The sequence below is a fragment of the uncultured Nocardioides sp. genome, assembly GCF_947489365.1.
In the GTDB taxonomy this organism is placed as follows: Bacteria; Actinomycetota; Actinomycetes; order Propionibacteriales; family Nocardioidaceae; genus Nocardioides.
This window is the reverse complement of the sequence record NZ_CANLDB010000007.1, coordinates 171276-227310: the sequence shown is the minus strand read 5'-3', so window position 1 is coordinate 227310 and position 56035 is coordinate 171276. Positions and strand designations below refer to the sequence as shown.

Annotated in this window: 53 protein-coding genes (1 of these 53 running past the window's edge); 25 read left to right on the top strand and 28 right to left on the bottom strand. The window is 74.1% G+C overall.

The window, feature by feature from the left end; translation table 11 throughout:
• The 4 genes from Q0858_RS18280 to Q0858_RS18265 all read right to left on the bottom strand — a co-directional run.
• On the bottom strand, positions 1-839 hold the 5' portion of the coding sequence (locus Q0858_RS18280) for a PQQ-dependent sugar dehydrogenase (RefSeq protein ID WP_299057542.1). 358 nt of this gene lie to the left of the window's left edge; the window shows 839 of its 1197 coding nt (coding positions 1-839); its start codon is at positions 837-839; its stop codon lies off the left edge, out of view.
• 65 nt (positions 840-904) lie between these two features.
• Positions 905-1771 carry a 3-methyl-2-oxobutanoate hydroxymethyltransferase gene (gene panB / locus Q0858_RS18275; protein ID WP_299057540.1) on the bottom strand — a complete coding sequence of 289 codons (867 nt, stop codon included), beginning with the start codon at positions 1769-1771 and terminating at the stop codon, positions 905-907.
• Positions 1772-1813: 42 nt separating this feature from the next.
• Entirely contained in the window at positions 1814-2038 is a 225-nt protein-coding gene (locus tag Q0858_RS18270) for a YbdD/YjiX family protein (RefSeq protein ID WP_299057539.1), read from the bottom strand.
• On the bottom strand, positions 2035-4263 hold the full coding sequence (locus Q0858_RS18265; RefSeq protein WP_299057536.1) for a carbon starvation CstA family protein: 2229 nt from the start codon (positions 4261-4263) through the stop codon (positions 2035-2037). The genes Q0858_RS18270 and Q0858_RS18265 overlap by 4 nt, the downstream gene beginning before the upstream one ends.
• Positions 4264-4623: 360 nt before the next feature.
• On the opposite strand from Q0858_RS18265, the gene Q0858_RS18260 reads away from it, so the two are divergent.
• Positions 4624-6675 carry an NAD(+) synthase gene (locus tag Q0858_RS18260; protein ID WP_299057534.1) on the top strand — a complete coding sequence of 684 codons (2052 nt, stop codon included), beginning with the start codon at positions 4624-4626 and terminating at the stop codon, positions 6673-6675.
• Between the two features lie 4 nt (positions 6676-6679).
• On the opposite strand, the gene Q0858_RS18255 is transcribed toward Q0858_RS18260, so the two are convergent.
• Positions 6680-7546: an NAD(P)H-binding protein gene (locus Q0858_RS18255; protein ID WP_299057532.1), complete on the bottom strand. Its 867-nt coding sequence runs from the start codon at positions 7544-7546 to the stop codon at positions 6680-6682.
• Between the two features lie 126 nt (positions 7547-7672).
• Between Q0858_RS18255 and Q0858_RS18250 the strand changes: the two genes are divergently transcribed.
• Positions 7673-8086: a helix-turn-helix domain-containing protein gene (locus Q0858_RS18250; RefSeq protein ID WP_299057530.1), complete on the top strand. Its 414-nt coding sequence runs from the start codon at positions 7673-7675 to the stop codon at positions 8084-8086.
• Here the strand turns inward: Q0858_RS18250 and Q0858_RS18245 are convergent.
• The gene (locus Q0858_RS18245) at positions 8017-8640 is read right to left on the bottom strand and encodes a DUF998 domain-containing protein (RefSeq protein WP_299057528.1); all 624 of its coding nucleotides are present in this window, start codon (positions 8638-8640) and stop codon (positions 8017-8019) included. The two genes, Q0858_RS18250 and Q0858_RS18245, sit on opposite strands and share 70 nt — an antisense overlap.
• Positions 8641-8708: 68 nt before the next feature.
• Between Q0858_RS18245 and Q0858_RS18240 the strand changes: the two genes are divergently transcribed.
• From Q0858_RS18240 to Q0858_RS18220, 5 genes are all read left to right on the top strand, one after another.
• On the top strand, positions 8709-9032 hold the full coding sequence (locus Q0858_RS18240) for an SAV_915 family protein (protein WP_299057527.1): 324 nt from the start codon (positions 8709-8711) through the stop codon (positions 9030-9032).
• Positions 9032-9349: a hypothetical protein gene (locus tag Q0858_RS18235; protein WP_299057525.1), complete on the top strand. Its 318-nt coding sequence runs from the start codon at positions 9032-9034 to the stop codon at positions 9347-9349. The genes Q0858_RS18240 and Q0858_RS18235 overlap by 1 nt, the downstream gene beginning before the upstream one ends.
• On the top strand, positions 9346-10584 hold the full coding sequence (locus Q0858_RS18230) for a hypothetical protein (RefSeq protein ID WP_299057524.1): 1239 nt from the start codon (positions 9346-9348) through the stop codon (positions 10582-10584). The genes Q0858_RS18235 and Q0858_RS18230 overlap by 4 nt, the downstream gene beginning before the upstream one ends.
• Positions 10550-11332 (top strand): hypothetical protein, encoded by a 783-nt coding sequence (locus Q0858_RS18225; RefSeq protein WP_299057522.1) that lies wholly within the window; start codon positions 10550-10552, stop codon positions 11330-11332. The genes Q0858_RS18230 and Q0858_RS18225 overlap by 35 nt, the downstream gene beginning before the upstream one ends.
• A gap of 112 nt (positions 11333-11444) precedes the next feature.
• Positions 11445-11840, top strand: coding sequence for a hypothetical protein (locus Q0858_RS18220; protein WP_299057520.1), 396 nt, complete (start codon positions 11445-11447; stop codon positions 11838-11840).
• Between the two features lie 120 nt (positions 11841-11960).
• Here the strand turns inward: Q0858_RS18220 and Q0858_RS18215 are convergent, their stop codons facing one another.
• A complete protein-coding gene (locus Q0858_RS18215) occupies positions 11961-13262 on the bottom strand; it encodes a HAMP domain-containing sensor histidine kinase (RefSeq protein ID WP_299057518.1) in 1302 nt (433 codons plus the stop codon).
• Positions 13263-13269: 7 nt separating this feature from the next.
• Positions 13270-13953 carry a response regulator transcription factor gene (locus Q0858_RS18210; protein WP_299057516.1) on the bottom strand — a complete coding sequence of 228 codons (684 nt, stop codon included), beginning with the start codon at positions 13951-13953 and terminating at the stop codon, positions 13270-13272.
• Between the two features lie 100 nt (positions 13954-14053).
• Here Q0858_RS18210 and Q0858_RS18205 point away from each other — a divergent pair, with 100 nt between their 5' ends.
• The 10 genes from Q0858_RS18205 to Q0858_RS18160 all read left to right on the top strand — a co-directional run bounded on the left by Q0858_RS18205 (position 14054) and on the right by Q0858_RS18160 (position 24808).
• Entirely contained in the window at positions 14054-14494 is a 441-nt protein-coding gene (locus tag Q0858_RS18205; protein WP_299057514.1) for a hypothetical protein, read from the top strand.
• A gap of 242 nt (positions 14495-14736) precedes the next feature.
• Entirely contained in the window at positions 14737-16074 is a 1338-nt protein-coding gene (locus tag Q0858_RS18200) for a glutamine synthetase family protein (RefSeq protein ID WP_299057511.1), read from the top strand.
• 10 nt (positions 16075-16084) lie between these two features.
• Positions 16085-16516 (top strand): hypothetical protein, encoded by a 432-nt coding sequence (locus Q0858_RS18195; RefSeq protein ID WP_299057509.1) that lies wholly within the window; start codon positions 16085-16087, stop codon positions 16514-16516.
• Positions 16517-16525: 9 nt separating this feature from the next.
• Positions 16526-17341 (top strand): type 1 glutamine amidotransferase, encoded by an 816-nt coding sequence (locus Q0858_RS18190; protein WP_299057506.1) that lies wholly within the window; start codon positions 16526-16528, stop codon positions 17339-17341.
• On the top strand, positions 17338-20349 hold the full coding sequence (locus tag Q0858_RS18185) for a bifunctional [glutamine synthetase] adenylyltransferase/[glutamine synthetase]-adenylyl-L-tyrosine phosphorylase (protein WP_299057503.1): 3012 nt from the start codon (positions 17338-17340) through the stop codon (positions 20347-20349). Before Q0858_RS18190 ends, Q0858_RS18185 begins: the two co-directional genes overlap by 4 nt.
• A 221-nt stretch (positions 20350-20570) precedes the next feature.
• Complete coding sequence (locus tag Q0858_RS18180) at positions 20571-21212, top strand: TasA family protein (protein ID WP_299057501.1); 642 nt, start codon at positions 20571-20573, stop codon at positions 21210-21212.
• A 338-nt stretch (positions 21213-21550) separates the two neighbouring features.
• Positions 21551-22207, top strand: a complete 657-nt coding sequence (locus Q0858_RS18175) for a hypothetical protein (RefSeq protein WP_299057499.1) — start codon at positions 21551-21553, stop codon at positions 22205-22207.
• A 632-nt stretch (positions 22208-22839) separates the two neighbouring features.
• Complete coding sequence (locus Q0858_RS18170; protein WP_299057497.1) at positions 22840-23472, top strand: TasA family protein; 633 nt, start codon at positions 22840-22842, stop codon at positions 23470-23472.
• A gap of 212 nt (positions 23473-23684) precedes the next feature.
• Positions 23685-24431, top strand: coding sequence for a signal peptidase I (locus tag Q0858_RS18165; RefSeq protein ID WP_299057495.1), 747 nt, complete (start codon positions 23685-23687; stop codon positions 24429-24431).
• Between the two features lie 2 nt (positions 24432-24433).
• The gene (locus Q0858_RS18160) at positions 24434-24808 is read left to right on the top strand and encodes a hypothetical protein (RefSeq protein ID WP_299057492.1); all 375 of its coding nucleotides are present in this window, start codon (positions 24434-24436) and stop codon (positions 24806-24808) included.
• A 15-nt stretch (positions 24809-24823) separates the two neighbouring features.
• On the opposite strand, the gene Q0858_RS18155 is transcribed toward Q0858_RS18160, so the two are convergent.
• Positions 24824-25585: a response regulator transcription factor gene (locus Q0858_RS18155; protein ID WP_299057489.1), complete on the bottom strand. Its 762-nt coding sequence runs from the start codon at positions 25583-25585 to the stop codon at positions 24824-24826.
• A 124-nt stretch (positions 25586-25709) separates the two neighbouring features.
• Between Q0858_RS18155 and Q0858_RS18150 the strand changes: the two genes are divergently transcribed.
• Both Q0858_RS18150 and Q0858_RS18145 read left to right on the top strand, forming a co-directional pair.
• Positions 25710-26135 carry a hypothetical protein gene (locus tag Q0858_RS18150; protein WP_299057486.1) on the top strand — a complete coding sequence of 142 codons (426 nt, stop codon included), beginning with the start codon at positions 25710-25712 and terminating at the stop codon, positions 26133-26135.
• A gap of 67 nt (positions 26136-26202) precedes the next feature.
• On the top strand, positions 26203-27180 hold the full coding sequence (locus tag Q0858_RS18145; RefSeq protein WP_299057483.1) for a nitronate monooxygenase family protein: 978 nt from the start codon (positions 26203-26205) through the stop codon (positions 27178-27180).
• Between the two features lie 262 nt (positions 27181-27442).
• Here Q0858_RS18145 and Q0858_RS18140 read toward each other — a convergent pair whose 3' ends face one another.
• Positions 27443-28240: an enoyl-CoA hydratase-related protein gene (locus Q0858_RS18140; RefSeq protein ID WP_299057480.1), complete on the bottom strand. Its 798-nt coding sequence runs from the start codon at positions 28238-28240 to the stop codon at positions 27443-27445.
• 64 nt (positions 28241-28304) lie between these two features.
• On the opposite strand from Q0858_RS18140, the gene Q0858_RS18135 reads away from it, so the two are divergent.
• Positions 28305-29849, top strand: a complete 1545-nt coding sequence (locus Q0858_RS18135; protein ID WP_299057477.1) for an acyl-CoA synthetase — start codon at positions 28305-28307, stop codon at positions 29847-29849.
• Between the two features lie 13 nt (positions 29850-29862).
• On the opposite strand, the gene Q0858_RS18130 is transcribed toward Q0858_RS18135, so the two are convergent.
• A complete protein-coding gene (locus Q0858_RS18130; RefSeq protein ID WP_299057474.1) occupies positions 29863-30489 on the bottom strand; it encodes a TetR/AcrR family transcriptional regulator in 627 nt (208 codons plus the stop codon).
• Positions 30490-30572: 83 nt separating this feature from the next.
• On the opposite strand from Q0858_RS18130, the gene Q0858_RS18125 reads away from it, so the two are divergent.
• Positions 30573-30983, top strand: a complete 411-nt coding sequence (locus tag Q0858_RS18125) for an MmcQ/YjbR family DNA-binding protein (protein WP_299057471.1) — start codon at positions 30573-30575, stop codon at positions 30981-30983.
• Positions 30984-31006: 23 nt separating this feature from the next.
• Here Q0858_RS18125 and Q0858_RS18120 read toward each other — a convergent pair whose 3' ends face one another.
• A complete protein-coding gene (locus Q0858_RS18120; protein WP_299057468.1) occupies positions 31007-31843 on the bottom strand; it encodes a helix-turn-helix transcriptional regulator in 837 nt (278 codons plus the stop codon).
• Between the two features lie 171 nt (positions 31844-32014).
• On the opposite strand from Q0858_RS18120, the gene Q0858_RS18115 reads away from it, so the two are divergent.
• Positions 32015-32947 carry an SDR family oxidoreductase gene (locus Q0858_RS18115; RefSeq protein WP_299057465.1) on the top strand — a complete coding sequence of 311 codons (933 nt, stop codon included), beginning with the start codon at positions 32015-32017 and terminating at the stop codon, positions 32945-32947.
• A 133-nt stretch (positions 32948-33080) separates the two neighbouring features.
• On the opposite strand, the gene Q0858_RS18110 is transcribed toward Q0858_RS18115, so the two are convergent.
• Positions 33081-35375 (bottom strand): choice-of-anchor I family protein, encoded by a 2295-nt coding sequence (locus Q0858_RS18110; RefSeq protein WP_299057463.1) that lies wholly within the window; start codon positions 35373-35375, stop codon positions 33081-33083.
• Between the two features lie 110 nt (positions 35376-35485).
• Between Q0858_RS18110 and Q0858_RS18105 the strand changes: the two genes are divergently transcribed.
• Positions 35486-36412 (top strand): alpha/beta hydrolase, encoded by a 927-nt coding sequence (locus Q0858_RS18105; RefSeq protein ID WP_299057461.1) that lies wholly within the window; start codon positions 35486-35488, stop codon positions 36410-36412.
• Between the two features lie 873 nt (positions 36413-37285).
• Here Q0858_RS18105 and Q0858_RS18100 read toward each other — a convergent pair.
• The 14 genes from Q0858_RS18100 to Q0858_RS18035 form a co-directional block, all read right to left on the bottom strand.
• Positions 37286-38437, bottom strand: a complete 1152-nt coding sequence (locus Q0858_RS18100) for an FUSC family protein (RefSeq protein ID WP_299057586.1) — start codon at positions 38435-38437, stop codon at positions 37286-37288.
• 38 nt (positions 38438-38475) lie between these two features.
• Positions 38476-39789 (bottom strand): MFS transporter, encoded by a 1314-nt coding sequence (locus Q0858_RS18095; RefSeq protein WP_299057459.1) that lies wholly within the window; start codon positions 39787-39789, stop codon positions 38476-38478.
• A gap of 72 nt (positions 39790-39861) precedes the next feature.
• Positions 39862-40356, bottom strand: coding sequence for a 2'-5' RNA ligase family protein (locus Q0858_RS18090; RefSeq protein WP_299057457.1), 495 nt, complete (start codon positions 40354-40356; stop codon positions 39862-39864).
• A gap of 28 nt (positions 40357-40384) precedes the next feature.
• On the bottom strand, positions 40385-41686 hold the full coding sequence (locus tag Q0858_RS18085; protein WP_299057455.1) for an LLM class flavin-dependent oxidoreductase: 1302 nt from the start codon (positions 41684-41686) through the stop codon (positions 40385-40387).
• Positions 41683-43287, bottom strand: a complete 1605-nt coding sequence (locus tag Q0858_RS18080; protein ID WP_299057453.1) for a rhodanese-like domain-containing protein — start codon at positions 43285-43287, stop codon at positions 41683-41685. The genes Q0858_RS18085 and Q0858_RS18080 overlap by 4 nt, the downstream gene beginning before the upstream one ends.
• A 6-nt stretch (positions 43288-43293) precedes the next feature.
• Positions 43294-44409 carry a sn-glycerol-3-phosphate ABC transporter ATP-binding protein UgpC gene (ugpC, locus tag Q0858_RS18075; protein ID WP_299057450.1) on the bottom strand — a complete coding sequence of 372 codons (1116 nt, stop codon included), beginning with the start codon at positions 44407-44409 and terminating at the stop codon, positions 43294-43296.
• On the bottom strand, positions 44397-45914 hold the full coding sequence (locus Q0858_RS18070) for an NAD(P)/FAD-dependent oxidoreductase (RefSeq protein WP_299057447.1): 1518 nt from the start codon (positions 45912-45914) through the stop codon (positions 44397-44399). The genes ugpC and Q0858_RS18070 overlap by 13 nt, the downstream gene beginning before the upstream one ends.
• Complete coding sequence (locus Q0858_RS18065) at positions 45911-47155, bottom strand: Tm-1-like ATP-binding domain-containing protein (RefSeq protein ID WP_299057446.1); 1245 nt, start codon at positions 47153-47155, stop codon at positions 45911-45913. The genes Q0858_RS18070 and Q0858_RS18065 overlap by 4 nt, the downstream gene beginning before the upstream one ends.
• A complete protein-coding gene (locus Q0858_RS18060; protein WP_299057444.1) occupies positions 47152-47994 on the bottom strand; it encodes a phosphoenolpyruvate hydrolase family protein in 843 nt (280 codons plus the stop codon). The genes Q0858_RS18065 and Q0858_RS18060 overlap by 4 nt, the downstream gene beginning before the upstream one ends.
• A complete protein-coding gene (locus tag Q0858_RS18055; protein WP_299057441.1) occupies positions 47991-49166 on the bottom strand; it encodes a Gfo/Idh/MocA family oxidoreductase in 1176 nt (391 codons plus the stop codon). The genes Q0858_RS18060 and Q0858_RS18055 overlap by 4 nt, the downstream gene beginning before the upstream one ends.
• Complete coding sequence (locus Q0858_RS18050) at positions 49163-49477, bottom strand: EthD family reductase (protein ID WP_299057438.1); 315 nt, start codon at positions 49475-49477, stop codon at positions 49163-49165. Before Q0858_RS18050 ends, Q0858_RS18055 begins: the two co-directional genes overlap by 4 nt.
• Before the next feature lie 382 nt (positions 49478-49859).
• A complete protein-coding gene (locus Q0858_RS18045) occupies positions 49860-50720 on the bottom strand; it encodes a carbohydrate ABC transporter permease (protein WP_299057436.1) in 861 nt (286 codons plus the stop codon).
• Positions 50717-51679, bottom strand: coding sequence for a carbohydrate ABC transporter permease (locus Q0858_RS18040; protein ID WP_299057433.1), 963 nt, complete (start codon positions 51677-51679; stop codon positions 50717-50719). Before Q0858_RS18040 ends, Q0858_RS18045 begins: the two co-directional genes overlap by 4 nt.
• On the bottom strand, positions 51676-52935 hold the full coding sequence (locus tag Q0858_RS18035) for an extracellular solute-binding protein (RefSeq protein WP_299057431.1): 1260 nt from the start codon (positions 52933-52935) through the stop codon (positions 51676-51678). The genes Q0858_RS18040 and Q0858_RS18035 overlap by 4 nt, the downstream gene beginning before the upstream one ends.
• A gap of 136 nt (positions 52936-53071) precedes the next feature.
• On the opposite strand from Q0858_RS18035, the gene Q0858_RS18030 reads away from it, so the two are divergent.
• The gene (locus Q0858_RS18030) at positions 53072-54250 is read left to right on the top strand and encodes an ROK family transcriptional regulator (protein ID WP_299057429.1); all 1179 of its coding nucleotides are present in this window, start codon (positions 53072-53074) and stop codon (positions 54248-54250) included.
• 176 nt (positions 54251-54426) lie between these two features.
• Here the strand turns inward: Q0858_RS18030 and Q0858_RS18025 are convergent, their stop codons facing one another.
• Positions 54427-55368, bottom strand: a complete 942-nt coding sequence (locus Q0858_RS18025) for an NADP-dependent oxidoreductase (protein WP_299057426.1) — start codon at positions 55366-55368, stop codon at positions 54427-54429.
• A gap of 90 nt (positions 55369-55458) precedes the next feature.
• Between Q0858_RS18025 and Q0858_RS18020 the strand changes: the two genes are divergently transcribed.
• Positions 55459-55926, top strand: coding sequence for a DinB family protein (locus tag Q0858_RS18020; RefSeq protein WP_299057424.1), 468 nt, complete (start codon positions 55459-55461; stop codon positions 55924-55926).
• Positions 55927-56035: the final 109 nt, after the last annotated feature.

Here is a 56035-nt window from a genome sequence, read left to right as displayed (position 1 = left end):
TCCCACCCGTAGTTGCCGCCGCGCGCCAGCCTGTTGACCTCGTCGTCGCGGTTCGGGCCGTGCTCGACCGACCACAGCGACCCGTCCTTGCGCTGGGCGAGGCCCTGCACGTTGCGGTGGCCGTAGGTCAGCACGTAGCGCTTGTTCCGGTTGCCGGCCTTCGGGAACGGGTTCTGCGGCCAGGGCTTGCCGGAGAACCGGTTCAGCCGCAGCGTCTTGCCGCCCAGCGACGTGAGGTCCTGCGGGTTGCTGGAGACGGCTGCGTCACCGGTCCCGACGACGAGCGACCCGTCGCGGGCCACGAGCAGGCGGCACCCGCCGTGGCGACCACCGCTGGTGGGAAGCCCGGTGAGCAGGATGCGGGCCTGGGTGGCCCGGGTCGCGGCCTGGTTCAGGGTCCAGGCCACGACGCGGATGTCGCGGGCGCCACCGCTGCGGAAGCCGCCGTAGCAGGTGTAGAACCGGCGGTTCTCGGCGAAGCCGGGGTCGGTCTCGACCGACATCAGACCGGTCTCGCCGCTGGCCCAGGTGCGCGCGGGGAAGGCGACACGGCTGGTCCGGTTGCCGTCCGCGACCAGGAGGCGCCGGGTCTCGCGCTCGGTGACCAGGAGGCGACCACCGTCGATGACCGCGACGTCCCAGGGCTGGCTGAGGCCCGTCACGGCACGGGTCACCCGCAGGCCGGGGGTGGCCTGCTGGTCGGGCTGGTCGGCGGCCGCGAGGCTCGAGGCGGGGGAGGAGGCCGGCGCCGGGGCGGCGCCCGCCGGGACCCCGGCCACCGGCAGGGCGAGGAGCCCGGCGAGCGGAAGGCTGAGGAGGAGGGGGAGTGGTCTGCGCATGGGGAGAAACTAGTCCGAAGCACTGACGTCCGGCAGGAGCTCGGCCCAACCGGTCCCCGCGGTCCCTACGACTCGAAGGAGTGCTCCGCGGCGGGGAACTCGCCCGACCGGACGTCCGCGGCGAACGCACGGGCGCCCTCGAGCAGGGCGCCGTGCAGGTCGGCGTACTGCTTGACGAACCGGGGGATCCGGCCGGTCCGCAGGCCGAACGCGTCCGGCCACACGAGGACCTGGCCGTCGCACTCCACGCCGGCGCCGATCCCGATCGTGGGGATGCCGACCTCGGCGGTCACCCGGGCCGCGGCCTCGGTGGGCACCATCTCGAGGACCATGGCGAACGCCCCGGCGTCGCGCACGGCGCGGGCGTCGGCGAGCAGGGACTCGACGGCGTCGCCGCGGCCCTGGACCCGGTAGCCGCCGAGGGTGTGCTCGCTCTGCGGGGTGAACCCGAGGTGGGCCATCACGGGGATGCCGCCCTGCGTCAGGCGCTCGACCTGGGGCGCCATCGCGACGCCGCCCTCGAGCTTCACGCAGTGGGCGCCGCCCTCCTTCATGAAGCGGGCGGCGGTCAGGTAGGCCTGCTCGGGGGACGCCTGGTACGACCCGAACGGCAGGTCGCCGACCACGAGCGCCCGGGTGACCGACCTCGACACCGCCGCGGTGAGCGGGATCAGCTGGTCCACGGTCACCGGCACGGTCGTGGAGTAGCCGTACACGTTGTTGCCGGCGCTGTCGCCGACGAGCAGCACCTCGATGCCCGCCTCGTCGAAGATCCCCGCGGTGTACTGGTCGTACGTCGTGAGCATGGCGAACTTCTCGCCGTTCTCGCGCATCTCGGCCAGGTGGTGGGTGCGGAGGCGCTTGCGCGTCCTCCCGCCGGCGGCCGGGGTCGGCGCGGACGTGCCGTACGGCGGGGGCTGCTCGTCGCTCATGGCCTCATCCCACACCACCCCGCCCGGGCGGCGACAGGTGTCTCAGCAGCACCGGCGCTGCGGGTTGCGCTCGAGGGCCTCGGAGCGGTGGCGCTCGAACTCCCGGCGCGTCATGGGCTCGAGGCCGTCGCGGCGGCAGCGCTCGAGGTGGTCGTCCCACTTGGCCTCGCCGGAGAGCTCCCGGACGTACCAGCGCACCCCCGCCGCCCACCGGCGGACGGTGTCGCTGGGGCGCTCCCGGGCGGGGCCCGTCACGTCGGCGCTCACCGGTGCGAGCCCGCGGTCTCGTGGCGCCCGGCCTCGGCGGCGCGGACGGCCTCCTTCTCCTCCGCGGTGGCGAAGAAGTCGGCCGGGGCGACGATCTGCGAGGGGGTGTGCGGCACCTCGGTGGTCGGCAGCGAGCCGGCGCGGGCGGCCCTGACCCAGACCTGGACGGCGCTGACCACGATGACCAGGACGAGGACCGCGAAGCTGGCCTGGATGAAGCCGTTCACCGTGGAGTTGAAGACCACGGTGTCCATCTGGCCGACGTCCTGCGCGGGGGCGAGCACCTCGCCCGCGTCGCGGGCACTGCGGTAGCGGTCGGCCTGCGCGAAGTAGCCGATGGCCGGGTTGTCGCTGAACACCTTCTGGTAGCTCGCAGTGAGCGTGACGACGAGGTCCCACGCCAGCGGCACGGCCGGCACCCACACGTACTTCCACCAGCCGTGCTTGCAGAACAGCGTGACGCAGAGGGTCAGGGCGATCGCGGCGAGCAGCTGGTTGGCGATGCCGAACAGCGGGAAGAGCTGGTTGATGCCGCCGAGGGGGTCGGTGACCCCGACGTACAGCATGTAGCCCCAGGCGCCGGTCGTGGCCGCGGACGCCGCCCAGGCGGCCGGCTTCCACGAGGTGTCGCCGAACCTGGGCCAGAAGTTCCCGATGGTGTCCTGCAGCATGAAGCGGCCCACGCGGGTGCCGGCGTCGATGGCGGTGAGGATGAACAGCGCCTCGAACATGATCGCGAAGTAGTACCAGAACGCGGTCATCCCGGAGCCGAACGCCTCGCTGAAGATCATCGAGATGCCGAACGCCAGGGTGGGTGCGCCGCCGGTGCGGGAGACCAGCTCGGTCTCGACGGACTCCGAGAACGCGTTCAGCTGGTCCGGGCTGATGGTGAACCCGAGGGTGCGGACGAACTCCGAGGCGCCCTCCGCGGTGCCGCCGGTGACGCCGGCGGGGGAGTTCATCGCGAAGTACAGGCCCTGGTCGATGACGCAGGCGGCGATGATCGCGCTGACGGCCACGAAGGACTCCATCAGCATGCCGCCGTAGCCGATCATCCGGACGTGGCTCTCCTTGGCGATCATCTTCGGGGTCGTGCCCGAGGAGATGAGGGCGTGGAAGCCGGACAGCGCGCCGCAGGCGATCGTGATGAACAGGAACGGGAAGAGCGAGCCCGCGAAGACGGGTCCCTCGCCGTTGCCGGCGAACGGGGTGACGGCCTGGGCCTGGAGCACCGGACGGGCGAGGATCAGCCCGATCGCGAGCAGGAGGATGACCCCGACCTTCATGAAGGTCGACAGGTAGTCGCGCGGGGTCAGCAGCATCCAGACGGGCAGGATCGAGGCGACGAAGCCGTAGACGACCATCATGATCGTCAACGTCTCGGGGCTGAGCTCGAAGGTGGAGGCGAGGCCGGAGTTCTCGACGACGCCGCCCAGCGCGATGGCGCCGAGGAGCAGGGCGACGCCGATCGCGGTGACCTCCATGACCCGTCCGGGACGCAGGAAGCGGAGGTAGACGCCCATGAAGAGGGCGATCGGGATGGTCAGGCCGATCGCGACGACGCCCCACGGCGACTCGGCGAGGGCGTTGACGACCACCAGGGCGAGCACGGCGAGCAGGATGATCATGATCGCGTAGACGGCGATCAGCGCGGCGACGCCGCCGACGACGCCGAGCTCCTCGCGGATCATCTGGCCGAGGCTCTTCGCGTCGCGGCGCATCGAGAAGAACATGACGACCATGTCCTGCACCGCGCCGGCGAGGATCACGCCGACGACGATCCAGATCGTGCCGGGCAGGTAGCCCATCTGCGCGGCGAGGACCGGGCCGACGAGCGGGCCGGCGCCGGCGATGGCGGCGAAGTGGTGGCCGTAGAGCACCCGGCGGTCGGTGACCTCGAAGTCGGAGCCGTCCTCCATCCGCTCCGCGGGGGTGGCGCGGGTGTCGTCCAGCTTCAGCACCCGGCGCGCGATGAACTTCGAGTAGAAGCGGTAGGCGATCAGGTACGACGAGACCGCGGCGAACAGGATCCACAGCGCGGAGACGTCCTCGCCACGGTGCAGCGCCAGGACCGTCCAGCAGGCGGCGCCGACCAGGGCGACGAGCACCCAGATCGCCATCGACAGCGGGGTGGGACGGCGGGACGTGGGTGGCGTGGCCGACCCGCCGGGCGGGGTGCCGGAGGGCCCGGACGCGCCGGGCGGGGTGGTGGTGTCGGTGGCCATGTCGCTGCTCCCGGTGCTCGGCGTACGTCGTGCCGGCGCTCGCGGGAGCACGGGTTGGCGCCCGGCCCACGGGCTGCGCGGCCGACCCACCATATGCCCGCGCTGTGTGACCGGCGCCACGGGCGCGCCGTCCGGCCGCCCGGGGGCTTGCGCAACGCTTGTGCCTTGCTTGCGGATTCACCCACTGGTACGCCGCGTCGCGGTCCGGCATGATTCTTCTCGTACCGAGGAACTGACCCGAGACGGTTTCTCGGTACTCCAGAACCGCGGAGCTGACCCGAGACGGCTCCGCGGTTCTGCATTTCCCGGGGTTCCTCCTCCGCGCGCACGCCTGTCGGTGCCATGCGCGACACTGGCGGTGTGGACGCCGCCACCTTCACCTCCGCGTACGCCCAGGGCTTCGCCCGGGTCGCCGCCTGCACCGCGCCCGTCGTGGTGGCCGACCCGGCGTCCAACGCCCGGACGGTCGTCGAGCAGGCCCGCGCCTGCCACGACCGCGGCGTGGCCGTCGCGACGTTCGCCGAGCTGTGCCTGTCGGGCTACGCGATCGACGACCTGCTGCTCTCCGACACCCTCCTCGACGCCGTCGAGGCCGGGCTGGCCGAGGTCGTCACGGCGTCGGCCGACCTGCTGCCGGTCCTCGTCGTCGGCGCGCCGCTGCGGGTCGGCAACCGCCTGCTGAACTGCGCCGTCCTCGTGCACCGCGGCGCCGTGCTCGGCGTCGTCCCGAAGTCCTACCTCCCGACGTACGGCGAGTTCTACGAGCGGCGCCACTTCGCCGCCGGCGACGAGCACCGCGGGGGGAGCCTCCGGCTGCTGGGCGCCGACGTCCCCCTGGGGCCCGACCTGCTGCTCGACGTCGTCGACGTGCCCGGCCTCGTGGTCCACGTCGAGGTCTGCGAGGACCTCTGGGTCCCCGTGCCGCCGTCGGCCGAGGCCGCCCTGGCGGGGGCGACGGTCCTGCTCAACGTCTCCTCGAGCCCCATCACCATCGCCCGTGCCGACGTGCGGCGCCTGCTGGTGCGCAGCGCCAGCCTGCGCGGGCTCGCCGCCTACGTGTACGCCGCGGCGGGCGCGGGGGAGTCGAGCACCGACCTCGCCTGGGACGGCCAGACGATGGTCTACGAGGCCGGGGACCTGCTGGCCGAGGGGCCGCGGTTCGCCGCCGGGCCGCAGCTCACCGTGGCGGACGTCGACCTGCGCCGCCTCGCCGCGGAGCGCCGCCGTCAGGGCACCTTCGACGACAACCGCCGCACCCACGCCGACCGCGTCGGGGGCTTCCGCCGCGTGACGACGACCCTCGACCCGCCGACCGGTGACATCGGTCTCGAGCGCCGCGTCGACCGCTACCCCTTCGTGCCCGACGACCCCGACCGGCTCGCCCAGGACTGCTACGAGGCGTGGAACATCCAGGTCGCCGCGCTCGAGCGCCGGCTGACCTCGATCGGGTCGCCGAAGATCGTCATCGGGGTGTCCGGCGGTCTCGACTCCACGCACGCCCTGGTCGTCGCGGTGCGGGCGATGGACCGGCTCGGCCGGCCCCGCAGCGACGTGCACGCGGTGACGATGCCCGGCTTCGCGACGGGCGCGACGTCGAAGGACCTCGCGACCCGGCTCTGCGCCGCCCTCGGGGTGGGGTTCGAGGAGCTGGACATCCGGCCCGCCGCGACCCAGATGCTCGCCGATCTCGGCCACCCGTACGCCGACGGCGAGGAGGTCTACGACGTCACGTTCGAGAACGTCCAGGCCGGTCTGCGCACCGACTACCTCTTCCGGCTGGCGAACCACCGGGGCGGGATCGTCCTCGGCACCGGCGACCTGTCCGAGCTGGCCCTCGGCTGGTGCACGTACGGCGTCGGCGACCAGATGTCGCACTACGGCGTCAACGCGGGGGTGCCGAAGACGCTGATCCAGCACCTGATCCGGTGGGCCGCCGGCTCCGGCGAGCTGCCCGACGAGGCGGGCCCCGTGCTGACCGAGATCCTCGACCAGGAGATCTCGCCCGAGCTCGTGCCGGCCAAGGAGGGCGAGGCGCCGCAGTCCACCGAGGCCGCGGTCGGGCCCTACGCGCTGGCCGACTTCGCGCTGTTCCACCTCGCCCGCCAGCACCACGGCCCGTCGCGGATCGCGTTCCTCGCCTGGCACGCCTGGCGGGACGCCGGGGCCGGCGCCTGGCCGCCCGACCACCCGGAGGCCGGGCGGACGTCGTACGACCTGGCGACGATCAGGCACTGGCTGGAGCTGTTCTGCCGGCGCTTCTTCGCCGCGCAGTTCAAGCGCTCGGCGCTGCCCAACGGGCCCAAGGTGTCGGCGGGCGGCACCATGAGCCCGCGGGGGGACTGGCGGATGCCGTCCGACGCCTCCGCCGCCGCCTGGCTGGCGGAGCTCTCGGAGGTGCCGGACGCGGTGTGACCCCTCAGGCGCCGAGCGCCTCGCGGACCGCGTCGCGCAGCCCGAGCGGGGCGCGGCCGAGCAGACGCGTGAGGTCGTCGGTGGGCACCTGCAGCTCGCCCGCGGCGATGCCGCGGTCGACGTCCGCGAACGTCTGCGCGGCGGGCTCGGGCAGGCCGGCACCGAGGAGCACCTGCTCGAGCTCGGAGACGGTGACGTCGTGGTGGGCGACCTCGCGGCCGGTGGCCTCGGCGACGGCGGCGGCGATCTCGGCGAGCGTCACGGCCTCGCCGCCCAGCTCGTACGTCGCCCCGGCGTGGCCGTCGCCGAGCAGCACGGCGGCGGCCGCCTCGGCGTACTCGCGGCGCAGAGCGACGCTGACCCGGCCCTCGCCGGTGGCGCCGACGACGCCGTGCTCCAGGAAAGTGTCGACCTGGCCGGTGTAGTTCTCGACGTACCAGCCGTTGCGGAGCAGGACGTGGTCCACGCCCTCGTCCGCGGTGGCGGCCAGGAGCACCTTCTCGGTCGCGGCGTGCTCGGCGGCGAGCGCGAGGGACGTGGTGTCGGCGTGCGGCGCGGAGGTGTAGGCCACGAGGCTCGCGCCCGCGGCGACGGCGGCCTCGATCACGGCGGTGTGCTGCGCGACCCGCTGCCCGAACTCGTCCCCGGAGACGAGGAGCACCCGCTCGGCGCCCGCGAGGGCGGTGCGCAGCGAGTCGGGGTCGGAGTAGTCGGCGCGGCGGACGTCGACGCCACGTTCGGCGAGGTCGGCGAGGGACTCGGGGCGCCGCGAGGTGGCGACGACCGAGGCCGGGTCGGCGCCACGGGCGAGCAGGGACTCGACGGCGGCGCGGCCGAAGTGGCCGGAGGCGGCGGTGACGACGATCGACATGAGGGTTCCTCCCGGGTGGTGGGCCCCGTGCGGGGCCGGTCGTGGGAGGAACGGGAACACCCTGTTGCTACTTCCCGTTGGAGAGCAGGCACCTTGAAGTGCCGTAGCAACCCCGAGGAGAGCATGATGGTCCACGCACCGGATCCCTACTCGCGGCTGTGCCCCAGCCGGCAGCTGCTCGACCGCATCGGCGACAAGTGGACCGTGCTGGTGATGGGGGTGCTGACGCCCGGCCCGCGGCGGTACGGCGACCTGGCCCGCGCCATCGACGGCGTGAGCCAGAAGATGCTCACCCAGACCCTGCGCCACCTCGAGCGTGACGGACTCGTGACGCGGACGGTCCACGCGACCGTGCCGGTGCGGGTCGACTACGAGCTCACCGCGCTGGGGCGGTCCCTGACCGGGCCCCTCGCGGTGCTGGAGGCCTGGGCGCGGGACAACCTCGCGTCGATCGAGGAGGCCCGGGCCGTTTACGACGACGCGCGGGACGCGAGCAGCGCGAGCGCGCCCGTCACGACGTACCAGGCGACCACCGGGTAGATCGCGACCCGCTCGGCGAGCCCGGTGGCGCCGTCGACGAGGAGCAGCGCGACGCCCACGACGCCCAGCACGGTGGCCGCGAGCGTGCCGACGGCGTACCGACGCAGGGCGGGGTCGGCGAGCGAGGCGACGCCGGCGACGCCGACCGCCAGCGTGGCGCCGCCGATGGCCGCGGTCGCGGCGACGAGGTGGAGCGCGGTGACGCCCTCGCCGAGGGGGAAGAGCCCGACCCCGGCGTTGCCCGCCCCCGTCACGACGAAGAGGGCGACGACCAGCCCGCGCCAGCGGGGGAGCAGCGGCGAGAGCAGCGAGGCGCCGAGGACCACCAGCAGGCCGTGCACCCCGAGCGAGACGTTGAACGCCGTCGCCCTCGGTGAGCAGCCGCCGTCGGGCATGCACGCGGGTCGGCCGAGGTCGCTGACGACGTCACGCGCGGCGTCGTACGACGTGCCGGTCCAGGCGCCGATCGCGACGAGCTCGACGACGACGTACTGCAGCACGAGGAGCCACACGACGCCCCCGAGGAGCAGGCGCCTGCAGGTCGTCGTGGTCATCACCGCGAACCTAGTTGGAGCGGGTCGACGGGTTTCGGCGCGGGGGGCCCGGGGAAGTCTGCGCTGACATGGACGACCTGACGACGGACCACTCACCGGCCTCGGGGCGCAGCATCCCCGACGACTACCCGCCCTTCCTCTACATCCCGTGCATGGAGCACGTGACCGACGGGTCCCAGGCCCGCGCGCAGTACCGACGCACCCGCGACGGCCGCTGGGCGCTGCTCGTCTACTCGGCGCTGGACCGGCTCCACTCGTGCTGCGGCAAGGACCAGCCGTGGTTCGGGCTGCCGACGGCCAGCCTCCAGCTGCTCTACGACGCCCACCCGTTCGACGTCGTCTACACCGACATGTACGTGCCCGAGGAGCGTCGCGCGGAGGTGTCCGTCTGATGGCCGTCGACGCAGGCGGCGGAGGCGGTGGTGGCAGCACCATCGTGATGGACGCCGCGACCATGACCGCGGTCGAGGACGGGCTGAAGCGTGCCGCCGAGACCTTCGACGCCGCGGGCGGGTCCCGGGCGAGCACCGGGGGCACCGGGCTCGCCGAGCCGCTGCTCGTGACGATCCTGACCCGCGCCTGCGAGACAGCGAGCCGGGTCGCGTTCGAGTCGGACCTGCTGGCGGGCGCGGTCGCGGACTGCGCCGGTGACGCGAGCAGCACCGACGCCGCGAACGCCGAGGCGATGCTGACCGAGGGGACCGGATGAGCGACCTGGACACCGAGATCGAGGGCGAGGTCGCCAACATCCGGGCCGTCGCCCGCTGGCTGCGCGGCGACCTGAAGAGCGGCTTCAGCGACCACGGCACCGCCGTGGGGCGGCAGCGCAACGCCGCCGCCGGCGACTGGCAGGGCGAGGCGGGCACGGCGTTCGGCCAGCGCGCCCGCACCCTCGTCGTCTCCAGCGAGGACGGCGCCTCCCACACCGAGGTCGTCGCGCAGCTGTGCGACGACGTCGCCGAGGACCTGCGGACCGCGCTGGAGGCGATGGAGGGCGTCCGCTCCCGGGCCCGCGGGGGTGAGCTGAGGGTCGACGGCCACTGGGTCCGCGACCCCGGCCAGGGGCCGCCCGAGGCCGGCCCGTCGCCGACCGGGGACGTCTCGCAGGCGGAGGTGTCCGCCTGGGAGGCGAAGGACCAGGCGGTGCGCGAGCACAACCGGAAGGTCGAGGTCTGGAACCGGTGCGTCGAGGACGCCGACGCGGCCCACCGGGCGTGGATCGACGCGCTGGACTCCGCCGGCAGCCTGTGGGAGCGCTACGACACCCAGTACGCCGGGCTCACCGCCGGGCTGCTCGGCTCGGCGTTCCAGCTCGAGGTGGTGCGTCGGGTGACCCCGGTGATGGTCGGACAGGTCGACGAGATGATCACCCGTGCCGAGCAGCTGCGGGCCCACGCCGACGCCCTCAAGACCCCCAGCGGGCACGTCGTCGACCCGCCCCGCTACTACGACCTGCTCGACGAGGCGCAACGTCTCGACGACGCCGTACCGCCGGCGCGGGCGAACCTGCCGAGCTGGGAGCTGCCGCGGGGCCTGACCCGCGGGCTCGCGATCCTGGACGTCGCGGCCGCCGGCTACGGCATCTACTCCGACTGGGAGGAGGAGGGCCCGACCCAGGCGATCGTGTCCAACGCCGTCCCGGCCGCCGCCGGGATCGCGTCCGGCATGGCCGCCGGTGCCTACATCGGCGGCGTCGCCGGCAGCTTCATCCCCATCCCGGGCGTGGGCACCGCCATCGGTATCGTCGGCGGCGCGGTCGTGGGTGGCGTCGTCGGCGCCTTCACCTCGGGCGCGATCGACTCGATGTTCGACAACGGCGTCACCGCGGTCGGGGACGCCGTCAGCGAGGGCTGGAACGAGGTCGAGGAGATGGGCAGCTCGATCGCGGACGGGGCAGGAGCGGTGGCCGATGGGATCGGGAACGCCTTCGACTCGATCTTCTGACCGACCCGCCCGGCCCTGGTACGCCAGCCGGCCCGTCGCGTGGTTCACGGTCGCGGTCTGCGGCGTCGTCGCGGCGTCCCTGGCCTGGCTCGGCGCGACGCAGCCGTCGGAGCGGCCCGGCGCGTTCGTCGTGGCGGCCGTGATGGGCAGCGTCGCCCTGCTCGTCGGGGCCGCGCAGCGCCCCGTCCGGTCACGATGGACGGCCACCGACGTGGACGGTCGTCCCGCGTGGCGGCTCCGTCTCGGTGACCCGGTCGGCGCCGTCCTGGTCGCGGTGGTGCTCACCGCACTGACGGTGCTGCTCGCCGGGCTCGTCGCCGCCGACCCCGTGCCCGGGCGCCTGGTCCTGTTCGGGGTCCCCGGCCTCCTCGTGGTCGTCGGGGCGGTCGAGATGTGGCGGATCGCGCTCGTACGACGCCCGCACCTGACGCTCACCGCGGACCGGGTGGAGCTGCGCAGCCCCGGCCTCGACGCGGTCGTGGCGTGGCGCGACGTCGCGACGGTGGAGAACGCCGGCGGTGCGCGGCACGCCTCCGTCGCGCTCCTCGCCGTGCGCGGCGCCCCGTCGTACGACGCCCGGACGCGGCGGCTGCTGCTGCCCACGGACCGGTTGCCGGACCAGCTCGCGGTGGCGGTGCGCATGCCGCTGGTCCCCGACCCGGCGGGCCTGCTGCGCCTGCTGCGGGAGCTCCACGCCGCTGACGAGGGGTCGCGAGCGGCCCGTCTGCAGGGCCCGCCCCCGGGCTGACCCCGCTCCTGCGAACCTTTGCCGCGCCTTAGCGGAACGCTGGTTCGTCCTTAGTGGCGCTCGGCGCACTCTTCTTCTCGTCACCCCGACACACATCCCCGAGGAGAACCCGATGAACATCGTCACCCGCGCCGCCGCCCTCGTCGGCACCACCGCCGCCATCGCCCTGCCCGTCACCCTGCTCAACGCCCCGGCGGCCAACGCCGACGTCGACCGTCAGGGCAGCTGCGGCGGCGCGCAGTTCGACTTCAGCGTCGACCGCGACGACGACCGTCGCAACAGCTACGAGATCAGCTTCGACCTGGACCGCGCGGCCGACGTCAAGTACCGCGTCGTGCTGAAGCAGAACGGCAACACCTACTACAACGCGGCCCGCACCCCCGACCGTGAGGGCGACATCGAGGTCGAGCGCAACCGCGCCAACACCTCCGGCGCCGACACCTTCCTCTTCAAGTACCGCAACACCGTGACCGACAAGGTCTGCAGCCGGACGATCACCGTCCGCTGACGACCCCCGGCGGGTCTCCTCTTCCTCCCGCTGACGCTCTCGCCCCCGGCCCGCACCCGCGGACCGGGGGCGAGGTGCGTCCGGGGTCCCGGCGTCCTGGCCGGCGCGGGGCCCACGGGCCTAGTGCGGGGGGCCGAGGCGGACGGCGATGCGGGCGCCGCCGAGGTCGGACGACCCGAGCTCGACGTCCCCGCCGGACGCCTCGGCGGTGCGGGCCACGATTGACAGGCCGAGGCCGGTGGACCCGCTGCCGCTCTCCCCGCGCCCGGCGACGTCGAGGCCGTCGGGGAAGCCGGGACCGGAGTCCTCGACGACCACGAGCGCCCCGCCGCCGTCCGGTGCGCCGAGCGTGACGCGGAGCGCGGCGCCCTCGTCGGTGTAGGAGAAGGCGTTGTCGAGCAGGACGTCGAGGATGGCGGCCAGGTCCTCGTGGCCCGAGGCGACCGGCACGCGGTGCCGGGGCAGGTCGACGGTGAAGTCGCGGGCCTGGTCCTCGGCCAGCGCCCCCCAGAAGGCGGCCCGCTCCTCGACCACCGCGCGCGCGTCGGTCTGCGCGACGATGCCCTCGCGCTGGGAGCGGCGGGCCTCGCGGACGACGGAGTCCAGCGCGTGCTCCAGGTCCTCGAGGTCCTGGGTGAGCCGGAGCCGGGCGACCGGGTCCTCGACCTGGTCGATCCGCAGCCGTAGCGCGGTCACCGGCGTCCGGAGGCGGTGGGAGAGGTCGGCGACGCTCTCACGCTCCCGGTCGAGGAGCTGCTCGATCCGGCCGACCAGTCGTCCCAGCGCCGAGCCGAGGTCCTGGACCTCCGACGGCCCGCCCACCGGCACCGGGTCCGGGCGGGTCCTCTCGCCGAGCTGCTGGGTCCAGCCGGCGAGGGCCCGGATCGGGGTGGTGAAGGTGCGGCCGAGGCGCTCGGCCAGGACGATCGCGCCGGCCAGCAGCAGGATGCCGAGCAGCGCGAGCACCAGGTAGGCGCGCAGCACCCCGGAGCCCAGGCCCGGCTGGGCCACGTCGACCTGGATGACGGGGATCGACGCCTCGCTCGAGCGCCCGAGCGACACCGGCACCAGGATCCGCGCGCCGCCGTCCGACGTGTCGTCGATGCGGGCCTGGCCGGTCTCGCGGGCCTCCTCGACCCGGTCGTCCGCCTCGGCGTCGGGTCCGACCGCGTCGCCGTCGGGGAAGTAGACGGTCGTCGTCGTCGGGCTCCCGTCGTTGATGCGCTCGACGTAGACCGAGACCTCGCCGCGGTCCTCGCCCGCCCCCGACACGACGGTCTCGGTGGCCTGCACCTCGAGGGCGGCCTGGACGATGCGGTCCTCCAGGGCGTAGTCACGCACCAGCACCGCCATGGGGACGAGCATCGCCAGCAGGACGATCGAGACCGTGGCCGCCACCGTCAGGCGCAGCTGACCTCTCACGGTCGCGTCACTCCGGGGCTGCGAGTCGTACGCCGACCCCGCGGACGGTGCTCAGGTACCGGGGCTCCGTCGCGGACTCGCCGAGCTTGCGTCGCAGCCAGGAGAGGTGGACGTCGACCGTCTTGTCGGACCCGCCCCACGCCTGCTGCCACACCTCGCTGAGCAGCTCCCGCTTGGTGACGACGTCCCCGGCCCGCTCGGCGAGGTGCACCAGGAGGTCGAACTCCCGGGGGCTGAGGTCGAGGGCGACGTCGTCCAGGGTCGCGCGGCGCGCGGCCACGTCGATCACGAGACCGCCCACCACGAGGCTCTGCCGCACGGTGCGCCCGGCGGCCGCCCGCCGGAGGACCGCGCGGATGCGCGCCTCGAGCTGGGTGGTCGTGTAGGGCTTCACGACGTAGTCGTCCGCGCCGGCGTCGAGGGCGCTGACCAGGGACGGCTCGTCGTCCCGGGCGCTCGCGACGATGACCGGGACCTGGCTCACGGCGCGGAGCATCGACAGCACCTGGGTGCCGTCGACGTCGGGGAGCCCGAGGTCGAGGACCACCAGGTCGGGCTTCGTGTCGACCGCGGCCGCAAGGCCCTGCATGCCGGTGCGCTCGGACCACACGGCGAACCCGTGGTCGGCGAGGGAGCGCACGACGAGCGGACGGATCCGGTCGTCGTCCTCGATCACCAGCACCTGGACCACGCCGGAACGGTACCGGGGCCCCCCGCGACCCCCGAGTCCTTATCCGCGCCTTAACCGTCCTTTGGTCCGGCCAGGAATGTCGCTGTCGCAGACTGTCGTCGTGGACAAGCGGGTCGGCTACGCGGTGGCGTGGGTGATCTGCGCCGTCGTGGCCATCGCGATCGGCATCGCGGCCGTCACCACGGTGGGGGCGTCGGTCCGCGGTCGAGGTCCCCTCGGCGACGGCGACATCGAGCGCCCGCAGCAGGCCGACCTCGTCGCCTCGCCGCGACCCGGGGCGGAGCGGGTCGCGACGACCGTCAGCCGCGAGTTCGGCGAGCTCGACGTCGAGTGCCGCGGCGCGGTCGCGTACGCCACGGACGCGCGGCCCGACACCGCCGCCGGCTGGGAGGTCGTGTCGTTCGAGCCCGGCCCGGACGACGACGTCGACGCCGTGTTCAGCAACCGCGGACGGTCCATCGAGTTCGAGGTCTACTGCAACCGCGGCCAGCCCGAGCTCGCCGACTACGAGACCAACACCCTCCCCGGGGACGACGACTGACCGCGCGCGGTCTCGGCTCGCTCCGCTGGGGCGTCGTACCGCTGGTCACACGCGTCCCTCCCGTCCCGGGTTCCGCCGCTCGGCTGGTGAAACCCCGACCGGGCTGACGACGTTTCGTCAGCCAGGACGGGGTTCCGGGGGCCAGGCGGCGAAACCAGGGGCCCGTGGGACGACGAGCACCCGACCACGCGCGCGGGCGACGCCCGTCGGGGGCGCCCCGGGGGATGCGCCACACTGGCGCCATGGGCAAGCAGGAGGACTTCGTCATCCGGGCGCTGGAGGAGCGGGACGTCCGCTTCGTGCGGCTGTGGTTCACCGACGTGCTGGGCTCGCTGAAGTCGGTCGCCGTGGCGCCGGCGGAGCTCGAGGGCGCGTTCGGTGAGGGCATCGGCTTCGACGGCTCGGCGATCGAGGGCTTCGCCCGCGTCCAGGAGGCCGACATGCTGGCCAAGCCGGACCCGTCGACGTTCCAGATCCTCCCGTGGCGCGGGGAGGGCCCCGCGACGGCGCGCATGTTCTGCGACATCGAGATGCCCGACGGCTCCCCGTCGTACGCCGACCCGCGGCACGTGCTGAAGCGGACCCTGCAGTCCGCGGCTGAGAAGGGCTTCACCTTCTACACGCACCCCGAGGTCGAGTTCTACCTGTTCAAGAACCCCCCGGAGCCGGGCGTCGAGCCGGTGCCGGTCGACCGCAGCGGCTTCTTCGACCACACCGCGCAGAGCCAGGGCGCCGACTTCCGGCGCGAGGCCATCACGATGCTCGAGTCGATGGGCATCTCGGTGGAGTTCAGCCACCACGAGGGCGGGCCCGGCCAGCAGGAGATCGACCTGCGGTACGCCGACGCGCTGAGCACCGCCGACAACCTCATGACCTTCCGCACCGTGATCCGCGAGGTGGCGCTCGGGCAGGGCATCTGGGCGACCTTCATGCCGAAGCCGTTCACCACCCACCCCGGGTCGGGGATGCACACCCACATGTCGCTGTTCGAGGGCGACTCCAACGCGTTCTTCGAGGCCGGCGCCGAGTACCAGCTCTCCGGCACCGCCCGCAGCTTCGTCGCGGGGATCCTGCGCCACGCCGCTGAGATCACCTGCGTCACCAACCAGTGGGTCAACAGCTACAAGCGGATCCTCGGCGGCGGCGAGGCCCCGTCGTACATCTGCTGGGGCCACAACAACCGCTCCGCGATGGTGCGGGTGCCGATGCACAAGCCCAACAAGGGCCAGTCGACGCGCATCGAGCTGCGCACGATCGACGCCGCGTCGAACCCCTACCTCGCGTACGCCGCCATCCTCGGCGCCGGCATGAAGGGCATCGAGGAGGGCTACGAGCTCCCGCGCGAGGCCGAGGACGACGTCTGGTCGCTCACCCACCGCGAGCGCCGTGCCCTCGGCATCGAACCGCTGCCCGGCAGCCTCGCCGAGGCGATCGAGGTCGCCGAGGGCTCCGAGCTGCTCGCCGACGTGCTCGGCGAGCACGTCTACGACTTCTTCCTGCGCAACAAGCGCGCCGAGTGGGACGACTACCGCGGCCACGTCCACGCCTACGAGCGGGACCGCATGCTGCCGGTGGTCTGAGGTGTCGTCCGTGTCGAGCCCCGCCCGTCCCACCACCACCACCACCAGCGGCCCGTTCCTGCTGGTGGGTCTCGTGCTCGCCAGCCTGCTGTGCGTCCTCTGCTACGTCGCGCCCGTGCTGTGGATCGTCGAGTGGCTCGACGACCCCGGTGACGACTACGCGGGCCTCGGCCTGGTGATCGGCGGCATCAGCGTCGTCCTCGTCTCGGTACCGACGCTCCTGGTCGTGATCGCCTGGGTGCTCGCCGCCCGGGCGCGGGCCACCCTCGCCGGCTGGTTCCTCCTGGTCGCCTCGGCCCTGCTCGTCCTCGCGGCCCCCACCGCCGCCGGTCAGCTGGTCTTCGGCGGGCTCGTGCTCCTCGCCACGGTGGCGGCCCTCGCGGCGGTCGCCTGCGCGATCACCGCCCTGGTCCGCGGCCGTCGTCCCGCCGCCCAGCGGTAGGTTCCGAGGGTGAGCGAGCCGGCCGAGACGCAGGACAGCCACCGACCCCGGGTGCTCGTCGTCCAGCACCAGGCCGACTGCGCACCCGCGTGGTTCGGGGCCTGGTTGAGCTCCGCCGGCTGCGACGTCGAGGTCCTCGAGCCCTGGCGCGGCCGACCGGCCCCCGACCGCCTCGACGCCGTGGACCCTCGGGACGCCGACGGCCTCGTCGTCCTCGGCGGGTCGATGGGCGCGCACGACGACGACACCGTCGCCTGGCTCGCGCCGGTCAAGGCGCTGCTGCGCTCCGCCGTGGCCGACGGGGTGCCGACGCTGGGCATCTGCCTCGGCCACCAGCTCCTCGCGGCCGCCCTCGGCGGGAGGGTCGCACCGAACCCCGCCGGCCAGACGGTCGGGCTCACCACGATCGGCTGGACCCCCGAGGCCGCCGACGACCGCCTCGTGGGGGACCTGGCGGGCGGGACGACGTCGCGACGCGGCGTGCACTGGAACGACGACGTCGTCCTCGAGGAGCCGTCGGGCACGGTGGCGCTCGCCCGCACCGCCGACGGTGCCCTGCAGGTCGCGCGCTTCGCCGCCACCGCGTGGGGGGTGCAGCTGCACCCCGAGGCCGACCGTGCCGTCGTCGAGCCGTGGGCGGAGGGGGACGCCGAGCGGCACGCCGCCCAGGGGCGGGACCAGGCCGCGCTGCTGGCCGCGATCGCCGACGCGGAGGAGGAGCTCGCGGCCGCCTGGGAGCCCCTGGCCCGCTCGTTCGCCGCGCTCTGCCAGGACCGCCGGGACCGCTGCCGGGACCGCGCCGCACGGCCGGCGGCGCAGCGGTGAACCGGGGCACGCTCCGCGGCACCCTGCTCCGTGCGGGGTTCGTCGACGCCGAGCGTGCCGAGACCAGCCTGCTCGCCCTCGGGGAGGGCGCCGACAGCCTCGTCGCGCCGCTGGGGGCGACCGCGGACCCCGACCGGGCGCTCGGGGCGCTCGTCGACGTCGCCGACGCCCTCGACGACCCCGCCGAGCTGTGGCGGGCGCTGGAGGAGGACGAGGGCACGGCCATGCGTCTGCTCAGCGTCCTCGGCGCGAGCGAGGCGCTCGGCCGCCACCTGCGCCGCCACCCCGAGCAGTGGCGCGAGCTGCGCGACCCGGCGCTGGGGTCGACCCGCCCCCCGGCGTACGCCCTGCGCGCCGCGCTCCTCGCCGCCGTCGGCGCCGAGGCCCACCCCTGGACCGGTCCGGAGGGGCCGGTGCCCGTCGCGTTGCTCGGGACGGGGGGCGCCGTGGGGGCGATGGACGCGCTGCGTGTCGAGTACCGCCGTCTGCTGCTGCGGCTCGCCTCCCGCGACCTGGCCCACCACCTGGGCGTCGACGACGTCGCCGCGGAGCTGTCGGACCTCGCCGCCGGGACCCTCGAGGCGGCGCTGGCCGTCGCCCGGGCGGTGGTGGGGGAGCGGCACGCCTGCGCCCGCCTCGCCGTCCTCGCGTTCGGCAAGTGCGGGGGTCACGAGCTGAACTACGTCTCCGACGTGGACGTCGTCTTCGTCCACGAGGCCGCCGACGGCGCGGACGACGACGAGGCGCGCCGCGTCGCCACCCGCCTCGCCTCCGAGCTCATCAAGGTCTGCGGCGAGCACACGGGCGAGGGCACGATCTGGCCCGTCGACGCGAACCTGCGCCCCGAGGGCTCGGCGGGCCCGCTGACGCGGACGCTCGCGGGCCACGTCGGCTACTACGAGCGGTGGGCCGCGACGTGGGAGTTCCAGGCGCTGCTCAAGGCCCGCCCGGTGGCCGGGGACGTCGAGCTCGGCACGGCGTACGTCGAGGCGCTGGAGCCGATGGTCTGGCACGCCGCGGAGCGGGAGAACTTCGTCGTCGACGTGCAGAAGATGCGGCTGCGGGTGGTCGAGCACATCCCCTCCGGTGAGGCCGAGCGGCAGCTCAAGCTCGGCTCCGGCGGCCTGCGCGACGTCGAGTTCGCCGTCCAGCTGCTGCAGCTGGTCCACGGCCGCGGGGACCCCGCGATCCGGCAGCCGACCACGCTGAGCGCGCTGGCCGCCCTCACCCGCGGCGGGTACGTCGGTCGCGAGGACGGGCAGGCGCTCCACGACGCCTACGCCTTCCTGCGCACCCTCGAGCACCGCATGCAGCTCGACGGGCTGCGGCGCATCGCCGTGGTGCCCGACGACGAGGAGACGCTGCGGCGCCTCGGCCGGTCCATGGGCGCGCTGCGCGACCCCGTCGGCGAGCTCGACCGCTGGTGGCGCCACCACCGTCGCGAGGTCCGCCGGCTGCACGAGAAGCTCTTCTACCGCCCCCTGCTGGGTGCCGTCGCCCGCATCCCGGGGGAGGACACCCGCCTGTCGCCCGACGCGGCGCGGACCCGCCTCGCCGCCCTGGGGTACGACGACCCCGCGGCCGCCCTGCGCCACCTCGAGGCCATGAGCGCCGGGGTCTCCCGGGCTGCCGCCATCCAGCGGACCCTGCTGCCGGTGATGCTGGAGTGGTTCGCCGACGCCCCCGACCCCGACGCGGGCCTCTTCGGCTTCCGGCGCATCAGCGAGAGCCTCGGCGACACCCCGTGGTACCTGCGCCTGCTCCGCGACGAGGGCCAGGTCGCGCAGCGCCTCGCCTCGCTGCTCGCGACGTCCCGCTACGCCACCGACCTCCTGCAGCGCGAGCCCGAGGGCGTGCGGATGCTCGGCGACACCCTGCGCCCGCCGGCCGCCGAGGCGCTCACCGCGGAGGTGCTCGGCGTCGCCCGTCGCCGGTCGGGCGCGGAGGACGCGGTGCGCGCAGTCCGCGGGGTCCGCCGCCGCGAGCTGTTCCGCACCGCCGCCGGCGACCTCAGCGGCACCCTCGACGTCACCGAGGTCGCGGAGGCGCTCTCACGCCTCACCGACGCCACCCTCGAGGCCACCCTCGAGATCGCGCTGCGCACCGTGGCCGAGCAGCGCGGGCTCGACGAGCGGCCCGCACGGATGGCCGTCGTCGCGATGGGCCGCTACGGCGGCTTCGAGCTGTCCTACGCCTCCGACGCCGACGTGATGTTCGTGGCCGAGGCCGCCCCGGGCACGGCGGGGGAGGACGACGCCCGGCTGGTGACGTCGTACGCCAACGCCGTGGTCGGCGAGCTGCGCCGCCTGCTGTCGCTGCCCGCCACCGACCCGCCGCTCGAGGTCGACGCCGACCTTCGTCCCGAGGGCCGGCAGGGTCCGATGGTCCGGACCCTGGCCTCCTACGAGGCGTACTACGCCCGCTGGTCGCACGTGTGGGAGTTCCAGGCGCTGCTGCGCGCGGACGCCGTCGTCGGCGACCCCGAGCTCCGGCGGCGCTTCCACGCCCTGATCGACCCGCTGCGCTTCCCGGCGGCGGGCCTCGACCAGGACGGGATCACCGAGGTGCGCCGCATCAAGGCGCGCGTGGACGCCGAGCGCCTGCCCCGCGGCGCGGACCGCCGTACCCACCTCAAGCTCGGCCACGGCGGGCTCGCGGACGTCGAGTGGACCGTCCAGCTGCTGCAGATGCAGCACGCCGGTCGGGTCGAGGGGCTCCGCACGCCCCGCACCCTCCCGGCGCTCGAGGCGGCCGTCGCCGCCGACCTCGTCGCCGCGGACGACGCCGCGCTGCTGGCCGACTCCTGGCGCCTGGTGAGCCGCCTGCGCAACGCGGTCACCCTGGTCCGCGGCAAGGCGGCCGACCAGATCCCCTCCGACCCGCGTGAGGCGGCCGGGGTCGCGGCGCTCATGGGATACGGGCCCGGCCACACCGACGAGCTGGTCAACGACCACCTCCGCACGACCCGACGGGCCTCCGAGGTCGTCGAGCGCGTCTTCTGGGGCTGAGGGCCCCGGTCCGCAGCCGGTCCGCAGCAGGTCCGCAGCAGGTCAGCAGGCGTTCGCAGGTGATTGCGGAGGTCTTGAGGAAGCCGTGCGGCGGCTTGCGTGAACCACACGAGTTCCGTGCTCCTGGGTCGGGTGGTGGCTTGAGGTCCGGCCTCCAGAGTTGTCACATCAACCAGTGACCGAGGCCGGGGGGCCGAGGCCGATCACACCAGGAGCTCGTCATGGGTCGCACCGCTCGCAAGACCGTGAAGTCCACCCGTCGCCGTACGTCGGCCAAGGTCCTCGCCTCCGTCGTCCTCGTCGCCGGCGCCGCCGGTGTCGCCGGCCTCGGCACCTTCGGTTCGTTCACCTCCAGCACCGCCGCCGACCAGGCGGTCTCCACCGGCACGGTGACGCTGACCTCGGCCGGCCAGGCCACCCGCGGGCTCGACGTCGCCGCCACGAACCTCGTCCCCGGCGACACCGTGCAGCGCGCGGTGCAGCTGACCCGGGCCAGCAACTCGGAGACCTTCGGCTCGGTCAAGCTGACCACGGCCGCCTCGGCCACGAACCTGCTGAGCACGGACGCGACGAACGGCCTCAAGCTGAAGGTCGACCAGTGCTCGGTCGCCTGGACCAAGGCGGCGGGCAGCAACGAGCTGACCTGCTCGGGCACCACCACCAACCTCGTCGCCCAGCGTGCGGTGATCGGTCAGAACCTCGACCTGGGCGCCGCCACGACCTCGCTGAACAGCGCCGACAAGGTCGCCAACCTGCGCGCCGAGCTGGTCCTGCCCACCGCCGCGGACAACACCTTCAAGAACCTGTCCACCACCATCACCTTCACCTTCGACGCCACCCAGCGGACCGCCGACTTCCGCTGAGTCACGTCACCCGGACCGCCGGGCGGGCGCTGACACCTGGGGGGGAGCAGCGCCCGCCCGGCACCACCTGCACGACCTGCACGACCTGAGGGGCCGCGACGGCACATGCCGTCGCGGCCCCTTCGTCGTACCCCGCCCGGCAGCACCGCCCGACGACACCGAACGACAGGTCCGCAGGCGATTGCAGAGCTCTTGAGAAAACCGTGCGCGGGCTTGATCGAACCTCGGGTGTTCCGTGCTCCCCGGACGGGTCCTGGCTTGAGCCTGCGCCGTCAGAGTTGTCACATCACCCAGTGACCGAGGCCGGGGGGCCGAGGCCGATCACCCAGGAGAACGACATGAGCAGCAAGGGCACCCGCAAGGCCGTGAAGACCGCCTCGAGGTCCAACCGCCGCAGCACCTCGGCGAAGCTCCTCGCCTCCGTGGTCCTCGTCGCCGGCGCCGCCGGTGTCGCGGGCCTGGGCACGTTCGGCTCGTTCACCTCCAGCACCGCCGCCGACCAGGCCGTCTCCACCGGCAGGGTCACCCTGAACTCGGCCGGCCAGGCCACCCGCGGCTTCGACGTCCCCGCCGCCAACCTGGTCCCCGGTGACACCGTGCAGCGTGCGGTGCAGCTGACCCGGGCCAACGACTCGGAGGGCTTCGGCTCGGTCAAGCTGAGCACGGCGGGTGCGAGCAACCTGCTGACCACGGACACCACCAACGGCCTGAAGCTCAAGGTCGACCAGTGCTCGGTGGCGTGGGTCAAGGCGGCGACCAGCAACGAGCTGACCTGCTCGGGCACGACCACCACCGTGGTCGCCCAGCGCGCGGTCATCGGTCAGAACCTCGACCTGGGTGCCAGCGTGAGGGACGCGCTGAACGGCTCCGGCAAGGTGGCGAACCTGCGCGCCGAGCTCGTGCTGCCCGTCGGTGCGGACAACGCCTTCCAGGGCCTGACGAACACCGTCACCTTCACCTTCGACGCTACCCAGCGGACCGCCGACTTCCGCTGAGCGGCCCCACCCGGACCGCCGGGCGGGCGCTGACACCTGGGGGGGAGCAGCGTCCGCCTGGCCTCATCACGCACCACCCGCACGACCAGCAGGGGCCGCGACGGCACACGCCGTCGCGGCCCCTTCGTCGTCCCCACCCCCGGTCGACGGACCGTTGAGGGGATCACGCAGGGCTCCGTCCGGACGGCGGTCTCGACGCGGTCGCTCGCCGGGACTCGCTCCCAGCTCGACCATGTCGACGACCGGCGGTCGTGCTCGTCGAGACCGTCGCGACGGCCGGGGCCTCGTCCCCGAACGCCGGCGCACGCCTTGGAGCCGCAGATCGCACGCACCCTCTGCGTGCGACCTGCGGCGCCGTGCCCGGACGGCGTGAGTCGACGCGGTCGCTCGCCGGAGCTGCTTCGCACCTCGACCATCTCCATCACCCCGATCACCTCGACGACCGGTGGGCTCGCTCCCTGCTCGACCACCTGGTTGCGGGAGCGTTGAGGAAGCCCACGGGTGGCTTGCGGGAACCTCCCGGGTTCCCTCGCCCGCCGGACGGCCCTGGCTTGAACCTGCGCCGCCAGAGTTGTCCTCATCAACCAGTGACCGAGGCCGGGGGGCCGAGGCCCATCACTCAGGAGCAGACCATGAGCAACGCCGCCAAGACCGTGAAGTCCACCCGTCGCCGCACCTCCGCGAAGGTCCTCGCCTCCGTCGTCCTCGTCGCCGGCGCCGCCGGTGTCGCCGGCCTCGGCACCTTCGGTTCGTTCACCTCCAGCACCGCCGCCGACCAGTCGGTCTCCACCGGCACGGTGACGCTGACCTCGGCCGGCCAGGCCACGCGTGGCCTCGACGTCGCCGCCACGAACCTCGTCCCCGGCGACACCGTGCAGCGCGCCGTCCAGCTGACGCGGGCCAGCACCTCCGAGACCTTCGGCTCGGTCAAGCTCACCACGACCGCCGCCTCCTCGAACCTGCTCACCACCGACGCCAACGGCCTCAAGCTGAAGGTCGACCAGTGCTCGGTCGCGTGGGTCAAGGCCGCGAACAACGAGCTGACCTGCTCCGGCACGACCACCAACCTCGTCGCCCAGCGTGCGGTGATCGGTCAGAACCTCGACCTGGGCGCCGCCACCACGTCCCTGAACAGCGCCGACAAGGTCGCCAACCTGCGCGCCGAGCTGGTGCTCCCGACCGCCGCGGACAACTCCTTCAAGAACCTGAGCAACACCGTCACGTTCACCTTCGACGCCACGCAGCGCACCGCCGACTTCCGCTGATCGACCGTCTGTCCCCGGGGTCCGCACCCCGCGCGGCGCCGGCCACGCCCTCCCGGGCGTGTCCGGCGCTTGCGCAGGTCTTGAGCAAGCCCACGGACACCTTGAGCAAACCTCACACGTTCCGAGGCCCTGCGGGACCTCCTCGCTTGAGCCTGTCCCGCCAGAGTTGACCCATCAGCACCCAGCCAGCAGCCACTCGCACAGGAGCCACCATGTCGATCGCCTCGCTCGGGCCGCGATCCTCCGACGTGCCGCGTCACCGCGGTCACCGCGCGGAGCGCGGGACCGCACCCCGCACGGCTGCCGCGCCGACGGTCTCCGGCACCAGGCGCACCGCCGCGGCCCGCACGACGGGTGCGCCGCTGCGCTGGCTCCGCCGGCTCGGGTCCGTCGTCCTCTGGGTCGTGATGGCCCTGGCCCTGGCCTCGTTCGCCTTCCTCGCGATCGGGCCGCACGTGCTCGGCTACCGCACCGCGACGATGCTGACCGGCAGCATGGAGCCCGGCATCTCGCCCGGCGACGTGGTCGTCTCCGTCCCGCGGCCCGCCTCCGACGTCGCCGTCGGCGACGTCATCAGCTACCACATCCCCGTCGAGGACCACCGCGTCGAGACCCACCGCGTGGTCGAGGTGTCGTACGCCGACGACGGGCTCCCCGTGGTCGTCACCAAGGGGGACGCGAACCCGAACAAGGACCCGTGGACCGCGCACCTCGCCGACGACACCGTCTGGCAGCAGGTCGCCGTCGTCCCGCACCTCGGCGAGGTCGTGCAGCTCATGCGCTCCCCGCTCGTGCAGAAGTACGTGTTCTGGGGCGGCCTGGGCGTCCTGATGATGCTCGTCCTCAGCATGATCTGGCGCGACGAGTCCGAGGACGAGGCCCGCGACGAGTCCGAGGGCTCTACGATCGTCCCCGCACACGCCGGCGGCGCGCCGGTGACCGGGCGGAGCGAGGAGTGAACATGACCGACGACCCCGTGACGGTCGCCGGCGAGCCCTCACTCGACCGCTCGGCCCTCGGCAAGCTCGCCTCCGACATGGAGGACGAGTCGTTCGCCCTGGCCTTCGCCCGCCGCTACCAGCAGCTGCTGGAGCGACGCGTCAGCCGCATCGAGAGCGCGCTCGAGGACGCCGACCTGGACCGTGCCATGGACGCGCTGCTCAGCCTGAAGGTCTCCTCGACCACCGCGGGGACCCGCGAGCTCGCAACCCTGGCCACCGGCATGGAGGCCGACGTCCGCACGATGGACCTCGGCTCCGCGCGTCGTCGCTGCGACTCGCTCCGCGACGCCGCCGCTCGCGCCGACCGTGCGCTGACGGCGTACCTGCGCGACTGAGGGGCTGGGCGCCGCTCAGGCGTTGACCGCGGCCTCCATGCGGTAGCCCACGCCGCGGACCGTGCGGATGAAGCGCTGGTCGCCGGCGCCCTGGCTCAGCTTGCGACGCAGGTTGCCGACGTGGACCTCGACGAGGTGGGTGTCGGAGGCCCACTCGTTGCCCCACACCGACCGCAGCAGCGCCTCACGGCTCCACACGCGGGCCGGCGTGCGCATCAGCTCGGTCAGCAGGTCGAACTCGGTGCGGGTGAGCTCCAGCTCCTCGCCGTTGCGGTGCACCTGACGACCGTCGACGTCGACGGTGAGCATGCCGTGGCGCAGGACCTCGTGGTCCTCGCCGGGCATCGCCGGGGCCGGGACCTCCGCGGGCACGGCCGCCTCGGCCTGCGGTCCACGCCGGGGACGGCGGAACATCGCGTTGACGCGGGCGGCCAGCTCGCGGGAGCTGAACGGCTTGGCCAGGAAGTCGTCGGCGCCCGTCTCGAGACCGATCAGCCGGTCCACCTCGTCACCGCGTGCGGTGATCATGACGACGTACGCGTCGGTCTCGGTGCGGACCCGGCGGCAGACCTCGAGGCCGTCCAGGCCGGGCAGGCCGAGGTCCAGGGTGATCAGGTCGGGGTCGAACTCCGGGACGGCGGTGACGGCGGACGGGCCGTCGTGCACGGTGCGCACCTCGAAGCCCTGCTTGGCGAGCGTGAAGCCGATGAGCTCGCTGATGTCCTCGTCGTCCTCGACGACCAGGGCGCGCCGCTCCGCCGTGCCAGGGATGCTCATGAGCGCAAGGATGCCAGACCTTGCGGCTTCCTTGAGCAGGAACACTCAGGGCGCTTGCGTCCGTCCCGACACACTGGTGACACCGGTCGGGGGGCCGGCGTACTCACGCTGACGGGAGGGATCGATGACAGACCACGTCCGACGCGCCGTCGTCGTCGTCCTGACCGCGCTCGCGCTGCTCGTCGCACCGCAGATCGCGCACGCGGCGTTCCTGGGCACGGCGTCCCAGAGCATGACCGTCAGCACGGCCACGCTCACCGAGCCCGGCAACGTCGGGCTGACGAACCAGTGCAGCGGGAACTTCCTCGGCCGGGGCGTCACCGTCACCGTCAGCGGGTCGAGCGGCAACGACTTCACCGGGGTCGAGTTCGCCTACGCCCTGTACCGGGGCTCCAGCGCCACACCGGTCGACTCCGAGACGTCGACGTCGCGGTCGGCCACCCTCTCGGTGCCGGCCCAGCTGTTCGCCGGCGGATCCTTCCGGGTGACCATCCAGCCCCGCCTGCGGAGCTGGACCGGCCCGACGTTCACCCGCACCATCACCTGCTGACGCCCCGGCCGAGCCCGCCGTACGGTCCCTCACCGGGCGCGGTCAATCCTGACTGTAGGGTCGCGGCATGCCGCTGCCCGAGGTCCTCGCCCGCCCGCTGCGCCTGCCCGTGGTCGCCTCGCCGATGTTCATCGCGTCCGGCCCGGCCCTCGTCGGCGCCCAGTGCCGCGCCGGCGTCATCGGTTCCTTCCCCGCGCTGAACGCGCGACCCGCGTCGGTCCTGGACGAGTGGCTGTCCGAGATCGAGGAGGGCAACGCGTCGTATGCCGCGGCGAACCCGGACGCCCTCGTCGCTCCGTTCGCGGTGAACCAGATCGTGCACCGGTCCAACTCCCGGCTCGAGGAGGACATGGCGACGATCGTCGAGCACGAGGTGCCGATCGTGATCACCTCGCTGGGCGCCCGCACCGAGATCAACGACGCCGTGCACTCCTACGGCGGCATCGTGCTGCACGACGTCATCCACGACCGCTTCGCCCGCAAGGCCGTCGAGAAGGGCGCCGACGGCCTCATCGCCGTCGCGGCCGGCGCCGGCGGGCACGCGGGCGCGCAGTCGCCGTTCGCGCTGCTGGGGGAGATCCGGCAGTGGTTCGACGGCCCGCTGCTGCTGTCGGGCGCCATCGCCCACGGCCGGTCCGTGCTCGCGGCCCTCGCCGCCGGTGCGGACTTCGCGTACGTCGGCTCGGCGTTCCTCGCGACGACCGAGGCCAACACCGAGCAGGACTACAAGCAGATGGTCGTCGACTCGGGGGCGGGCGACATCGTCTACTCCGACCTGTTCACCGGCGTCCACGGCAACTACCTGCGCGGCAGCATCGAGGCCGCCGGGCTCGACCCCGACTCCCTCCCGACCTCCGACCCCTCCGCGATGGACTTCGGCTCCGCCGACGACAAGGCCACCTCCGCGAAGGCCTGGAGCCAGGTGTGGGGCTCCGGCCAGGGCATCGGCGCCGTCGACGCGGTCGTGCCCGCCGAGGAGCTCGTCGCCCGCCTCGAGCGCGAGTTCGACGAGGCCCGCGCCCGCCTCGCCTCCCTCACCGCCTGACCGCCGAGTCGGCACGTCTGCGCAGCTGTACGGGGTCGAGTCAAGCCGCCACGGCCGAGCTCGCGAGGCCGTGACGCGGCGCAGGTCGAGCGAGCGCGTGGCCGAGCCTGCGAGGCCACGACCGCGGGTCGAGACCCGGTGAGGCGGACAGCTGCGGCGACCGGGCGGCGTACGGCTGCGCAGACGTGCCGACTCGGCGGTCCTGGGGTGCGCAGACGTGCCGACTCGGCGGTCCTGGGCTGCGCAGACGTGCCGACTCGGCCTAGTGGCCGAAGCGGGCCTCGCGGCGCTCGCGGAAGGCGGCGGCGCCCTCGGCGAAGTCGGCGGAGGCGAGGAGGCGGCGCTGCTGGCGGCGCTCGGTCTCGAGGGCCTCGGCGAAGGCGGGGAGTCCGCGGGCGTCGACGGCGCGCTTGGCGGCGGCGTACGCGTGACGCGGTCCGGCGGCGAGGCGGGCCACGAGGGCCGCTGACTCCGCGACGAAGTCGTCGGCGGGCCAGACCCGGGCGAAGAGTCCGAGGCGGAGCGCCTCGTCGGCCGTGATGCGGTCACCGAGGACGGCGTACGCCATCGCGCGCGGACGGCCCAGCGCGGCGACGAGGTACGCCGTCGCGCCACCGTCCGGCATGAGGCCGATGGCGTCGAAGCCGCCCTTGAGGTACGCCGCGTCGGACGCCAGCACCAGGTCCGCGCCCATCGCGAACGACGCCCCGACCCCGGCGGCGGGACCGTTGACCAGGGCGACGACGAGCTGCGGCACCTCCCGGCAGGCCAGCGCGAGCCGGTTGACGCTGTCGATGGTGGAGGCGTCCGGGAGGCCCGCCTCTCCGCCCGCGGACCCGGTGCCGAGGCCGGCGGAGCCCAGGTCGGCGCCCGCGCAGAAGGCCCGGCCGGCGCCGGTCAGCGTGATCACCCGGACGTCGTCGCGCTCGCCGGCGGCCTCGACGAGGTCCACGACCTGCAGCACGAGGTCGGTGGTCACGGCGTTCAGGGCGTCGGGCCGGTCCAGCGTCAGCGCCAGCACGCCGTCGCGGTCGTCGACGCGGAGGTCGGAGTCGCTCATCCGGGCACTATACGGTCAACGCTGACCGTTGTAGCGTGCGTCACCCCCGCCCCCGGAGGTCCGCATGTTCCCCGGCACCCACGCCGCCACCCAGCCCGACAAGCCCGCGATCGTGCACACCACCTCAGGTGTCGTCCGGACGTACGCCGACCTCGAGTCCCGGTCGGTCCGCCTCGCGCGGTACCTCCGCGAGCAGGGCCTGGGGGAGGGCGACGACGTCGCGTTCCTGTCCGGCAACCTGCCGGAGGTCTTCGAGGTCTACTGGGCCGGCCTGCGGTCCGGCTTCGTCGTCACCGGCGTCAACCACCACCTCACCGCGGGCGAGGTCGCCTACATCCTCGGCGACTGCGACGCCCGTGCGCTGCTGGTGTCCCGTTCGTGCCTGGAGCTGGCTGGGGCCGCGCTCGCCGAGCTGGGTGACGCCATCGGCATCCGCGTGCTCCTCGACCCCGGCGAGGACGGCGCCCCCGCCGGCTGGACGTCGTACGACGAGGTGCAGGGGACGACCTCCGACGCGCCGCTGGCCGACCAGCCGCGCGGCGTCGACATGCTCTACTCCTCCGGCACCACCGGCCGGCCGAAGGGCGTCAAGGCGCCGCTGCCCGGCCACGGGATCGACGAGCGGCTCGATCTGTTCACGATGGTCTTCGCACCGGCGTACGGCTTCGACACCGACACCGTCTACTACAGCGCCGCCCCGACGTACCACGCGGCGCCGCTGCGGTTCGGCGGCGTCGTCCACGCCACCGGCGGCACGGTGGTCATGGCCGACCGGTTCGACGCCGAGGACGCGCTCGAGGTGATCCAGACGCACCGCGTCACGCACAGCCAGTGGGTGCCGACGATGTTCGTGCGCATGCTGAAGCTGCCCGAGGAGGTGCGGGCGTCGTACGACGTCTCGAGCCTGCGGGTCGCCGTCCACGCGGCCGCGCCGTGCCCGGTCGAGGTCAAGCAGCGGATGATCGACTGGTGGGGCCCGGTGCTGCACGAGTACTACTCCTCGACCGAGGCCAACGGCATCACGATGGTCACCCCCGACGAGTGGCTCGAGCGTCCCGGCACCGTCGGGCAGGCGAAGCTCGGCGTCGTCCGGATCTGCGGCCACGACGGCGCCGAGGTGCCCACCGGGGACACCGGGATCGTGTACTTCGAGCGCGACGTGCGGCCGTTCAGCTACCACAAGGACGACGCGAAGACCGCGGCCGCGACCCACCCGGACCACCCGACGTGGACCACCACCGGCGACATCGGCCACGTCGACGCGGACGGCTACCTCTACCTCACCGATCGGGCGGCCTTCACGATCATCTCGGGCGGCGTCAACGTCTACCCGCAGGAGATCGAGGACGCCCTCGCGCTGCACCCGGCGATCCTGGACGTCGCGGTCGTCGGCGCCGCCGACGACGACCTCGGCCAGGTCCCGGTCGCGGTCGTGCAGCCCGCGGACGGCGTCGAGCCGTCCCCGGCGCTGGCCGAGGAGATCCTCGCCGACCTCCAGGGGCGGATCGCCCGGTTCAAGGTGCCGCGCGAGCTGCACTTCGTCGACGCCCTGCCGCGCTCGGCGACCGGCAAGCTGGTCAAGAAGGACCTGGCGGCGCGCTTCGCGTGAGCCCCGCCCGGGCTCAGCCCAGCAGCTCGCGCCGCGCCAGCTGGCGCCAGGCGGCGAGCTGCGGGTCCGTGGCGGGGTCGCGCGGCGCGAACGAGTAGGTGAGCGCGACGCCCCGCATGCTCGTGGTGACCAGCTCGCGCACCGCGGGGTAGCGCGGGTGCGCGCACAGTGCGGGGCCGAACATCGCGTCCGTCGAGCGGCGGATGTCCTGGCCCAGCGCGTGCTCCAGCGGGCGCAGCGCGTCGGCGAGCGCCCGGTGGTGGCGGGAGGCGAGCCACAGCTCGGTCGCCGCCCAGAAGAAGCCCTGCTGGTAGGTGCGCCACATCTCGCCGACCGCCTCGTCGATCCGCGCCCCGGCGTCGGTCGGCCAGTCGGTGCGCTCGCGCTGCGCGGCGAGCCGGGCCTGGACGAGGTGCTGGACGGCGGCGACCAGGAGGGTGTCCCGCTGGGGGTACTGGTGCAGCAACCGGCCCCGGCTGACGCCTGCGCGCTCCTGGATCCGCAGCGTCGACGCCCCGGCGTACCCGTGCTCGATGAGGACCTCCACGGCTGCGTCGAGCACGTGCTGCTGCGTACGGCGGCTGCGCTCGGCGAAGTCCGGACGGGCCCCGCCCGTCGCCGTGTCGTCGCCCGAGGTCATGGGACCCACGCTAGGCGTACAGCCCCCTCGGCCGCCTCGTCGGTCGGTGGCGGGTGTCGGCGGGGCGTCGTACGGTCCCGCGCATGGCGGCACGGCGACCCGACCCGGACTCCTCGCTGGCCGTGCGTGTCGCCCCCCTCGCGCTGGCGCTGCCGGGTGCGGTCGAGGAGGACGCCTGGACCGGGCTGCGGTGGCGCGTGCGGGGTCGGACGTTCGCCCACGTCCTGGCGCTGCACCACGCCGACGCGGCGTCCCGGCTCGGCGTGACCGACGGGCGGGTGGTGACGGTCGTCCGCCTGCGCTGCGTCGGTCCGGAGCGGGCCGCGCTCGCGGCGATCGGGCCGCCGTACCTGCCGGGGGACGACGACGAGGTGCTCTCGGTGGTGCTCGACGACGCCACGGACTGGGCGGAGATCAGTGAGCTGGTCACCGAGAGCTGGCGCGTGCTGGCGCCGGCGCGGCTCGTGCGGGAGCTCGATGCGAGGCCGCCGTGAGGCGGCCGTGAACCGAGCGAGTCTCACACCCCGGCGGGGGCCGCCAGCACGTCGAGCAGCTGCAGGCGCTCGTGGCTCTCGGTGCCCGGGATGGCGGTGTAGACGAGCAGCGAGTGGCCCTCGTACGGGTCGAGCAGCGTCTGGCACGTCAGCTCCAGGCGCCCCACCTGCGGGTGCAGGAAGGTCTTGGACTCCCGTGGGCGGACGCCGATCTCGTGCTCGGCCCACAACGCGGTGAACTCGGGGCTCCGCGCGAGGATCTCCTCAGCGAGGAGCGCGGCCCGCGACCCCGGACCCCGCTGAGCGACCAGCGCCCGCGCATGGGAGGCGAAGAGCCGCGACAGGAAGGCGTGGTCCTCCTCCGGGTAGAGGGCCCGGGCCCCCGGCAGCACGAACCACCGGTAGGGCAGGCTCCGCTCCCACCCCTGGAATCGGCTGGCGTCGCCGGTGAGCGCGGCACCGAGCCGGTTCTGCCGCAGGGTCTCGCCGAGCTCGGTGGTGACCTCGGCGGGGGTGTCGTCGAGGCGGTCCAGCACCCGCAGCACCCCGGGGCTGATGTGGGCGCCGGCGGCGGCTGACGTCGGGGGCGGGTGGCCGACCAGGTGGAACAGGTGGTCCCGCTCGTCCCGCGTGAGGTGCAGGCCCTGGGCGATCGACGCGAGCATCTGCTCCGAGGGCCGTGGTCCCCGCTCCTGCTCCAGCCGCGAGTAGTAGTCGGTCGACATGTGGCAGAGCACGGCGACCTCCTCGCGCCGCAGCCCCGTCGTACGGCGCCGTCGCCCGCGGGGCAGGCCGACGTCCTCCGGCTGCAGCGACTCGCGCCGCCGACGCAGGAAGTCGGCCAGTCCGGTGCGGTCCACGGTGTCCCTCGGTTCTCGACGTGTGCGGACGTCCGTTCTACCCCGCTCGTCCTGGCACAACCACGGATCACCGGTCCCTGGATCCGCCGACCCTGGATGCCCCGCCGCGGCCGTCGCAGGGTGGGAGCACCGGATCGACACCACGTCGATCCCCTCGATGAGGAGCCACCCGTGCCCCGTACTCCCACCCTCGACGTCCCCGACCTCTCCGGACGCCTCGCCGTCGTCACCGGCGGCAGCGACGGGATGGGCGTCCACCTCGCCGCCCGGCTCGCCGCCGCCGGCGCCGAGGTGGTGCTTCCCGTCCGCAACCGCGCCAAGGGCGACCGCGCCGTGGCCGCGATCGGCGACCGCGTGCCCGGCGCCCGCGTCTCGCTGCGCGACCTCGACCTGTCGTCCCTCGACTCGGTCGCCGCGCTCGGTGCCACGCTGTCCGACGAGGGCCGCCCGATCCACCTGCTCGTCAACAACGCCGGGGTCATGACCCCGCCCGAGCGGCGGACGACGGCCGACGGCCTCGAGCTGCAGTGGGGCACGAACCACCTCGGCCACGTCGCCCTCGTCGCCCACCTGCTGCCGCTGCTCGTCGCGGGCGGCGCGCGGGTCACCTCGCAGACCAGCATCGCGGCGAACCGCAACGGCGTGCACTGGGAGGACCCGGGCTGGGAGCGCTCGTACGACGGGATGAGGGCCTACAGCCACTCGAAGATCGCGGTCGGCCTGTTCGCGCTCGAGCTCGACCGCCGCAGCCGCGCCGAGGGGTGGGGGATCAGCAGCAACCTCGCCCACCCGGGGGTGGCCCCGACCAGCCTGCTGGCCGCCCGACCCGAGGTGGGACGCAGCCGGGACACCGCCGGCGTCCGGGTGATCCGCGTGCTCTCGCGGCTCGGGATCACGGGTACGCCCGAGTCCGCGGCACTGCCGGCCGTGATGGCCGCGACCACCCCGGACGCCGGGGGCCGGTTCTACGGCCCCCGCGGCCCGGGCGGGCTCGGCGGACGGCCCGCGGAGCGGACGCCGTACGCGAGCCTCCGCAGCCCGGAGGACGCCGCCCGCATGTGGGCGCTGTCCGAGGAGGCCGTCGGGGTCCCGCTCAGCGTCTGAGGCGGTCACTGCCCCGAGGACCGGCCGGAGATCGAGGTGCGAGCGTCGCGCAGCGACCGAGCCACGAGATCCCGGGAGACGACAGCGGACTTCTCGCCGGGTCTCGAGGCTCCTCGCTGGCGCTCGTCGTACCTCAGCCGGTGGTGGCGGACGACGGGGCGAACCGCGCCGACCCGCCGTACGACGCCCGCGCCTGCGTGCCCCGGGAGGCGGGACCGACCCGCAGACGGGCGGTCCCGTCCTCGAGGCGCGCCCGGCGCGTCTGCCCGGCAACCTGCACCGTCACGCGACCGATCGGGGTCGGCTCCGTGTCGGTGTTGCGCACCGTGACCAGGGCCACGCCGCTGCGCTGCGGGGTCGGGCGCTGCGCCCACCGGATCGTCGTGGCGGTGCGGGCGCGACGGACCATCAGCTCCTCAAGGGTGCGGGCCCCGGTGACGTCGGCCCCGGTGTCGGGTACGAAGACGAACGCCAGGCGCTGCTCGCCGGTCCCCAGGCGCGTGCCCGGCACCACCGGCCGGGCGACGCCGTCCACTACCTCGGCCGTCGCGATCGTGACGCCCCGACGGCGCACCTCGACGGTGCCGCTGATCCCGCTCGTGTCGTCGTCGGCGCCCGTCTCGGACACCTCGACACGTGGGCGCAGGTCGCGGCCGTACCGGACCGCGTCCGGGACGCCGCGGACGTCGAGCCGAGCCTCGCCCCGCGTCAGGCGGTCGACGCCGAAGAGGGTCGTCGTCCCGGAGACCTCGTTTCCGACCGCCACCAGGGGCTGACCGGTGGGGGAGTCGGCGGCGGCGACGAACTCGACGCCCTCGGGTCCGAGGTCACCGGCCTGGTCGAGCACGGCCTCGGGGTCGTCGGCGTCCTCGACGGAGACCGAGAAGTCACGGTTGTTGACGTAGGTGACGAACACCGAGTCGGCGGGGTCGGTGACGTCGAAGACCATCAGCCCGCCGACCCGCTCGAGGCCGACGAAGGCGTAGGTGCGCCCGCCGACACGGCCCAGGTCGAGGTTCTCCGGCTCCGGGCCCTTGTCGTCGCTGCGGCCCTCGAGGTTGCTCTCGCTGTGGTTGGAGTTGAAGAAGTCCGGCACGGCCTCGGCGGTCAGCTGCTCGAAGGCGTCCGCGGAGTCGAAGACCCGCTCGCCGTCGGTGGTCCAGATCGAGAACGACCGCGTCCCGAAGGAGTAGAGCTGCTCGTAGCAGCTGGCGCCGTCGGTGATGCCCGAGGCGGTCGTGACGTTGAGGCGACCGAGGTCGGCGACGCCGAGGCGACCGTCGGCGGGGGAGCCCGGGCACACCTCGAGGCCGCCGGCGCGCGCGGGCTCGGCGTAGTCACCCCACTCGCGGGCGTCGCCCTCGTTGGCGGTGACGAGGTACGTCGTGCCGCCGGCGCGGTAGGACTCGATGCCGTCGGGCATCGGCAGGCCGAGGACGGGCCGGGGTTCGATCGCGATCTCGCCGTCGCGGTCGGAGGGGTCGATGCCGTTGCCCGCGACCGCGTGGTCGACCGGCGCGAGCGGGAGGAGGTCGGTCACCTCGGCGGTGTCGAGGTCGACCACGGCGAGGGCGTTGGCCTCCTGCAGCGCGGCGTACGCGACGGAGCCGTCGGCCTCGGTGGCGACGTACTCGGGCTCGAGGTTGCGGGAGACCCGGAAGCCCTCGCCCACGTGCGGGCCGAAGACGCGGACGCCGGCGGGGAGGGTCTTGGTGCCGCCGTCCTCGTAGGCGCGGAAGTCGGCGGTCCGGACGGCGGACTGCGGCGGCGCGACGACGCCCTCGCCGAGGTCGATCACGCCGACCGAGCCCTCGGGGTCGACCGAGAAGTCGTCGGCGGGCTCGCCCTCGTTGGCGACGACGGCACGGGCGCCGTCGTCGGTGATCGTCACCATGTCGGGCAGGGCGCCCACCTGGACCGACCCGAGCCACGTCAGGCTGTCGGCGTCGGCGAAGGCGATCCAGCCGGGGTCGGTCTTGACCGGTGCCTCGACCGCGACGGCGAGCAGGCCGTCGTCCCGGACGGCGACGGAGTTCACGGTCACCCCGGTCGGCACCCCGGCCGCGTCGGAGGCGACCAGGGACGTCTCCCGGGTGGGGTCGGTCGGGTCGGCGGCGTCGAGGACGTCGAGCTCCCCGGAGAGCGCGTTGACGACGAAGAGGCGCTGCGTGGCGGCGTGGAAGTGCACGATCTCCGCGGCCGACCGGTCGAACACCCCGGTGCGGTAGGTGCCGATCGGCTCGACCGACAGCGCGGCGTCGTCGGCCGAGAGCACCACCGGCTCGGGCACGACGGAGCCCTGGGCAGAGGCCGTCGGCAGGCCGACGAGGAGGGGCAGGCCGAGGGCAGCGGCGGCGAGCGGGGCGGCGTACCGGAGGACCGGTACGGCGCGTCGTCGGCCGGAGGGCGCGGACATCCGGAAAGGCATGCGCGCACGGTAGGGATGACGGCCCGGTGCCGGGGTGCCGTGGGGCGAGCGGTGGATGACGGCCCGGCGAACACTCGGGGTGCCACGGCGGAGGTGCCACAGTGGGAGGCATGAGCGCAGCCGAGGCGACCTACCGGACCACGACCGTCGCCGTCGACGGGGGCGACCTCGCCGTCGGCGTGTGGGGACCCGACGACCCGCAGGCCCCGACCGTCGTGGCGATCCACGGGATCACCGCCTCGCACCGGTGCTGGCCGCTGGTCGCCGAGGCGCTGCCGGGCGTGCGGGTCGTCGCCCCCGACCTGCGGGGACGCGGGCGCAGCGCCGACCTGCCCCCGCCGTACGGGATGGCGCGGCACGCCGCCGACGTCGCCGCGGTGCTCGAGGCGCTGACGTCCGGCCCGGTCGCGGTCGCCGGGCACTCGATGGGCGGCTTCGTCGCGGTGCAGCTCGCCGCGCTGATGCCCGAGCGGGTGAGCAGGCTGCTGCTCGTGGACGGCGGTCTGCCCCTGCCCGCCCCGGCGGCACCGGCGGCACCCGCTCCGACCGACCCCACCGCCCCCGCGGAGGTCGGTGACGTCGCCGCGGCCCTGGGCCCGGCGGGCAAGCGGTTGACGATGACGTTCCCGTCGCGGGAGGCCTACCGCGACTTCTGGCGCGAGCACCCCGCCTTCGCCGCGGACTGGAGCCCGACCGTCGAGGCCTACCTCGACTACGACCTGCGCGGCACCGAGCCCGAGCTGCGGCCCAGCACGACGGTCGAGGCGATGGCCGCGGACGGCGCCGAGCTGTTCGGCCACCCCGGCCACCTCGCGGCCCTCGACGCGGTCGCCGAGGCGGGGCTCCCGCTGACCTTCCTCCGCGCGCCGCGGGGGCTGATGGACGAGCCCGAGCCGCTCTACCCGACCGCCGCCGTCGAGGCCGCCGCCGAGCGCCTGCCGCTGCTCGCGGCGTACGACGTCGAGGACGTCAACCACTACACGATCGTCATGGCCCCCGGCGGCGCCCGCACCGTCGCCGACCGCCTGCGCCCCTGAGGGCCCAGTCGGCACGTCTGCGCAGCCGTACGGCGTCGAGTCGGCAGGTCTGCGCAGCCGTACGGCGTCGAGTCGGCACGTCTGCGCAGCCGTACGGCGTCGAGTCGGGCGGAGGCTGCACGAAGGGACACAGTTCGCCTCGGCGGTGGGTGCGCCGGCGCGACCTGGTGCGGTGTGAGGCGGCGAGGGAGCCCGCCGGGTGTCGAACTGTGTGCGCTCGTGCACGGGACCGCGAGGGTCCTCGCGGCGATGGCGGCGGCGCCACGCGCGTGGCGCGCCGGTGGTCGACGTGGGTCGCGAGGCGTTGTCCACCGTGACCGGGTGAGCTGCAGGGTTAGTCCCCTGAGGTCCTGCTGTCCGGCAAGGTCCGGAGCGGCAGTTCTCCAGGCGAGTACCGGGGCGACCCGGCCGGCTGTGGAGGAGCGGTACTCCGTGACGTCTCGCACGAGCTCAGACCCGCGGATGGTGCGTACCGTCACGGAGTACCGCGACCACGGCTCCGGAGGGTGATCGGACCACGTGGCCCACACATCCAGCAGGAGAGCCCGAGTCGGCACGTCTGCGCAGCTCAATCGGGTCGAGTCGGCACGTCTGCGCAGGTGTACGGCGTCGAGTCGGCACGTCTGCGCGGGTACGGCGCCTGGGCCGTTCCTCCCAGGTGCTCACAAGCGCCGACCCGACCGGTGGAATCCGCCCGGCTGGGGGTGCGCAGATGTGCCGACTCGACCGGCTGGGGGTGCGCAGACGTGCCGACTCGGCGGTCTGGGGGTGCGCAGACGTGCCGACTCGGCGGTCTGGGGGTGCGCAGATGTGCCGACTCGAGGCCCTACAGCTGCGCAGACGTGCCGACTCGACCGACTGGGTGGGGCTGGGTCAGCCCTCGCCCTCGGACCCGTCGCTGCCGTCCCGACGGCGCTGCGATCGCTGCATCGCGCGGGCGGTGCCCGGGCCGAGGACGCCGACGCCGATGACCTCGTCGAGCACGCTGACGACGACCTCCAGCGACTGGATGAGCGCGCCGTAGACGGGCCACGAGCGGCCGGGCAGGCCGGCCTCGTCGAGGTCCTCGACCAGGGCGGTCAGCCGGCCGCGCAGCTCGCCGACGTCGGGGTCCCACTGGATGGCGAGCTCGCCCGTCTCGCGCAGGATCGCCAGCCAGGGCTCGCGGAAGCGGGGGTCCCACTCGGCGGCGGAGGCGACGGCCTCGGCGATGATCCGGGCGATCGAGCGGGTGCGGGCGATCGCGTCCTCGAGGCGGATCAGCCGCTCCTCGCTGACCTTGACGTCGGTCGCACGCCGTGACCGGTGTCGGCGGGCGTTCCAGCGGTGGCTCTCCCGGGTGAAGTGCAGCAGCTCCTCGGCGCGGTCGAGGTCCCGGTCGATCCGACGGGTCTCCTCGATCCAGACCTCGGTGTGCTCCTGGCGGGCGGGCAGCGACATGTCGTCGGCCATCTGCTTCAGCAGCCGGCCGAGGCGGGTGGTGACGTCGTCGAGCTGCCGGCTCGCCAGCCCGTGGTCCAGCGGCGGCACGATGAGCATGTTGACCACCAGCCCCACGCCGACGCCGAGCAGCGTGTCGGCGAAGCGGTGCAGCAGGATCGTCTCGTTCTGCGCGAAGCCCGCCGTGAGCACGAACAGGGCCGTGGTCGCCACGGTGGCACCCTCGGTGCGCAGCCCGGGGACGTTGCTGATCAGGAGGCCGATCAGCACCGACACGGCCAGGGCGGGCCCGCCGTACCCGAGCACCGCCACGGCCGCGAACGACAGCAGGATGCCGAGGAACGACGCCAGCACGATCTGCCCGCCGCCCTTGACCGAGCGGAACACGGTCGCGCTGACCGTCAGCAGCGCTGCCCACGGGGCCAGGAACGGCTGCTGCAGCTGGAGCCAGGTGTCCGCCAGCGCCCAGGCGGCGGACACGGCGATCGTGGCCTTCAGCGCCTGCAGGATCGGGGTGCGGACCTCGGCCCGCGTCATGGTGCGGACGCCGCGCCACGAGCGCGCACGCTCCAGTCGGTCGTCCATCTGCGTCACGGACAGACGATAGGGGAGGCCGGTCCTCCTCACCCCGCGGAGGTGCGGTTCCCTGCGTGGGTCTCCCGCGACAGCCACGTCGCGGCGATCGTGACGGCGCTGAACCCGACGAGGTAGAGCGCCACCGACCACGGCTCGCCGCCCGACCACCCGAGGAGCAGGACGGCGAGCACGGGGGACAGGCCACCGGCGACCACCGAGGAGGTCTGGTAGCCGAGCGACGCGCCGGTGTAGCGGTGCTCGGGCTCGAACAGCTCGGAGGTGAACGCGGCCTGGGGCCCGTACATCAGGTCGTGGAAGAAGATCCCCACCACGATCGCCACGACGATCAGCAGCCCGCTGCGGGTGTCGAGCAGCCAGAAGAACGGGAAGCAGAAGAGTCCCGAGGCGACGGCCCCGACGAGGTAGACCCGCCGGCGTCCGTACTCGTCCGAGAGCCACCCGGTGAACAGCAGGCCGCCGATGCTGATGGCGGACGCCACCAGGACGCCGGCCAGCGCGTACGTCCGGTCGAGCCCGAGCGTGGTGGTGACGTAGGTCAGCGAGAAGACGGTGAGGATGTAGAAGATCGCGTTCTGCGACAGCCTCAGCCCGATCGCGAGCAGCACCTCGCGCCACTGCCGCCGCAGCACCTGGCCCAGCGGGAACCTCGCCACCGCGCCCTCGGCCTTCACCCTGTCGAAGTCCGGGGTCTCCTCCATCTGCAGCCGGATCACCAGGCCGACCACGATCAGCGCGGCCGAGCCGAGGAACCCGACGCGCCAGCCCCAGGCCAGGAACGCGTCCTCCGACAGCAGCAGCGACGTCGCGGTGAAGACGCCGTTGGCGAGCAGCAGGCCCGCCGGGACGCCCGCCTGCGGCCACGCCCCGAACACCCCGCGGCGGGTCTCGGGGGCGTGCTCGACGGCCACCAGGACGGCGCCGCCCCACTCGCCGCCGACGCCGAAGCCCTGCACGATCCGCAGCGTCAGCAGCCCGACCGGCCCCCACACGCCGATCGTCGCGTACGTCGGCAGCAGGCCGATCAGGGTCGTCGCGACGCCCATGACCATCAGCGAGGTCACCAGCATCGCCTTGCGGCCGACCTTGTCGCCGTAGTGGCCCATCACGATGCCGCCGAGGGGGCGGGCGATGAAGCCGGCGGAGTAGGTCAGCAGCGCCAGGAGCGTCCCGGTCAGCGGCGAGTACGACGGGAAGAACAGCTGCGGGAAGACGAGCGCCGCCGCGGTGCCGTAGAGGTAGAAGTCGTACCACTCGATCGTCGTCCCGACGAACGAGCCGAGCCGGGCCCGTCGCCGGGTGGTGGCGAGGTCGGCCGTCGTGGGCCGGTCGGTGACGGACACGGGCACCCCTGAGTCTGGACTACAAAGACGACTCAGATACTAGACATATCCATTGGTGCCCGAGCGGGCGGGTCAGGCGCCGAACGCGAAGCGCTGGACGGGCTCCCAGGGCCCGCCGACGTAGCGCCAGACGGCGAGGGCCTCGGCGGTCGCGGTGCTGGGCTCGAACGACGCCCGCAACCGGTCCACCGTCGCTCGGGCCTCCTCGGGCGAGACCTTGTTCTGGACCGTCACGTGCGGCCGCAGCCCCTGGGAGTCCTGACGGGTGAGGTCGTCCGACCACGCGCGCTGCAGCCGCCGGTGCAGCGCGACGAGCTCGTCGGCCTCGAGCCGGTACGCCGCCCCGCGGCCGAGCGCCATCACCTCGGCGACCCGCAGGTCGAACGACGGCCGGTCGGCCTCGGCGGCGACGTCCGCCAGCACCCGGTCCAGCCGCTCGCCCGGGACGGCGTGGAACAGCGTCAGGTGCGCCCCGACCGCCGTGCGGGGGAACAGCTCGGCCCGCTCGGCGTCGAAGCGCCGCTGGTGGGTCTCGTCGAGCTCGAGCGACACGACGAGGGGATCCATGCCCTCGCGGTACCCGGGGGAGCCGACCTCAGCGCACGCCCAGCCGGACGCCGAGGCGCGGGTCGTCGTCGTACTCGGTGCGGAACAGCCCGCGCCGCTGCAGCTCGGGGACCACGAGGTCCACGACGTCCTCCACCCCGCCGGGGGAGGCGTCGAGCATCAGCACGAACCCGTCGGCCGCGCCCTCGGTGAACCACCGCTCCAGGTCGTCGGCCACCTCGGTGACGTCGCCGACCAGCGACCGGTGGCCGATGGAGCCCTCCCGCAGGAAGTCGCCGACGGTGCGACCCGGCGTGTCGAAGAACGACACGACCGCCTGTCGGAAGCCCTCCGTGCCGGTGGTGGTCGGAACCCGCGCCTCGTCGGGGATCGTCTCGTCGACCTTCAGCGAGCCCGGCTCGAGGCCGAGGAAGTACTCCAGGCTCGTCAGCCGCGCCGGGGCGCCGCCGATCAGGTCGTCGAGCGCGGCGCGCTTCGCGACCGCCTCCGCCTTGGTCTCCCCGACGACGACGGTGACGCCGGGGAAGAGCGTCACGTCGTCCGCGGGCCGGCCGGCGGCGACGGCGCCGGCGCGCAGGCCGTCGCGGTAGTCGCGGGCCGACTCGAGGGTGAGCTGGGCGGCGAAGACCGCGTCGGCGTACCGCGCCGCGAGGTCGCGGCCCGGCCCCGAGGCGCCGGCCTGGAACAGCACGGGCCGGCCCTGCGGCGGGGTCGGCACCTGGAGCGGCCCGGCGACGGTGAAGAACTCGCCGTCGTGGTCGACGGGGTGCACCTTGTCGGTGTCGATGAAGGTGCCGGACGACGGGTCGAGCGCGAGCGCGTCCGGCTCCCAGCTGCTCCACAGCGCCTGGACGACGTCGAGGAACTCCCCGGCGCGCCGGTAGCGGTCGGCCTTCTCCGGCAGGTCGGCGAGCCCGAAGTTGCGCGCCGAGTTCGGGTCGAAGCTGGTGACGACGTTCCAGCCCGCGCGGCCGCCGCTGACGTGGTCGAGGGAGGCCACCACGCGCGCGACCTGGTACGGCTCGGAGAACGTCGTCGAGATGCTGCACACCAGCCCGAGGTGGGTGGTCTCCGCCGCGAGCGCCGACAGCAGGACGACGGGGTCGAGGGTCCACCGCGGCTGCCGCGACGACTCAGGCTGCAGCGCCAGGAAGTCGGCGAGGAACACCGCGTCGATGCGGCCGCGCTCGCAGAGCCGGGCGATGCGGCGGTAGTTGTCGAGGTCGACGAACGCGCGACGGTTCGCGCCCGGCGCCATCCACGCGCCCTGGTGCACCCCCGAGGGCTGCATGTTCACGATGAGCTTCATCTGCCGCTGGTCCCGGCTCATGGCTGCTCCTGGGTCTCGTCTGCGGTGGTGTCGGTGGTCAGGTCGAACGCGAAGTCGGGGTCGCCGGCGGTGAGGCCGAGCAGGGAGTGCTCCCAGGCGAAGTAGTCGCGGTACCAGGCGTCGCGCGCGGGCCCGAAGTCCGGCGGACCGACGTGGTCGACGACCTCGTCGCCCGCGACGCGCTCGTCGTCGGTCGTCGCGGGCAGGTCCGGCGACCACTCCAGGACGACGGCGTCGACCCCGGCCGCGCGCAGCTCGGCGGCGGCCCACTCGGCGCGGACGGCGCCCCGTGGCGGCGCCTGCAGGTCGTGGCCCTCGGGCGCGGGGTGACCACCGCCCCCGACGAGGACGCCCCGGCCGGTCACGCGCTCGGTCAGCGCCGGCAGCTCCTCGCGCCGGGCCAGCACGGCACCGGGCAGGTGCCCCTCCCGGTAGTGCGCCGACGTGCGCAGGTCCAGCACCAGGTCGTCCGCGTCCGGCACGGTGCCCGGGTGGAGCCGCGGCACGGCGGGCGGCTCCGGGGCCGCGGGGGAGTGGCCGACGAGGGCGGGGTCGTGGACGGCGACCGCGAGCGGCCCGTCGTGCAGCAGCCGCAACCAGCGGGCCGTCGTCGCGGCCCGCACCAGGTCACGGGAGTCGACCAGCACCACCCGGGCGCCCAGCACGGCGAGGTGGTCGTCGGTCGCCTGCACCAGCTGCCCGCCCTGGATGCCGCGGGCCCCGGCGACGAGGCCCTCCGCGTGCTCGGCGGGGCTCCGCACGTCCACGAGGTACGTCGTCCGCCCGGCGTCCGGCTCGAGGGGCAGGTCGACGACCGGCACCCCCAGCGCCCCGAGGGACGCCAGGGCCCGCCCGCGGACCTCGTCCGGCACGGGTCCCGGCGCGGCGAGCGCCTCCCGGGCGCCGGACTCGACGTCCAGCCCGGCCCAGCCCCAGGCGGGCAGGCCGTGGCTCAGCGAGTGGACCGTCTGGGCGACGCCGAGCTCGCGCAGCGTCTGGGCGCCGACGATCCCGCGGGTGCGGCCGGCGCAGTTGACGACGACCCGGGTCGACGTCGGCAGGGCGGCGAGGGCGGGCAGCGCGCGGAGGGCGAGCTCGGCGCCGCCACCGGTGTCGAGGCCGCCGGGGACGTGGTGGTGGACGTACTCCGCGTGCGGCCGCGCGTCGAGGACGACGACGTCCTCGCCCGCCGCCCGCCACGCCGCGACCGTGGCGGGGTCGACCGTGGGGGTGCCGAGGTCCCGCTCGACCTGCTCGCCGAGGGTCTTCGGACGCACCCCGCTCCCGGTGTGCAGCCGCTCCCCGGCCGCCGCCCAGCCGGCGGCACCGCCGTCGAGCAGCCGGACGTCGTCGTACCCCAGGCCGGCCAGGACCCGCGCCGCCCAGGCGTCGAGGGTGGGCTCGCCGGCGAGGACGACGGGTGTCGTCCGCACCGGGACCAGCGTCGTCACGCGCTGCTCCAGCCCGTGCAGGGGGACGCCGCTGCTGCGGGCGAGGTGCCCGCGGCTGCGCGCGAGCGGGGAGCGGACGTCGAGCACCGCGACCTCGCGGTCGTGGGAGTCCTCGCCGGTCAGCAGGGACCGGAGCTCGGCGGGTGTCACGGCGCCTCAGGCCCGCAGCCGCGCGCCGGTGGCGGTGTCGAAGACGTAGACGTCGGCGGGGTCGACGGCGACGTGCACCGTCTGGCCGCGGACCGCTCCACCGCCGGGCAGCGCCCGGGGGTCGGTGCGGACGACGAGCGGCAGCGTGTCGATCCCCGACCCCGCCCGGCGGACGTGGACGTAGGAGTCGGCGCCGAGCTCCTCGACCACGAGCACCTCCGCCTCGAGTCCGTCGGCGGTGTCGCCCGCGCCGAGCAGCCGCCACGCCTCGGGCCGTACGCCGAGGGTCACCGCGCCGGTGACCTGGGCCGTGACCGCCGGGGCGAGCGGGACGGCGTACGCCCCGACCCCCTCCCCGACCCGCGCGCGGTCGCCGTCCACCTCGGCGTCGACGAGGTTCATCTGCGGGGAGCCGATGAAGCCGGCGACGAAGAGGTTGGCGGGGTCGCGGTAGAGCGCCAGCGGGGTGTCGACCTGCTGCAGGACGCCGTCCTTCATCACCGCGACCCGGTCGCCCATGGTCATGGCCTCGACCTGGTCGTGGGTGACGTAGACGGTGGTGGTGCCGAGCTCCGCCTGGACCCGCGCGATGTCGGCGCGGGTCTGCACCCGCATCTTCGCGTCGAGGTTCGACAGCGGCTCGTCCATGCAGAACACCTGGGGGCTGCGCACGATCGCCCGGCCCATCGCCACCCGCTGCCGCTGGCCGCCGGACAGCGCCCGCGGCTTGCGGTCGAGGTAGTCGGTCAGCCCCAGCATGGCGGCGGCCTTCTCGACCCGCGCGCGACGCTCGGCCTTGCCGACACGGCTCACCTTGAGCGCGAAGCCCATGTTGTCGGCGACGCTCATGTGGGGGTAGAGCGCGTAGCTCTGGAACACCATCGCGATGTCGCGGTCCTTCGGTGCCACGGCGGTGACGTCGCGGTCGCCGATCAGCACCCGGCCGCCGTCCACCTCCTCGAGGCCGGCGAGCATCCGCAGCGTCGTCGACTTGCCGCAGCCGGACGGGCCGACGAGCACCATGAACTCGCCGTCGGCGATCTCCAGGTCGATGCCGTGCACCGCGGGCTCGGTCGAGCCGGGGTAGACACGTCGTGCCTTCTCGAACCTCACGCCGGCCATGTCTGCTCCTCGGTCGTCCTCGGGTCGGTCAGGGAGTGGCGCACCTCGGGGGCGGCGAAGCGACGCGCGTCGCGCAGCACCCGCTCCCGCGCGCAGGGGTCGGCGTCGGGGCCGACGAGGCGGAACACGTCCGCGCTCATCGCCACCCGGGGCAGCAGGTGGCGCAGCACGTCGTCCTCGGCGAGCCGCTGAGGGGTGGGGTCGACGCCGGCGAGGCGTCCGAACCGCAGCGCCATCTCGTGCTGCTCGCGGTAGCCGACGTGGTGGCCCTCGCGGACCCCCGCCGCGACCCGCTCGCGCAGCTGCTCGGCGTCGTACGACGGGCCGCGGCCGCTCCACGTGTAGGCGATCCAGCGGGCCTGCTGCTCAAGCCCGACGGCGTACGGCCCCAGCTGCGCCCAGAGCCCCGCGAGCGCGAGGCCGGGCAGGTCGGGGTGGAAGGTGAACTCGGCGGCGGCGTACGACTTCGGGCCGAGCGCGAGCGTGGTGCGGATCCGCTCGTCGAGGAAGTCCAGGCGCAGGTCGAAGCCGGTCGCGGCGACGACGGCGTCGACGTCGTGCACGTCGCCGTCGGCGAAGCGGACGGTGCGCCCCGACATCGCCGTCGGCCAGCCGTGCACCGTGATCCGGTCCTCGGCGACGAGGTTGAGGTACGACGGGCTGCCGGTCACCCCGGCGAGCGCGAAGTCGGGGTGCGGGGCGGGGGCGCCGTAGTCGGCGGGGTCGCCCGCGAGGCGTCGTACGCGGCTCTCGGCGGCGGCGAGCTGGGTCTCGGGCGGGGTGGTCGCGATGCCCTCGGCGAGCGCGCGGGTGAAGACGTAGGACTCGACCGGGGTGCCGACGTACATCTTGGGCATGACGTACCGCTGGCGCCGCTGGGCGAGGTGGACGTCGTCGGCCCCGCCGACGGCGAGGTCGGTGACGACCTCGAGGGCGGAGATGCTCCCGCCGCAGACCACGACCCGCTCGCCGCGGTAGGCCTCCGGGCCGGTGTAGTCGAAGGCGTGCTCGGTGCGGCCGGCGAAGGTGTCCCAGCCGGGCACCGGCGGCGCCTCCGGGTGGGTGTAGCGGCCGGTGGCGACGACGACGCGGGGCACGTCCACGCTCCGGGTCTCGCCCCGGTGGGTCCAGGTGACCCGGTAGCCGCCTGCGTCGAGCGGGCTCACCCCCGTCACGCGGGCGCCGTACGTGATCGAGGCGTGCAGGTCGTGGCGCTCGGCGTAGGTGCGCAGCAGGTCCAGCACCTCGCCGTTGCGGGGGAAGACCGCCGTGCCGTCGGGGTAGTCGACGTCGGAGAAGCGGGTGAGGAAGGACGCGGTGTTGGTCCGCATGCGCGGCCACACCCCGGACGTCGGGTTGTCGCGGTGCCACTGCCCGCCGAGGTCGTCGTACGCCTCGAGGGTGAGAACGGCGAACCCCTCCGAGCGCAGCCAGCGGGTCGCCGCCAGGCCGGCCATGCCGGCGCCGAGGACGACGACATCCGGCCGCTGGCCACCGTGGCTCATCGGCGGCCCCGCAGGAGGTCGAGCTCGGCGAGCAGGACGTCGGCGAACGCCTCGTCGTTGACGTGGTGCTCGACCTCGACGACCCGCGCGTCACCGGCGGTACGGCGCAGCGCGGTGCGGAACGCCTCGTCGGCCTCGGGGTCCCAGAAGTCCCCACCGGGCGCGTCGAGCGCGGAGACGCCCCCGAGGGGGAGGACGACCGTGGTGGTGGCGGGGGCGGCCGAGACCCGCGCGCCGACGAGCTCGCCGAGCCGGGCGGACTCCGCGGCGTCGGTGCGGACGAGGGTGACGAAGCGGTTGTGGGCGTGGATCGTCCGTCCACGCATCGCCTCGGGCACGGTGGCCGGGGGCCCGAAGTTGATCGTGTCCAGGGCCCCGGGGACGACGACCTGCGGGACGCCGGCCTCCGCGGCGGCGGTCAACCGGTCGTCCCCGGCGGGGAGGGTGCCGCCGGCGACGAGGTCGGCGAGCTCGGTGGTGGTGACGTCGACGACCGCGTCGACGAGGCCGTCGCGGACGAGGCGCTCCATCGAGACGCCGCCGGTGCCGTTGGCGTGGAACGCCAGGACCTCGTCGCCGCGGGCGCTCAGGCGGCGCCGCACGTGGGCGACGCACGGGGTGGTGATGCCGAACATCGAGACGGCGACGGTCTCGTGCGGGTGCTCCGCGGGCGTGGGCTCGGCGCGTCGTGCGTGGTGCTCGGCGGCCTGGGCGGCGAGGCCGGCCGCGGCTCGGTCGAGCACGGAGCGCAGGACGTGGTTGTCGCCCTCGACGTCGACGACCGGGAAGACCAGCTCGACGTCGAGGCCCTGCAGGTAGGGCCGGGTGTCGCCGGCGGCGATCGTGGAGACCAGCACCTTGGGGGTCCCGAACGCCACCACCGGCGCGACCGCGGCGAAGACCGTCGCGGCGCCCGACCCGCCGGCCGAGACCAGGCCGTCGACCGCGCCGGCCGCCTGCAGCTCCGCGACCACCGCGGCCGCCGCGGCGCCGGCGGCGTCGAGCGTGGCGGCGCGCCCCGGGCTCCCGCCGCCCGACCCGCCACCCGACCGTGAGCCGGGCGTGCCGGCCCGCGCCGCGAGGTCGGCGGCGGTGGTCTCGGCGTCGGCGGTGGAGCCGGTGCCGAAGTCGACCCGGTGGACGGCGCAGCCGCGCGCCACCAGGCCGTCGTACAGGTGGGTGAGCGGCTCGGCCTTCGTGTCCCACGCGCCGAGCAGGACGACGGTGGGCCGGTCGCTCACGGCAGCGGTCCCATCGGCAGCCGCTTGAAGGTGTCGACGACGTCGGCGATGGGCTCCTCGATCGGGATCCGCTCGATGCTGGAGGCGCCGACGAAGCCGACGGTCGTCGTCCGCTCGAGCACGAAGGCGACGTCGTCCGGCCCGGCGAGGGGTCCGCCGTGGCTGACGACGAGCACGTCCTCGTTCACCTTCCGCGCGGCGGTCGCGATCTCCTCGATGAGCACGACGCAGTCGTCGAGGGTCTTCGCGAAGTCGCTGGAGGCGCCGATCGAGCCGCCGACGGTCAGCCCCATGTGGGCGACGACGACGTCGACCCCGGCCTCGGCCATGCGGCGCGCCTCGTCGGGGGTGAACACGTAGGCCATGGTGAACAAGCCCAGCGACGCGGCGGTGGCGATCATCTCGACCTCGCGGTCGTAGCCGAACCCGGTGGCCTCGAGGCTCTCGCGCCAGCGGCCGTCGATGATGCCGTGGCTGGGGAAGTTGATGACGCCGGCGAACCCGGCCTGCTCGAGGGTGCGCAGGAAGCGGGGCATGACGCGGGTGGGATCGGTGCCGTTGACGCCGGCGATGACGGGGACGTCCCGGACCACGGGCAGCACCTCCCGCTCGCCCATCTCGAGGACGATCGCGTTCGCGTCGCCCAGCGCGAGGAGCCCGGCGTTGGAGCCGTGGCCGGCCATCCGGAACCGGCCGGAGTTGTAGATGAGGATGAGGTCGGCGCCGCCACGCTCGGCGAACTTGGCGGAGATGCCGGTGCCGGCCCCGGTGCCGATGATCGGCCGGCCCTGCTCCACCTGCGCACGCAGCCGGGCCAGGACCTCGTCACGGGTCGTCATGGGTGCAGTCCTTTCGTGGCGGGCTGGAGGTCGAACGTGGGGACGGCGACCGGTGCGCCGCCCTGCAGGGAGGAGGCGTGCGCGCAGATGCCGGGCGCGGTGTACTGCGCCGAGGTGACGGCGTCCAGCGGCGGTGGGGTGCCGTCGACGCAGGCGGTCACGAACTCGTGGACCAGCCGCGGGTGGGAGCCGCCGTGCTCGGCGGGGCGGCGGACCGTCCCGCCGGCGCCGTCCGGGACGTCGAAGGCGCGCAGGTACGGCGTGATCGCGTCCGGCAGGCCGGCCGCCTCGTCGAGGGGCTCGAGCGGGGTGAGCGTGGAGCGGCGCCCGCGCAGGCCCCGGTCGGGCAGCCCGGGGTCGAGGTCCTGCAGGGCGTAGAAGCGCAGCGGGTCGCCGTCGACGCGGGGCCACTCGACGCTGCCGGCGTCGCCGTACACGTCGAAGCCCTCGGTGTAAGGCCGCGCGGTCTGGAAGAACGACAGAGTCACCTGCGCGGTCAGGTCGGAGCCCGCGAGGCTGAAGAGCCCGACCTGGGTGGGGAAGGGGTTGCCGGAGCTGCCGACGCGGTCCGGGGTGAGGCGCCCGGAGCCGAGGCAGACGACCTGCTCGACGTGCGTCGCCTCGAGCGCGAGGGCCGGGGCGAGGGCGTGGGTGGCGTACTGCATCGGCGGGAAGCCGCGCCAGTACTCCGGGTAGCCGTCGAGGTTCTGCACGTGGAAGCCGTGGTAGCCGGTGAGCGTGCCGAGCGCTCCGTCGCGGTGCAGCCGCTCGACGGCGGCGTACTCGCGGCCGCGGACGGCGGTCTCCATCATCGTGTAGACCAGCCCGCTGCGCTGCTGGGTCTCGACGAGCGCGTGGAGGTCCTCCAGCGTGGTCGCCATCGGGACGGCGCACGCGCAGTGCCGGCCCGAGCGCAGGACCGCGAGGCTGAGCTCGGCGTGGAACGACACCGGCGCGAGCACGTGGACGGCGTCCCACGCGTCGGTCGCGAGCAGCGCGTGGAGGTCGGTGAAGCGGTCGGCCACGCCGTACCGGTCGCCGACGTCGGCCAGGCGCGCCTCGGACGGGTCGACGATCGCCACCCGCCCCACGGCGGGGTGGGCCTGGTAGACGGGCAGGAAGTCCTCGCCGAACCCCAGCCCGACGATCGCGACGTCGACGGTGCGGGTCATACGTCGACCTGCTCCTGGGTGCCGCGGAGGAAGACGGCGCCGCCGGTGGCGAAGTTCGGCACGTCGGCCGACGCCGCCTGCCCCTCGGGGGAGGCGAGGATCGCGTCCATCGCCTCCGCGCTCTCGGCGAGCAGGTCGACGACGAGGTGGACGGGCCCGCCGATCGCGGGGGAGTCCCCGACCTGGTCGTCGGTCCACGTCAGGTTCCACCCGGTCAGCCCCCGCATCTTCTCCGCGATGGGCAGGTGGACCTCCCGGTAGTACCGGTCGAACTCCGCCGGGTCGTCGGGCCGCCCGTACAGGATCGTCATGCGGTGCACGTCATCTCCTTCGTTCCGCGGTGGTCGGGGTGTCGCTGTCGGTGGTCTCGTGGCTCGGCCATGGCCGGCCCCGCACCTCGACCTCCGGTCCGCCCTCGGTGGTCGAGGTGCTCCGAGCCCTGGCGAGGAGCCACGAGACCCGGTGAGGGGTCCCGGGTCCGGTCGCGGGGTCTCGTGGCTCGGCCGTGGCCGGCCTCGCACCTCGACCTCCGGTCCGGCCTCGCACCTCGACCTCCGGTCCGCCCTCGGTGGTCGAGGTGCTCCGAGCCCTGGCGAGGAGCCACGAGACCCGGTGAGGGGTCCCGGGTCCGGTCGCGGGGTCTCGTGGCTCGGACGCGGCCGGCCTCGCACCTCGACCTCCGGGTCCGTGGGCTCACTTGACCGCCCCCACCGACAGGCCCTCGACGAGGCGCCGCTTGGCGACGAGGAAGACGACGAGCAGCGGTATCGACGTCAGCAGCGCGAGACCCATCAGCCGGTTCCAGCTCGTCGCGTACAGCGAGGTCTGCTGCGCCAGCAGCCCCGAGACCGGCAGCTGCGCGGGGTCGGTGAGCAGCGTGGTGGCGTAGATGAACTCGCCCCACGTGATGATGAAGACGATCGCGCCGACGGTGGCGATGCCGTTGGGCAGCATCGGCAGCACCACCGAGCGGAAGGTCCGGAACCCGGAGGCGCCGTCCATCTGCGCGGCCTCGTACAGCTCGGTGGGGATGCCCAGCACGAACGGCCGCATCAGCAGCACCGCGAACGGCGCCAGCAGCGCGACGTCGGCGAGCACGAGGCCCCACACGTCGTTGACGAGCTGCCACTCGGCGAGGATCCCGTACAGCGGGATCACCGCCATCGGCTGCGGCACCATCTGCAGCACGAGGAACCCGGCGAGCACCCACGCGACGACCTTCGCCCACACGGGGCCCGTCCGCCGGCCGAGGGCGTACGCCGCCGGGACGGCCACCACGAGCACCAGCACCGTCACCGCGGCGGCGACCCGGAACGACGTCCACACCGAGGTCGAGGCGACCTCGAGGATGTCGGAGAACGTCGACAGCGACGGGGTGAACAGGATCGCGTTCGGCTGCGAGGCGATGACCTCGTCGGACTTCAGCGCCGTCAGCACGATCCACAGCAGCGGCACGAGGTAGACGACACCGAGCAGGAGCGCCGCGAGCGTGCCGAGGCGCGGCCGGCGCTGCGTCCGGCGCAGGGCGGGGCGGGTGGCGGTCCGGGCGCTCATGCGCTCTCCTCCTTGCGCACGCCCCACGCGTAGGGGACGGCGAGCAGGGCGATGACCACCATCAGCATCGAGGCGATGGCGGCGCCGATGCCGAAGGAGTAGGTGCGGAACGCCTCCTGGTAGGCCAGGAACGGCAGGGTCGTCGTCACCGTGCCGGGGCCGCCGGAGGTCATCACGTAGACGAAGTCGAAGCTGCGGAAGGCGTAGAGGACCACCAGGATCGTGAGGACCGCGAGCGTCGGGCGCAGCAGCGGGATGGTCACGCTGACGGCCTGCCGCACCGGGCCGGCGCCGTCGAGGGAGGCGGCCTCGAGGACCTCCTTCGGGATGGCGAGCATCCCGCCGCGGATGATGAGGATCGCGAACGGCAGGCTCGCCCACGCGGCGACCAGGCTCACCGACCACAGCGCGAGGTCGGGGTCGCTGAGCCAGTCGACGGCGGGCAGCCCGACGAGCTCGAGGGTCGAGTTCACCAGGCCGTCACCGGCGAGCAGGAACTTCCACACGCTGCCGGAGACCAGCGGCGGCAGCGCCCACACGAACACCATGAGCGACAGCACCGCGCTGGTGAGCCGGCTGGGGCGCGCCAGCACCGCGGCGGCGACGTACCCGATGACGAGGTCGACCACGAGCAGGACGCCGGTGAAGACCAGGGTGGCCTTCACGGCGGGCCAGAAGGTGTCGGAGTCGAGCACCTCGCGGAAGTTCTCGGCGCCGAGGAACTCCCAGTCCGCGATGAGGGTGGCGGGGCCGACGTCGCTGACCGACATCCGCACCATCTGCACGATCGGGTAGACCCCGAGGGCCGCGCAGACCACCACGGCCGGCAGCAGGTACGCCGCCAGCCGTGGCCGAGGGAGCCGGCGCCGGGATCCCCCCGGACCCTCCGGCACCGGCCCCTTCGCCACCACCGGGGAGGGGCCCCCGGCGGAGTCGGTGGTGCTCGCGGCTGAGGTCACTCGCAGCCCCCGCCGCCCTCTTCCTTGGCCTCCTCGACGCCGGTGACGCCGCGCTCGGCGGCCTCGGCGGCCTCCGTCTCACCGGAGATGACCGAGCTGCCGACCTGGCCGATGACGGTCTGCATCTGCGCGGTCTCCTCGTTCAGCGGCCACGACGCGGTGTTGCTCGCGGCCTCGACGAACGGGGCGACCAGCTCGTCGTCCGCGACCTCGGGCTGCGAGGCGACGTCCGCGCGGGTCGGGATCTGGCCGGAGTCCTCGAAGTTGATCAGGCCGGCCTCGGGGGAGAGCCAGGCGTCCTCGATGTACTGCCACGCCAGGTCGGGGTCGTCGGCGAAGGCGCCGATGCCGAGGCCCTCGCCGCCGGGGAAGACCCGGCTGCCCTCGCTGCCGGCGGGGAACTGCGTCGAGCCGAGCTCGAACGGCAGGTCGGGGGCAGCGCCGAGGTTCCAGTTGCCGTTGATGCCGAAGGCGGCGTCGCCGGAGGCGAACTGCGTCCACGCGTCGGTCTGGTCCCAGTTCGCGGCCTCGCGGGGCAGGATCCCGTCCTCGGACCACCCCTGCAGCCGGCCCAGGGCGCCCTCGAGCGAGTCCTGGTCGAGGTTGCAGTAGTCGACGCCCTCGCCGAGCAGCAGCGGGAAGTACATCCACGCGCCCTCCACGGTCGGGGCGCCGGCCATCGTCAGCGGCGTGTACTGGCCGTCGTCGGCCACCTGCTCGAGCGCGGCCTGGAACTCGTCGACGGTCTGCGGCGGCTCGATGCCGAGCTCGTCGAGGATGTCGGCGTTGTAGTAGAGGCCGAGCAGGTTCGTGTACGACATGACGTTGTAGACCTCGTCGTCGAGGCGCCACACCGAGGAGTCGGAGACCTCCTCGGCGTCGGCGTAGTCCTCCCAGTACGGCGTGAGGTCCGTCAGCACGCCGGAGCCCGCGAGCGCGGGGAAGTCGACGACGACGTTGTCGAGGACGATGTCGGGTCCGTCCTGCGTGGTGGCGGTGGAGAGCAGCCGGGTGGGCAGCTGCTCGAAGGGGATCTGGACGACCTCGAACTCGACGTCCGGGTTGGCCTCGGCGAAGAGCTCGTTCTGCCGCTCGAGGGCGGCGATCTGGCCGTCGGCGGTGTAGTAGTGCCAGATCGTCAGCGTCTGCGGGCCGCTGCTCGACTCCTCGGAGTCGGAGCCGCCCCCGCAGGAGGCCAGGACCAGGGAGGCGGTGACGGCGAGGGCGCCGGTCATCGACAGTCGTCGGACGCGCATGGGGACCCCAAACTGGACTCGATCGGTATATGTTGACGAGCAACGTAATTGTGCTGTTACGTACTGTCAACGACCGTCTTACGATCGGTCAACACCCAAATTCCTGGCACCCTGATCGCCGTCCCGAGGAGCCCGCGTGAGCCTCACCTCCGACCTCGTCGGCCGTACCTCGCGCGCCGGGGAGACCCTCGCGCTGATCCGCAACGGCTCCGCCACGACCATCGCCGAGCTCGCGGCGGCCATGGGTCTCGCGCGCTCGACGGTCTCCGAGCGGGTCGACCTCCTGGTCGGCCGTGGGCTGGTGAGCGCTGAGCTCGCCCCCGCCCAGGGCCGCGGTCGCCCGGCGTCGGTGTTCCGCTTCGACCCCACGGCACGGGTCGCCCTCGTCGCGCAGGTCGGCATGAGCGGGATGCGCGTCGGTGTCACCGACCTGGCCGGCGGGATCCTGCACACCGTCACCGCGGACGTCGCCGTCGGGGAGGGGCCGCGGGCGCTGGTGGACCACGTGCAGCGGCTCTTCGACGACTCCCTGCTCGCCACCGGACGCACCCGCGACGACGTCGCCGGGGTCGGCGTCGGCCTGCCGGGGCGCATCGAGCTCGAGTCCGCCCCCGGGGGCACGACGGCGCCCGCCGCCTGGTCGCCGTACGGCGTCCGTGCGCTGCTGGCGGAGACCTGGGACGTCCCGATCTGCGTCGACCGCGCCGTCAGCCTGCTCGCGAGTGCCGAGCAGCGGAGCTTCCACCCCGGCGCGTCCGTCCTGCTCGGCCTGAAGGTCGGCACCGTCGTCGAGTGCGGCGTGGTGGTCGACGGCCGCAGTGTGGGGGGCGGCAGCGGCATCGCGGGCGAGATCGGCCACACGGCCGTCGCGGGCGCGGACGCCCCCTGCGTGTGCGGCAACGCCGGGTGCCTCAACGCGGTCGCCAGCGGGGGTGCCCTCGCCCGTGACCTCGCCGCCGCCGGCCACGAGGTGGCCTCGGCACGGCAGGTGGCGGCGCTCGCGGCCGGGGGCGACGTCGAGGCCATCCACGCCGTCCGCGAGGCCGGCCGCCGGATCGGCGAGGTGCTCGCCGGGGCCGTGAACCTGCTGAACCCGGACGTCGTGGTCGTCTGGGGCTACCTCGCCGACGGCGGTGACCACCTCGTCGCGGGCCTGCGCGAGGGCCTCTACCGCGCCGCCGTCCCCGCCGCGAGCCGGCACGTCCGCCTGGAGGCGGCCCGCTACGGCGACGACGCCGCCCTCAAGGGCGCCGCCACGGCCGTCGTCGAGCTCGCGCTCGACCCTGCCCACGTGGACGTCGTCCTCGGTGGTTGAGGTGTGACGAGCGCCAGCGAGGAACCTCGAAACCCGGTGACGAACCATCCTCCGTCCCGCGGGCGCGGTTCTGTCGGGGAGAACGGGACGAAGGCCGGCGATCGGGCCTGTCGCGACCGGTTCGGCGCCCTTGGTCCCGTCGTCCGCCACAGCAGAGCAGGCGCCGGGGTGCTGGTTCAGGCGTTGAGGTCCAGCACGAGCCGCCCGCGCACGCCACCGGCCTCGAGTCGGCGGTGGGCGTCGGCGGCCTGCGACGCGGGGACGACGTCGGCCACGCGGGGGGTCAGCTCGCCGGTGACGGCGAGGCGCACCAGCTCGTCCAGCCAGTCGCGGCGCTCGTGGACCTCGCGCACCCAGACCGGGTGCACCCGCAGGCCACGAGACCCGTCACCGGCCCACCCGCGGACGGTCGCCACCGACCCGCCCTCCCGCACCATCGGGAGCACCGCGGCGTCCTGCACGGACCCGTCGGCCAGGCCGTCGACGCCGTCGGGGAACTTGGCCAGCACCGCGTCGACGACCCCGTCGCCCCGCGGGACGACCACGTCCGCGCCGAGACCGCGCACGAGCTCCTCCTCGCCCTCCTTCGCGTCGGCGACGACCCGGAGGCCGCGGGCGACGGCCAGCTGGACGGCGTACCCGCCGAACGCGCCGGCGGCTCCGGTCACGGCGAGGACCTGACCGGGCTCGAGCGCGAGCAGGTCGAGCGCGAACATCGCGGTGAGCCCGTTCATGGGCAGGCTCGCGGCCTCCGCGTCGGACAGCGAGTCCGGGACGGGCGTCACCGACCGCGCGGACAGGACGAGGTCCTCGCGGTAGCCGCCGTGCGGTCCGTCGGGGACGACAACGCCCATCACCCGGTTGCCCTCGGCGAGGCCCTCGACGCGGTCACCCACCTCGACGACCGTGCCCGCGACGTCCATGCCCGGCACGGCACCGGGGGAGGGGGCGGTCGGACCGTCGGCGCGGGCCCCCGACCGCAGGACGGTGTCCGTCGGGTTCACCGCCGCCGTGGCGACCCGGACGCGCACCTGGTGCGGTCCGAGGTCCTCCGCGGGGACGTCCAGCTCGTGCAGGGCCTCGGGCCCGCCGTACTCGGTCACTCCGATGGCTCGCATGTCCCCGGTCTACCCGAGGGGCGGTCAGCCGGGTTGCCGCACCGGCAACACGACGTGCGCATCCGGGGCCCGTCGGGCGAGGCTGGACGCATGACGTGGACCGACGACCTCGAAGGACGGCTCGACGAGCTCCTCGACGAGTACCGCACGCACCTGCTGGCGAGTCTCCACGGGCTCACCGAGGAGGAGGCACGGCGACGGCTGGTGCCCTCGGCGACGACGCTGCTCGGACTCGTCAAGCACGTGACGTACGTCGAGCGCGTCTGGTTCGACCAGGCCGTCACCGGCGCCGCGCTGAGGGACCTCGGGGTGGCGTCGACGCCGACCCGCTCCTTCGCGCTCCGGAAGGAGGACACCATCGCGTCGGTGCAGGAGGCCTACCGCGCCGCCGGCGAGGACTCCCGCCGCCGTCTCGCCGACCTGGAGATGGACGACGAGGTCACCGGCAAGGGATCGCGCACGGTGTGGGCGCTCCGGCTCCAGGTGCTGCGCGAGCTGGCCCACCACAGCGGCCACGCCGACATCCTCCGCGAGCAGGTGCTGGCCGCGCGGTCCTGACGAGCCGCCGGGTCGCCGGGCCCGTGTGCAGTGGCGACTCCGCGTGACACGGGGGTCGGGCTCAGCCCGCCCGTGACCGACGCCGGTCGGCGGACTTCCGTCCAGCGGA

Coding starts and splice junctions, on each gene's coding strand:
- Q0858_RS18100 (WP_299057586.1), bottom strand. CDS start 38,437: ATGGACGACCGACTGGAGCGTGCGCGCTCGTGGCGCGGCGTCCGCACC.
- Q0858_RS18105 (WP_299057461.1), top strand. CDS start 35,486: ATGAGCGCAGCCGAGGCGACCTACCGGACCACGACCGTCGCCGTCGAC.
- Q0858_RS18020 (WP_299057424.1), top strand. CDS start 55,459: ATGACGTGGACCGACGACCTCGAAGGACGGCTCGACGAGCTCCTCGAC.
- Q0858_RS18060 (WP_299057444.1), bottom strand. CDS start 47,994: ATGACGACCCGTGACGAGGTCCTGGCCCGGCTGCGTGCGCAGGTGGAG.
- Q0858_RS18045 (WP_299057436.1), bottom strand. CDS start 50,720: ATGAGCGCCCGGACCGCCACCCGCCCCGCCCTGCGCCGGACGCAGCGC.
- Q0858_RS18160 (WP_299057492.1), top strand. CDS start 24,434: ATGACCGACGACCCCGTGACGGTCGCCGGCGAGCCCTCACTCGACCGC.
- Q0858_RS18110 (WP_299057463.1), bottom strand. CDS start 35,375: ATGCCTTTCCGGATGTCCGCGCCCTCCGGCCGACGACGCGCCGTACCG.
- Q0858_RS18265 (WP_299057536.1), bottom strand. CDS start 4,263: ATGGCCACCGACACCACCACCCCGCCCGGCGCGTCCGGGCCCTCCGGC.
- Q0858_RS18150 (WP_299057486.1), top strand. CDS start 25,710: ATGACAGACCACGTCCGACGCGCCGTCGTCGTCGTCCTGACCGCGCTC.
- panB (WP_299057540.1), bottom strand. CDS start 1,771: ATGAGCGACGAGCAGCCCCCGCCGTACGGCACGTCCGCGCCGACCCCG.
- Q0858_RS18250 (WP_299057530.1), top strand. CDS start 7,673: ATGGTCCACGCACCGGATCCCTACTCGCGGCTGTGCCCCAGCCGGCAG.
- Q0858_RS18050 (WP_299057438.1), bottom strand. CDS start 49,477: ATGACGATCCTGTACGGGCGGCCCGACGACCCGGCGGAGTTCGACCGG.
- Q0858_RS18145 (WP_299057483.1), top strand. CDS start 26,203: ATGCCGCTGCCCGAGGTCCTCGCCCGCCCGCTGCGCCTGCCCGTGGTC.
- Q0858_RS18155 (WP_299057489.1), bottom strand. CDS start 25,585: ATGAGCATCCCTGGCACGGCGGAGCGGCGCGCCCTGGTCGTCGAGGAC.
- Q0858_RS18055 (WP_299057441.1), bottom strand. CDS start 49,166: ATGACCCGCACCGTCGACGTCGCGATCGTCGGGCTGGGGTTCGGCGAG.
- Q0858_RS18220 (WP_299057520.1), top strand. CDS start 11,445: ATGAACATCGTCACCCGCGCCGCCGCCCTCGTCGGCACCACCGCCGCC.
- Q0858_RS18180 (WP_299057501.1), top strand. CDS start 20,571: ATGGGTCGCACCGCTCGCAAGACCGTGAAGTCCACCCGTCGCCGTACG.
- Q0858_RS18025 (WP_299057426.1), bottom strand. CDS start 55,368: ATGCGAGCCATCGGAGTGACCGAGTACGGCGGGCCCGAGGCCCTGCAC.
- Q0858_RS18070 (WP_299057447.1), bottom strand. CDS start 45,914: ATGAGCCACGGTGGCCAGCGGCCGGATGTCGTCGTCCTCGGCGCCGGC.
- Q0858_RS18085 (WP_299057455.1), bottom strand. CDS start 41,686: ATGAGCCGGGACCAGCGGCAGATGAAGCTCATCGTGAACATGCAGCCC.
- Q0858_RS18130 (WP_299057474.1), bottom strand. CDS start 30,489: ATGACCTCGGGCGACGACACGGCGACGGGCGGGGCCCGTCCGGACTTC.
- Q0858_RS18245 (WP_299057528.1), bottom strand. CDS start 8,640: ATGACCACGACGACCTGCAGGCGCCTGCTCCTCGGGGGCGTCGTGTGG.
- Q0858_RS18200 (WP_299057511.1), top strand. CDS start 14,737: ATGGGCAAGCAGGAGGACTTCGTCATCCGGGCGCTGGAGGAGCGGGAC.
- Q0858_RS18230 (WP_299057524.1), top strand. CDS start 9,346: ATGAGCGACCTGGACACCGAGATCGAGGGCGAGGTCGCCAACATCCGG.
- Q0858_RS18175 (WP_299057499.1), top strand. CDS start 21,551: ATGAGCAGCAAGGGCACCCGCAAGGCCGTGAAGACCGCCTCGAGGTCC.
- Q0858_RS18135 (WP_299057477.1), top strand. CDS start 28,305: ATGTTCCCCGGCACCCACGCCGCCACCCAGCCCGACAAGCCCGCGATC.
- ugpC (WP_299057450.1), bottom strand. CDS start 44,409: ATGGCCGGCGTGAGGTTCGAGAAGGCACGACGTGTCTACCCCGGCTCG.
- Q0858_RS18170 (WP_299057497.1), top strand. CDS start 22,840: ATGAGCAACGCCGCCAAGACCGTGAAGTCCACCCGTCGCCGCACCTCC.
- Q0858_RS18035 (WP_299057431.1), bottom strand. CDS start 52,935: ATGCGCGTCCGACGACTGTCGATGACCGGCGCCCTCGCCGTCACCGCC.
- Q0858_RS18235 (WP_299057525.1), top strand. CDS start 9,032: ATGGCCGTCGACGCAGGCGGCGGAGGCGGTGGTGGCAGCACCATCGTG.
- Q0858_RS18140 (WP_299057480.1), bottom strand. CDS start 28,240: ATGAGCGACTCCGACCTCCGCGTCGACGACCGCGACGGCGTGCTGGCG.
- Q0858_RS18255 (WP_299057532.1), bottom strand. CDS start 7,546: ATGTCGATCGTCGTCACCGCCGCCTCCGGCCACTTCGGCCGCGCCGCC.
- Q0858_RS18165 (WP_299057495.1), top strand. CDS start 23,685: ATGTCGATCGCCTCGCTCGGGCCGCGATCCTCCGACGTGCCGCGTCAC.
- Q0858_RS18240 (WP_299057527.1), top strand. CDS start 8,709: ATGGACGACCTGACGACGGACCACTCACCGGCCTCGGGGCGCAGCATC.
- Q0858_RS18225 (WP_299057522.1), top strand. CDS start 10,550: ATGGGATCGGGAACGCCTTCGACTCGATCTTCTGACCGACCCGCCCGG.
- Q0858_RS18090 (WP_299057457.1), bottom strand. CDS start 40,356: ATGGATCCCCTCGTCGTGTCGCTCGAGCTCGACGAGACCCACCAGCGG.
- Q0858_RS18125 (WP_299057471.1), top strand. CDS start 30,573: ATGGCGGCACGGCGACCCGACCCGGACTCCTCGCTGGCCGTGCGTGTC.